The sequence below is a fragment of the Bacteroides sp. OM05-10AA genome, assembly GCF_003439055.1.
Classification (GTDB): Bacteria; Bacteroidota; Bacteroidia; order Bacteroidales; family Bacteroidaceae; genus Bacteroides; species Bacteroides intestinigallinarum.
Genome location: NZ_QSUR01000014.1, coordinates 57,672 through 115,342 on the forward strand (window position 1 = coordinate 57,672; position 57,671 = coordinate 115,342).

A 57,671-nucleotide genomic window follows, 5' to 3' on the forward strand; every position below is an offset into this window, starting at 1 on the left:
AATGGTAACCAAGGCGGTTTTGGAAACTACGCTTACATGGCTTCCATGAGCGTCAGTAAACTGCCCGTTTCGGAGGGAAACTTATATCCGGGACTTGCCATTAAACCCGGCTCGGCAGCCAATAAAGAACTGACTTGGGAAAAAACAAGCCAATGGAATCTGGGACTCGACCTGACCATGTTTGATTCCCGCTTATCCTTCTCGGTTGATGCTTACTACAAAAAGACCACCGATTTACTATTGACAGTCAGCCTGCCGGAGAATGTGGTGCCGAGCAGTGTGACAAGAAACGACGGTGAGATGGTGAATAAAGGTATGGAGTTCACTCTCTCTTCTCAGAATTTTAAAGGTAACTTTCAGTGGAATACCGATTTCAATATATCTTTCAACCGGAATAAGCTGACGAAACTCGGTTTGAATAAAGTCTATTATTATGCTGAAATGTACGAATCCAAGGAGAAAGCCGTCATCCTGAAAGAAGGTCTTCCGTTAGGCACATTCTTTGGTTACATATCAGAAGGCGTTGATCCGGAAACCGGAGATATTATCTATCGTGACTTGAATGGTAACGGTTTTATCGATCCGGAAGATCGCACTACTTTGGGAAATGCCCAGCCCAAGTTCATTTACGGTATGACGAATACATTTTCGTATGCCGGTTTCGACCTGTCTGTATTCTTGCAGGGAAGTCAGGGCAATAAGATTTTTAATGCATCGCGTATTGATATGGAAGGCATGACAGACTTTAGAAACCAGTCGGTTCGTGTGTTGGATCGTTGGAAACGACCGGGTATGATTACCAATGTCCCCCGCGTTGGTAATACAGAGAATAATCATAACTCCTCCCGTTTTGTAGAAGATGGATCTTATCTGCGCCTGAAAACAGTCACTTTATCCTATAATTTTCCTAAGAAATGGTTGAATAAGATACATCTGTCCAGATTGCAGGCTTACGTCACCGGACAGAATCTCTTCACACTGACAAAATACAAAGGATACGATCCTGAAGTAAATGCTTTTGGCGGAGACTCCGTTGCTCAAGGGGTGGACTATGGTACTTATCCTCAATCGAGGGCGGTAATTTTTGGTTTGAATGTTGAATTTTAATAGCTGCAAAAATGAAAAACATAATAAATTTAGTGTATGTCGTACTCTGTACATTAGTCGTTTCATGCAGTAGTTTCCTAGATGAGAAACCGCAATCGGATTTTATGCAGGAAGGTACCGGAACGGAAGATCAGGAGTCTAAATATGGAAGTCTGGCAGATGCACAGGCCGAGTTGCAGGGTGCGTATGAGAGTTTTAAAGCAGATATATTCCAGTCGGAAAATTATACTATTGGAGATGTGCAGTCCGATAATTGTTATATCGGCGGAGATGGTGTGGCCGAACAGGAGTTTGATTTGTTGAAACTGACCTCTACCAATTATAAAGTAGAACTGGTCTGGTCACAGTATTATTCGATGGCGGGCACTGCAACCAGTGTAATTGAAAATACGAAGATGATGGATCCTACTTCTACCGTAGCAGAAGAACGTAATCGTGTTATTGCAGAAGCCAAGTTCTTGCGGGCATGGGCGTATTTTGATATTGTCCGTTTATGGGGTGATGCCCCGATGGTGCTGGATTTGATTCCGACCATTACAGCCGAAAACCTCGATAAATGGTATCCGGTGATGTATCCGGAACGTTCTGCCACAGATAAAATATATGACCAGATCCTGGACGACCTGAATGAAGAAAATACCATTCGTTACCTGGTAAGCAAGAATAAAGGAATTTTCCAGGCAACCAAGGGAGCAGCCTATGCTTTACGTGCCAAAGTGTTAGCAACGAGAGGGGAGAAATCAACACGCGACTATACCAAAGTGGTTGAGGCTTGTGACAAAGTAATAGCAGAAGGCTATACGCTGGTCAGCAATTTTGACGAGTTGTGGCAACCCGATAAGAAATTTTCTTCAGAAAGCATCTTTGAAGTCTATTACACCTCCGATGCACCCAACTGGGCTTACTGGGTATTGCTGAAAGAAGATGACGGATCAGTAACCTGGCGACGTTATTGTACACCTACTCATGATCTGGTTGCTAAATTTGACAAAGAGAAAGATACCCGTTATGCATCCAGTATTCTTTGGAAATCAGTGCCTTATGATACCTATTGGCCGGCAGACAGTTACCCGTTGTCTTATAAGATTCGCGAGAAGACTTCCAATATCATTTTGATGCGGTTGGCAGATATACTGCTGTTGAAAGCCGAAGCACTGGTAGAGTTGGACCGCACCCCGGAAGCCATCCGGATTGTAAACAGCATTAGAGAACGTGCCGGTTTTGCTCCTTCTTCTTTAGATGAAAATATGGGGCAGGCTAGAGGACGTCTGGCGGTAGAGAACGAACGCCAATTAGAGTTGTATATGGAAGGTCAGCGCTGGTTCGACCTGGTACGCAATAATCGTTTGCTGGAAGTGATGCAGAAGCATAAAGACAAAGACGGCAGATTGCTGTTTGCAGGTTTGCAGGCTTTTCGGCAGTTGTGGCCGATTCCTCAAGGAGAGAAAGATAAGAACACCAATCTGACTCAAAATGAAGGCTATTAATGAAAAGAGGAACGTAAAACTTTAAAAGAAAAAATGATGAAACACAATAATCTGTTTTTATGGCTGCTGGGGCTGACTGTTTGTTGGCTGGCTTCATGCAGCGAAGAAGATGGCCGGGTGACGTATCCATATTCGTGTCCCGAAATATCGGAACTGCAATTCTCAACTACCGATCAGACACCTGCTGCCGATTCTCTTTATTTTTCTGTGAAGATTCACGATCCGCAGACTCCTTTGTCTACGCTGGAAGTGAAATTGATGACAGGTGAAACTTTGGTCAGTTCGCAGTCGATCCGTACGAAAGGCACTGATGTTTCGATTGTTGAAAAAGGGATTTATATCCCGTTTGAAGCCGGACTTGAAGAGAATCAGGAAGCGAAGGTGATTCTGACAGCCATTAATGTGGAAGGTAGTGAAGTCACTCAAACATTTGATTTCCATATAACCCGTCCGCAGATTCCCGAAGTGCTTTATCTTCACTATAACGGTGAGGTGGTAGAAATGAACCGGAGTGAGGACAATCCTTACCTGTACCTCACGGAAGTTTCCGATTCGGAAGAGGGTTATCCGATGGAATTATCCGGAAAGATCTCTACCGCAGCATCATTGGACGATGCAAAACTGATTTGGGGAGCTGCTGAAGCAAGCAATACGGCAGTCCTTATTGAAGCGTCGGGACCCAGCTTTGCTTTTGATTACCGGGATTGGTTTGTCGAACAAATCACTTTCAATGTGATGACTTTTGAATTGGGAGTAGTCGGCTACCAAAAGAACCTGAAAATTAAAGAAACCGAGTTGATAGCCAGTGAGGGATTTTTCCGTGCACAGATTAGCTTTACGCAGGGGGAAGAGTTCGAAATGAGTGGATTTGAAGATGTGGAACACGCTTACAATCGCGACTTCTTTAGCTATAATCCGGATAATGGCAAGTTTACCTTCTTGCGCAAATCAGGGACCTGGGAGATTTATTATTCTTCTAAGTATAATTATATCTGGGTGGCACGGATGGGTGATACGGCTCCCACTTGCTTCTGGCTGGTAGGACATGGATTTACATGCGCACCCGTTTGGAATGAAGCATATAATAGTGGAGGCTGGAATTTGGAAGACATATCACAGTTAGGATATATTGTGCCAATCGGTGAACAGAAATACCAGACCACCGTGTATTTGAGTAACACTCATGAATGGGAATCCTTCGAAATTGAAATTTACAGCGATTTGCAATGGAATAAAGATAAAGGCATGCTACTGCAAGAGGGTTCATTGTCCGGCGATACGGATGGAATTGAACTGTCTGGTTCCAATGGAATAACGAGTGGCGACGGTTTCGTTCCCGGCTATTATCGTCTGACTTTCGACGCCTCGCAGGGAGTAGGCAAAGAAACTTTGCACATCGAACGATTGAGTGATTAATACCTAAAAGAATGATATCTAGAAAAACAGGAAAGCCTATGAGAAATATGCTATATACAATATGGGGAAGTCTGTGCCTCCTGCTGGTCATTTCCGGTTGTAAATCGACTGACGGGGCGAAAGCCCCCATGTCATTGACTTGGAAGATGGGAGCTGTGGAAGTACAGCCCGGTTACTATGAGAATTCATTTGTCCTGAAGAACATCTCAGATGTTCCTTTAGGAAAGGATTGGATCATCTATTATTCGCAGCTGCCTCGTGAGATTCTGCAGGAAGAGTCTGCTCCGGTCAAAGTGGAAGTGGTGAATGCGAACTTCTTCCGGATGTATCCGGCAGAAAATTTTCAATCACTGGCTCCGGGAGATTCGCTGACCGTCAAATTCTGTTGTACCAACGGATTGAAAAAAATGTCACATGCTCCCGAAGGCACTTACTGGGTGAGTCAGTCAGGCAGTAAACAAGGTATTCCTTTGCCTGTCGGACTGACCATACAGCCGTTGAAAGGAATGGAGACAGAAGACTGGTATCCCGCACCTGATAAGATATATGCTTCGAATTTGGCGTTGGAGACTACAGCCCAGTTGCAGCAAACAGATATTTTTCCGTCAGTGAAAGAAGCGGTACCGGCTATCGGCAAAGAGGGTTTTGCTATAGAAAATAAAGTAAAACTGACTTTCCATCCCGATTTTGCCAACGAAGCTGAATTATTGAAAGAAAAGCTGGCAACCATCCATGGCCTGGAAGTTGTATCCGAAGCACCGGTAACAGTTCATCTGGATTATTTGCCGGAACGGGAAACAGCAGTGAACGGCGAATATTATCGGATTGATACGGGAAACGGGCTGATAAATATTTCAGCTTCCACTTCACATGGCATTTTCAATGGGACGCAAACCTTGCTCTCCCTGTTGAAAGGTCAGGAAAAGCCGTTTCGTTTGGAAGCTCTCTCCATCCGTGATTATCCCGATTTGCCGTATCGTGGGCAAATGCTCGATATTGCCAGGAACTTTACGACTGTTGAATATCTGAAAAAGCTGGTAGATGTAATATCTTCTTATAAACTGAACGTACTGCATTTCCATTTTTCGGATGATGAAGGCTGGCGTCTGGAGATTCCCGGCCTGGAAGAATTGACATCGGTCGGCGCACGCCGGGGACATACCACGGATGAACTGGAATGTTTATATCCGGGCTACGATGGCAACTATGATCCGTCTGCAGCTACCTCCGGCAACGGATATTACACCCGTGAAGAATTTATCGATTTACTGCGTTATGCAGCTCAAAGACATGTGCGTGTGATTCCGGAGATTGAGTCTCCGGGACATGCCCGTGCGGCAATCGTGTCCATGAAAGCGCGCTATCATAAGTATGTGAATACTGCCCCTGAAAAGGCCAACGAATATTTATTAAGTGACGCACAAGACACTTCCCGTTATGTTTCCGCGCAGTCTTATACGGATAATGTCATAAATGTAGCATTGCCTTCTACATACCGGTTTATGGAAAAAGTGATTCGTGAGTTGATAGCCATGTATGAGGAAGCGGAGGTACCTTTGACTACGATTCATTTAGGTGGCGATGAAGTACCCGAAGGAGCCTGGATGGGTTCTCCTGTCTGCCGGACGTTTATGGATGAACACGGGATGACAAGTGCCCACGAACTGTCTGAATACTATATTACGAAGATGGCAGACTATCTGCAACAACATCATTTGCAATTCAGCGGCTGGCAGGAAGTAGCGTTGGGACATCCGGAAACAACCGATCGGCATTTGAACCAACTTGCAGCAGGAGTGTATTGCTGGAATACGGTTCCTGAATGGGAAGCGGATGAAATACCTTACCAGATAGCCAACAAAGGATATCCGGTGATTCTCTGCAACGTGAACAATTTCTATCTGGATTTGGCCTATGACGCTCATCCCGACGAAAGAGGTCTTTCGTGGGCGGGATATGTCGACGAGTCCAAGGGATTCTCCATGCTTCCATATAGCATTTATCGTTCTTCGCGTACCGATATGGCAGGCAATCCGGTCGATCCGGACATCGCGGGAAAGGGAAAAACGACTTTGACCGCTTTCGGAAAGGAATATATCCAGGGAGTGCAGGCACAATTATTTGCTGAAACCATCCGTGATTTTGAATGGGTGGAATATTACACCTTCCCCAAAATCCTCGGATTGGTGGAACGCGGTTGGAATGCTTTTCCCGCCTGGAGCACTTTAGCAGGAGAGAAAGAACGTCAGGCTTTCAATAAAGAACTGGGTCTGTTCTACTCCAAAGTGAGTGAGAAAGAAATGCCTCACTGGGCGTCCCGAAGTATCAATTTCCGTTTACCTCATCCCGGACTTTGCATCAAAGAAGGGCAACTCCACGCCAGTACTCCTATCCGGGGAGGTGAAATACGCTATACGACCGATGGCACGGAACCGACCCTTCGTTCGGAACTTTGGAAAGCTCCCGTAGCCTGTGATGCTTCCGTTGTGAAAGCGAAACTGTTTTATTTAAATAAAGAGAGTGTAACAAGCACTCTCAAAGTAGATTAATCCACAAAAGTAGATAAGTTATGAACTATGATAAGATAAAAAGAACCGGAATATTATTCTTGTTGGGAATAGGTGCGATCACATCGTTGTCGTGCAATGATAATGATAACGGGAACTACCCGGAGCGAGTGCCTACCCGCCTGTCGGTGATGCCTTTGCCGGAAAGAGTCGATTATAAAGAATCGGTTGTCTCTCTTCCGCAGAATGTGACTGTCAGCCAGAACATTCCGGCTTCCACGTCGCAACTGTTGAAATCCACCCTGGAAGAGAAACTTTCTCTTTCTGTCAGTGATGCCTCCAACGATCGTGCCTTTATCCGTGTGAAACAGGAAGCGGATCTGGCTAAAGAGGCTTACCGACTCACCGTTACCAAAGAGGGAGCCTGCGTTTATTATTCAACGGAAACCGGACTTCTCTGGGGAATCCAGACATTGAGACAAGCGCTCGAACAAGCAAATTTCTTCACTTCCGGAAGTGCTAAATATCTTCCGATGGTCGATATAAAAGATGCTCCCAAATATGATTGGCGCGGATTTCATATCGATGTAGTCCGCCACATGTTTACGGTTGATTATCTGAAAAAGGTGATAGACTGTTTGTCTTTCTACAAGATAAACAAGCTTCACTTGCATCTGACGGACGATCAGGGTTGGCGCATTGAAGTGAAAAAATACCCATTGCTGACGCAGGAAGGCAGCTGGCGCGACTTTGACGAATATGACAAGAGATGCGTAGAACTTTCCCAACAGGATTATAACTATGAGATAGATCCCCGTTTCGTGAGAAACGGTTCTCAATATGGCGGTCATTATACGCAGGAAGAGATGAAAGGTTTGGTAAGTTATGCGTTGGAAAGAGGTATCGATATTGTACCCGAAATTGACATGCCAGGTCATTTCTCGGCGGCTATCAAAGTCTATCCCGAGTTGTCGTGCACGGGAGAAGCCGGATGGGGAGAAGAATTCTCTTATCCTATCTGTCCCTCGCGTCCGGAGAACTATCAGTTTGTGCAGTCCATCATTGATGAGATGGTCGAGATTTTCCCTTCGGAATATTTCCATATCGGAGCTGATGAAGTGGAGAAAGATAACTGGGAACAGTGTGAAGTTTGTCAGCGATTGATGCAGCAGGAAGGTTATCAGAAAGTGGATGAACTGCAAAACCGTTTTGTGAAGATTATGACGAACTATGTGAAGGGTAAAGGCAAGAAAGTGATGGGATGGGACGATGCTTTTCTTGAAAAAGAGCCACAGGATTTGATTTATACTTATTGGCGTGACTGGCTGCCCGATCAGCCGGGAAAGATTACCCAGAAAGGTTATCCGATTATATTCATGGAATGGTCCCGTTTCTATTTGAGTGCAACGCCTTCAGACGAAGGATTAAGCTCTTTGTATAACTTCGAGTTCGAACCCCAGTTTCCCGGCATCGTGAAGCAAAATGTATTAGGCTTCCAGGCTTGTGTATGGACGGAGATGATTCCTAATGAACGGAAGTTTGGCCAGCACGTGTTTCCCTCTCTTCAAGCATTTTCGGAGTTGGCGTGGGGAAGTAGCCGTAACTGGATTGATTTTACCAATCGCCTGAAATGGCATGTTAAATGGTTGAATGCGAATGGATTCTATTTCACCAAACCGGGATTTCTTTAATCCCGGTACACTAAGAACAATATGAAATCAGAACGTTTACTTTCATTAGATATACTCCGGGGAATCACCATTGTCGGAATGATTTTGGTGAACAACCCCGGAACATGGGAATCCATTTACGCACCCTTGCGACATGCCGAATGGAACGGACTGACTCCGACTGATTTGGTCTTCCCGTTCTTCATGTTTATAATGGGCGTTTCCATGAGTTTTGCCTTATCCCGGTTCGATTATCATTTCAGTAGCAGTTTTATCATCAAACTGGTACGGCGCACGGTGATCTTGTTTTTGTTGGGACTTTTTCTTTCCTGGTTCTCGTTGGTGTGCACAGGAGTAGAACAACCTTTCTCGCACATACGTATTCTGGGAGTGTTGCAGCGGTTGGCATTGGCTTATTTCTTTGGTTCCTTGCTGATTGTAGGTGTCCGGCGTCCGGCAAATCTGGCATGGATCTCCGGGATCATTCTGGCAGGTTATTCCATCTTGCTGGCTTTGGGACACGGATTTGAACTTTCTGAACAGAATATTATTGCCGTTACAGATCGCACACTATTCGGAGAAGCCCATTTGTATCGGGAGTGGTTGCCGGACGGCGGGCGTATCTTTTTCGATCCGGAAGGCCTGTTGAGTACCTTGCCGTGCATTGCGCAAGTGATTATCGGTTATTTCTGCGGAAATATTTTGCGGGAGAAGACTGAAATCCATCACCGGCTGTTGCAGATCTCCATACTGGGTATTGCCCTTTTGTTTACAGGATGGTTGTTGAGTTACGGCTGTCCGTTGAATAAGAAAGTATGGAGTTCGACTTTTGTTCTGGTGACTTGTGGTTTTGCTTCCTTGTTTCTTGTATTTCTCACTTGGCTGATTGATATTCGTAAAAAGCAGAAATGGGGATATCCTTTCCATGTTTTTGGCACGAATCCATTGTTTATTTATATAGTGGCCGGTGTGTTAGCTACTTTGCTGGAAGTAATTACGGTTGGGGGGAGTAGCTTGCAGGAGAAGATTTACACTTCCATTTGGAGCGTTCTTCCCGATGCTCATCTGGCTTCTCTGATTTACGCCCTTCTGTTTATCGGATTCAATTATCTAATTGTATGGGTGCTGTACAAAAAGCAAATATTTGTAAAGATATAGAAGGTAAGTGACTAGCTAGAAAAAGGTAGAGTTTATGCCGGATGGCTACGACAGTTTGTTTTCGTAGCCGGATGGCATAAACTCTATTGATTATCAGTTCAATAAATATACAGGTAAACAATCTTCCTATTTTTCTTTCTCCGACGGCGTGTGTGTTGTCCGCCAGAACGTATTTTTCACCTCCCTTGCCACCTCTTTCCAGCTTGGCATACTTTTTAATGAGCGTCGAACCGGGAAATCATAGAGCAATAACAATAGGAAGAGGAAAATGCAGGCATAAGCCACCCAGCCGTAAATCTGCTTGATGCTTATCTCCATCATCTGACTGATAAACTCTTCCATATAGTGACCCAGATTGAACGGATTACTGCTGAAAGCTACATGATCGATAGCTGAACCGTAACGGGCCAGATTGTCGGGAACATAATACGCCAATCCCTGTGCATAGACTGCGGCTCCCACTACGCCGCCTACTACCATGTGCAGCATATTGAACACACTTAATCCCTGGAAGAAATGCTGGAAAGTCATGATTTCCTCCAGACACACCATAAAAGTAGCACTCAATACGGCATAAGCGAAGCCCCGACATACGGTCGGCAGGTAAAACTGTGAAATATGGATGTCGGTGGATAAAGTCAGGTAGAAACCGATCAGGTAACCGATCAACCCGATAAAGCCGACAATGACCAGGCGTACATAATTATACTGCTTGACGTGCATCCACCAATACGAAAACACACAACCGCATACGATACCGACAATGGCAAGCCAGTCGAGTTGGGAACTGACCAGTTCTTCATACTTCATTACTTCCTCGTAAAAGACTTCCTCCAGCACGTGCTCCGTGGCGAGGAACGCTTCCACTAAAGTGACTAATCCCAATAAAGGCAAAAAATGGCGATACGTCCACATCTTTGGTTCGAGAAATGGGTGTCGAATGGTCATCATACGCCAAATACAAATTCCTAAAGTGATGAAAATCACGATGGTCAGTTGGCGGATGACCGGGCTGTTCCACCAGTCGTACCAGTCTCCGTAGTTGAAGAGGAAAGCGATTTCCGCTAATAAGGCAGCCCATAATATCCCGCCCAGCCAGTCGATACCAAATAGAGGAAATTTGCGCATGAACCGGAAATGCTTCACACAAGTGAATTGTATCAATAAGACAATCAGCATCAGACCGGCAACGAACAGGTTCATGTATGTCCAGTGATAATGATACATTAAACGGGTCGTAATCAGGTCGGATAGCTGGATGCTTCCCAAAATAACAATATGAAGCCAGGGAAAGAAAACGGTGAAATCCCGTTTAGGAGTCATCCACAGCTGAATGTTTGACATACACTCGAAAGTTCCCTGTATTTTGCACATACCTTCGATGAAGCAGACCAACCACAATAGAGGGAGAAAGGTGATATGCGGTGCTATCAGGTTGCAGAGTAATACTCCCAGTGCGGCCGATGTAAGCAGGGTTTTATTGGTAAAACGGAACTTCATGCGGAACAGTAACGGAAAGTAGATCGCCATACCGGCCAGGTTGGCGTACATGCACATTAAAATATCCTCCCGCATCAGTGACATGCTGCCGATCATCTGATTCAATGCACCCAAATAGACACCTCCCGAAAGTTGGAAGGTGACAGCTATGAAAAGATAAATCCACGGTTGCATCTTCCGCGGTACGAAACTACGGAACATCGGCAAAACAAAAGGACCGTTCAGAACAGGAGCACTCATAAGAATTGAAAATTAAGAATTGAAAATTAAAAAATTAAAGCGATTGGGAATTGGAGTGTTAATATTTCACTTCACATTCCACGTTAAAACCGGCACGCATGTGTTTCAAATCTTCTGGTTTGTTTCCTTTCAGACTGATACGTACGGGAATACGTTGCTCCACTTTCACGAAGTTTCCGGTGGCGTTGTCTTGCGGAATCATTGAGAAGGCGGCTCCTGTTGCATCGGAGATGGATTCTACTACTCCTTTGAATGTGACGTCCGGCACGGCGTCTGCGGTTATTTCCACTTCTGCACCTTCCTTGATATTCGGAAGCTGGGTTTCGCGGTAATTGGCGATTACCCACAAATCACTGCTGTCTACGATATCAACCATAGTCTGTCCCGGTTGTACCAGTTGCCCTTCCAGGATTTCTTTCTTTCCTGTCGTGCCGTCACACGGAGCAATGATGACTGTATAAGAGAGATTCAGACGGGCAAGTTCCAACGCAGCTTCTGCCAGGCGGACACCTGCTTCATTCTGTCCCAGGCGATGAGTCTGCTCGCTTTTCACTAAAGAAGTAGACATTTTAGCCCGTGACACCTGTTCATAACGGGCTTTGGCAGCTTCGTATGCTGTATGTACGTTGTCATATTGCTGTTTTGTCACTGCGTCTTCCTGCAACAGTTTCTCAAAACGGTTTAGTTCCCGTTTGGCATTTTCCATCTGTACACGTACTTCTTCAATACTTGCGTCGCTCACACTTAAATTGTTTTGCGTAGTGGCGATACCGATGGTAGTGGCCTGGCGTCCTGCGGTGGCATTCGCCAAATCTGCTTCTGCCTGTGCCACACGGAGACGGAATTCCGTATCTTCGATGATAAGAAGCGTGTCGCCTTTGCGCACTTGCTGATACTCGTCAAAGTAGATTTTCTTGATGAATCCCGGTACACGGGTATTGATCGGCGTGATATGTTGTTTCACCTGCGCATTATCCGTATATTCGATATTTCCCAAGTGGATAAACCGGGAACAAACATAAGTGACACCACCGATAAGTAAACAGATAATTACAATGTTGTATATTATCTTCTGGGTTTTTCTAGCTATCATAATCTGTTCTATTTTAAGAGAGATGAGAATTTGATTCTGTTATAAGTTGGATTCTTTTTGATAAGTCATTACTTCTCTGTTAGAGAGTGTGTGTGATATATTTCATTTTGTAATAACTGTATATCAAGTTAATACGTGCATTGACCAGACCGAGGTCGGCACTTAGTTTCATATTGCTGGCATCGAGCATATCGGTGAGCAGGGCAAGGTCGTTTTTATAACGGTTGCTGGTTACGTTATAGTTCTGGTCAGCAAGTTCCACGCTTTTCTCCTGTGTACGCAGGTCTGTGAAAGAGGTGAGAAAGTTGACGTAGTTCGCCTGTACACCGTTTTCTATTTGTTCCTGTGCCAGTGAATATTCCTCCTGTGCTCTGCGGACGTTCAGTTTTGCCTGGCGCACTTTCTTGTTGTTTTTAAATAAAGAAGAAAGATTGTATTTGATACCGACTCCCACATACCAGTAATTGAAGTTATTGTCGAGCACCGGGACTTCGATGGTGATAGGACCATCCAAATGTTCACCGGCCACAAGTGCAATTTTCGGAAGCAGTTCCGAGCGTTCCAGTTTCACTTTCTGCTCGTTCATTTTCATAGCCAGCTGGGCTTGTTGCAGTCCGACATTGCTTTGACTGGCCATCATTTGCCAGTCGTTTTCGGCTAATGCTGTCACTTCCTCGTTCAGCAAGGTAGAATCGGGAACGATTTCTGTTCCGGCAGGCAGATGTAAGGTAGTCACCAGTTGGTGATTCATTATTTTGCGGGCATCCTGCACCTTTGCCAGTTGCAGTTTCAGCGTCTCTTTCTGTAGCTCATAGCGGGTGATGTCATTTTTTAAGGCCGTTCCCTGTGTGCGGCGTGATTCCATGTTGCGGATCACCTGTTCCGTCAAATCCAGATTCTTCTGTAACACTTGCAGCTGGTTATTCAACTTATATAAATCCAGGTAATAGCCGGTCAGGAGAAAGCGGATTTCCTGACGGTTCTTCTGCCAGTCCAATGCAGCCATTTGCTGACCGAGTTCAGCCAGAGTAATACTGCTGTTGATGGCTCCTCCGGCGTAAATCACTTGTTGCGCTTCCAACGCAAAGTTATTGCCGAAGTGTGGCATAGGGATATTCTGCCCGTTTTTGAAGTCACGGTCCCATATATATCCGTCGCCCAGGTAACTAAATGAGAGTGAGGCACCTATATCCGGCAAACGTTGTGACTTGGCAGCCTTCAAAGCTTCATCGGCTGCTTCCTTTCCGGTTTTATACGTTTGAATACTCTGACTGTTCTCGTCTGCCAGACGGAACATTTCGTCAATACCCAACACTCTCCTGTCAAGCGTCTGGGCAAACAGTCCCTGGCTGCATAGTACGGCACACAGCGGCACTATGAGCCATCTTTTTTTGCTCATAAAGTGAAAAGAAATTTAATTAATAGTAGAAGTTCGAATTTTCTTCGCTACAGAATAATATGACTAACACAGAGTTTTTTTCTTTTAAAATATGCTGCTGGCACAAGTTAATGAAGATTATTTGAATGCTGTGTCTTCTCGCATCCTCTGTGATGAATTCTCTGTAGTGAAAATAGGATTATCAAATTTGCACTGCTACACCCCAACCATGGAAATCATCCATTTTGTTCTTGTAACGAATATCCTTTTGATAATATCTTAGTTTCATCTTGATATCTATTTTTTATTTTTGGTTTGCAAAATTATGAAAAAAAACAAGTAAGTTGTAACCCTATACAGACCTAAATATAACATTTTTTAATGAATAACAGATAGAGTATCAAATAGGAGAAAGAATAGAAAAGAGTACACGTTCTCTTGCAAACAACTACTCGAATAGAGGCAATGGTATACTCGGATTATCGGAAATATGTACAACATTCAGGTCGGAGATGTACTTGCTTTGATGGACTCAACCGGAGTTTTTTATGGATAAAATGGAAGTACATAATACTCTCTTTTAAGCTGGATTTTCTTTCTTTTTTTAAAATTTAACTTTTGATTATTTCTTTGTTATTCAGTGTTTTAGTGTTTGTATGCGCACTAGTGTATAACCAACAACCCTCTTGCTTGAATCATCGTATTTTCGTATATTTATAGTCGGATTAATATTTAAACAATAAATGTATTGTATATGGAGAATATAAAAAAAATGGTACATGCACTATTGGAAACAACCGGTAGTCATGCTCCCTTGTTGCAGCAGATTAATGAGGCGTTATTAAAGGATTATCAACTCAACATCAGTAGTGGGTTGCAGATTCTGCCCAAAGAAGTTGAAATTTACTATGTGAACCGGAAAGCAAAGCACCCTTATGTTGATTCGAATATGCACTGCATGCTTGATCCGAAAACAGATGCGGAAATATGGCAGATGCAATCCGGTCGTTTCGGACAACTCTATTTTCATCGGAAAGGATTGGGGGGAGTAGATGTGTGCTTGTCAGATAGCGATCATTTTGCTTTGTGTTGTACCATTAAAGCGGCTGAAATCAATGGCGAAGAGTGTTGGAGTCCGTTGAAAGTGCGTAATGTCATTCTTGAAAAAATCTGTGCGGAAGAAGGAGTGTTGCCGGATGTACAGAACAAACAGAAGATGATGAATCGGATGAATGAGAAAAAGTCACTTTCCGTCCTTGCTCCCCGCGAATATCCGATTACGGGTTATGTATATCATTTGCACCGCAGAGGACTGCGTCGGAGAGACCGGAATGTGTTGTTGCCTTTGCGTTCATTTGTCGATCTGTGGAATAAAAAACTGGTTATGGGTAATGTACAGAAACTAAATCTCTATATGAACGCTCATCCACAGGCGAATATTTTGGAAGTGTTGCGTGAACACAACTTCCGTTATATTCCATTTGAAGTAAAGATACGGTATAATATGTACCGTAAGGTGAAGCTATACGACTAAATAAGAAAAATTGTTCTGAAAAGCTCCTTTTTTGTTCTGATTAAGCCTATAAGTAAATAAAAGAAAACCTATACCTTTGCAGTCGAATTTTAATCAATAGTTTATGACTGCAATAATAAATAAGGAGAACTCAAAGGTATTTTTGTTGATTTTGCTCGGTATGTTGTCAGCGTTCGGACCTTTTGTGACGGATATGTATTTGCCTAGTCTGCCAGCCATGGCAGACTATTTTTCTACCCACTCGTCGATGGTGCAATTGGGACTTACCACCAGTATGATAGGACTGGCATTGGGACAAATCTTTTTCGGACCATTGAGTGATAAATACGGCAGGCGTCCGTTGTTGCTCGTCTCGATGATACTGTTCATCGTGTCCACCGTATTCTGTCTTTTTGCACCGGACATTTATTCGTTTATCACATTGAGATTGATACAGGGAATCGGAGGGGCAGGCGGTATTGTTATATCCCGTTCGGTGGCTACAGATAAGTTTTCGGGGAAGGAACTGGCCAAGATGCTGGCCGTGATCGGCGCGATTAATGGAGTGGCTCCCGTGGCAGCTCCGGTAGTCGGAGGGTTGGTGACCGGGACGATTGGATGGAAAGGGATTTTTGTGATATTGCTGTTTATTGGCGTACTACTGTGGATAGGCTGCATCCGTTTTAAAGAATCACTTCCCGTAGAGAAACGCTCGAAGACGGGAATCGTTTCTACTTTCCGCAACTTCGGTGCAATCGTCCATAACCGTCGTTACATGCTCTATGTCCTGCAACTGGCATTTGCACAAGGCATCCTCTTTGCTTACATAGCTTCCTCACCCTTTATTGTGCAACAACATTACGGATTTTCCCCCTTTGCATTTAGTATCTGCTTCGCGGTGAATGCGGTAGCTATCGGAGTGGCAGCAGCTATCTCCGTGAAATTCCGCCAACCTGAAAATGGGACGCTGACCGGATGCATCGGTATGTTGTGCCTGTCCGTCTGTGTGATGATTGCCTTGTATAACGGATGCGGCTTCTGGACCTATGAACTGCTGATGTTCGCATTACTTTTCACAATGGGACTGACCTTTACTTCCTCCACCACCTTGGCGATGGATAGCGAACGTCGTTACGCCGGAGCAGCTTCCGCCCTGTTGGGAGCACTCTGTTTTGCTTCCGGAGGTATTGTTTCTCCGTTGGTCGGCTTGGGAAATATCCTTGTATCTACCGGAGTTACATTTGTGGTCTGCGCCATCTGTTCCCTGCTTTGTGCACTATGGGCGATGAGGAAAGTACCGATGAAAGTAGCAATGTGCCGGATTTTCCGTTAAAGTGAGATTGTTTCAAAAAGAAGGTGTGTCATGATGAATAATAAAACGCAGATTAACGCAAATTATCGCAGAAATAATTTTACAAGTCGTTGACTGATATTTCAATATAATTGAAATAATCTGCGATAATTTGCGTTAATCTGCGTTTTGACACACTTTCTGATTTATTACCAGTATAATTATAATTACTACCAGTATAAACAGACCGAAATAAAACTAGAGTTTTATCTCTTCCGTGAATATTTCCCCGAAACGGTTTTTAACCACCACCTTGACAGATTTTGCATCTTTGGAAGGCTGTGCACGGAAAAGATGACGTGTGCGATAACCCGTTTTCTTTCCCTTTACCATATTGATATAATCCTGATCCTCATCGTCAAAAGCCTGCATTGCACCTTTCAACACTCCATCCTCGTACCAGTTTACCGTATACGTCCAGTCCCAATCCCAGATATTGGCTACCACATAGTCTTTCTGGCTTTCAAACTCTCCCGGTTGGTAAAGCCGGAACTGATAGTCGGGAGAACACCCTGTTGCCTTGTAACGCCATTTCACATCATCACCTTTCACTTGTACCACCAGATAACCATTCGGTGCTCCGCAACGATTCACGTGTCCTGCCCACCATGCGCCGCAAGCAGCCCCGATATTATGTTCGTAAATGGTAGGAGCGGGCAACTGATTTTCATAAAAGTGCGTGTGTCCGGAGAAAATATGTACTTGGTAAGGCCTCAACAGTTGGAAAAGCGCATTGGTGTTGCGCGCATTTCCCCCTGCAGCTACCGTGTTATTAGCTACCGGAGCGTGAACGTTCAGGAACACGATATTTCCTTTGGGCACATAACTTAAATCCTTTCTCAACCAGTCCAAATCTTCCGGCGTGAAGCGTTCCGTGTATTTCTTGTTGCCGTCGTAGTCAATATCCTTCATTGCTATCACATGCACTTTACCGATATTGAATGAATAGTTGGCCGGGCCGAATGACTGATAATAATTCTGTTCCCCATAACCATCCGCCGGATGATCCGTCTGTGTCATGGATTTGTAGAGCAGGTTGAAGTCGTGGTTTCCCATCAGTTGGAACATCGTCATTCCCAAGTTGGACACCGCTTGACGGTAAGGAGCGTACAGGTTCATGGCATCCCACACCAGATCCCCCAGTCCCATGCCGACGATTTCGAAGTTCTTTAGTGAGTCGGCAGTCTGTTTCAGGTCGGGCACTGTTTCCGTGCGGAAGCGGTCCAGTTGCTTTTCGTTTCTCACTTGCGGGTCGGAAAGGACGATATATACAAATTCATCCACCGGTTTCTGCCGTTTAGTCAATACGAAGTCACATTGGTTCTCGCTTTTCCCGGCGTCCAGATATTGATAGAAACCATCGGCTACCCCCTCTTTGGAAGGAAGCTCATACGCTGCCGGAGTAGAGATGTAGACCATCGGATAACGTGCCGGATCAGTGTTCAGAACATAGTTTCCTTCTGCATCAGTCGTATTGAAATGTGCCCCGTCCGTCACCACTACACCACTGACGGGGTTACCTGTATTATCTTTCACACTACCTTTCACCACCGTCTGACCAAAGGCGGTAACAGCGTTCAGCTGGAAAAGCAAGACCGCTGCAAACAGTGTATTTCTAAAATTGATCTTTTTCATTGCTTATAACTTTCTTAAAGTAACCTGATTGAATAATGCGATAATTTCTTCCGGTTCATCTGCCGACTTGAGAGCCTCCTCAAAAGGTTTGCTGTTATCATCGAAACACATCACATTGGCACAATCCAGAATATGACCCATGTTGAATGTAGCAACTTCCCTGCTCACCTCTTCTTTCTTCAATGCCTTCTTATAATATTTATTCACCTTATTGACCGCCTTGTAAATGGAAGGTTTCAAAATTTCGACCGAAGAATCCGTAAATCCGATTGTTACATCATACTCGTGCGTGTAATTCTGGATGAAAGAGTTCCATTTTCCAGTGATATCACTACCCAGGTAATGTTCCGTTTCAAACACCGGTTTGGTAGTCGGGATTTCTCCATACACGTCGAATATAAACGCCGCTTTCGGCTTTTTGCCTACGGGAGTAGCTTCTTTTTCGTTTTTGGAAGCATTGTCTTTTCCGGAGATATTCTCGTTCATGGCGAGCTCTCCTTTCTGCGCCATTGCTGCCATCGTTATAACTAACACAACAGCCATACTGATTATTCTTTTCATATTCATTGAATTTTAAAGATTGATTGAAATGATGATTATTGCCGAAATCTTGGTGACTGACACATTCATTTATTGCTGCCACATCAGTCGAATATGGAAGTCATCGCCTCCCATGTTCGTTTTAGCCGCCTGATAATTCTTCAGGTTGGTACGCTGCAGAGCAGCCGGATATTTAAAGCGTTTCGGCATTTTGTTATTAGCATTTGCGATGCCGGGCCCTACTGGTAACACAGGAAAACCGGTACGGTTATATTCAAACCACTGCTGATAATCGCAGAAGAACAGTGCAACAAACTTCTGGTCCATGATTCGTTCCAGCGTATCATCATAGGCAGCTTCCGGATTTTCAAAATAATGGTCAGGCATTTTCTGTCCCCACTGTTCGATAGCCGCCTGCACTCCCTTCTGATAAGCCTCTTTGGCAGCGTTGCTTCCTCCGTCGATCACTCCTTTTTTCAGTAATTCCGCTTTGATGAATTCCACTTCGGCATAAGGCATCATGGCAAGTTTCATAGGCGCCTTCGCCATTTCCTGATTCAGTCCCGAAGCAGTGATTGAAGGCAACGTCTGATAACCGCTGGGCAAACCCACATAATCTTTAGTCTGGTCGGGGAGAGTGACCTGTGTTGCATACACCTGCAGACGAGGATCGTTCCAACCTTTCAGCAGATTGACAAAGAACTCGGAAATCTGAACATAAGAAGTGAAATCCTGCGGACGGGTGAGCGGAGCTTCCTCCGGATAAGTTCCGCTGATGGCAAGCAGGGCGGCATCATCGTTCGATTCGAATACTGGATAAGTGGCGGGATCGGTCAGCATGGTACGCAGTTCCTGTTTCGCGTTGAATTCCGGCACGTCGATCACCCGCAGCAGTGCACGCAGACGGAGCGAGTTGCAGAACTTCTTCCATTTCAAAATACCGGTTGCATCCCCTTTGGACGTCTTGTATAACATTTCGCCCGATTGGTTGTAGATCAACCCGTTAGCTTTGTCGAACAACTCGTTGGCAGTTTTCAGATTGTCGATAATCTGTTGGTACACCTGCTGCTGGGTGTCGAACTTCGGTGCAAGTATTCCCTCGTCGGCGGAGCAGGCTTCGCTCATCGGAATATCGCCGAAGGCATCCGTCAGAATCTGGTATAGCCAACATTGCAAAGTCAGCGATATAGCATCGTAGTTGGGCTGTTTGGAGGCTTCCGGCAATTTTCCGGTAAGGCGCATCATCTCTTTGGCGTTGTTGATCCATTTATAATAAGTAGTCCATGTGCCGTCTCCTTCGTTGTCCGTCATATACCACCATCCCACACCGTTGGTACTGCTGGTAGATACGGCACATTGCATCAGGTCGTAGGTATAGCTGTTGTAGCGTTTCCAGTTGTAGACCGATGTTTCGTATAAAATCGGGTTGAGCAGAGTGCCGGGATTCACCTCATCCATGCGGGTGGGGTCTGTATTGAGTTCGTCGAAGCTGGTGCAGGAAGTCGTGCAGAGAGCTCCGCACAAAGTCATTCCCCATACTATATTTTTGAAAAGTTTACAGGTTTTCATAAGTCAGTGTTTAAAAAGATACGTTAATATTCAGTCCGAAAGTACGTGCCGTAGGCAGTGAGCCCGTCTCCACACCGGTCACCATCGAACTTCCGTTGAGGGCGGCAGATTCGGGGTCGAACAGAGGATAGTCGGTGATACAGAACAGGTTGCGTGCGTAGAGTGCCACCGATGCTTTGCTGAACGGTGTTTTCTTCAGTGTGCTGTTCGGCAACTTGTACTCCAGTCTCATTTCGCGCAACTTGAGGAATGAAGTGTCGAACGTGTTAGTTTCCACATTGGCCATCCGGTAATATTCCTTATAATAACTTTCCACGGTCACCACTTTGGTGTTTGGCGAGTAAGTTCCGTCATCGTTCTTCACCGTTCCCGGGGCAATCATGTACATCCCGTCTTGTGGTGAAAGTCCGGCGGCAGCGATGCGCGGGTCGTCTTTCGACATATAAAATTCCGTTCCCGGCAGACGCCCGTTCAGCGTATGTTGCAGTTTTCCCTGTTCCGTCATTTTGTGGTGCGAGTGCGAGTACATCTTACCTCCCACCTGTCCGTCGAGCAAGACGCTAAGCGTGAAGTTCTTGTAAGAAAATTCGTTGTACAGTCCGGCTTTCCATTTCGGATAGGCCGTGCCGACGTATTCGATCTCTCCCGAACGTTCGGGCAATCCGTTGTCGTTGATGACCACATTTCCTTCCGGGTCGCGTACCAGCTTATATCCCCAGAGATCGCCCGTGGTTCCACCCACACGTCCGATGATAGACACACTACCGATACTGCTGATTAACTGGTTCTCATCCGCCCCTTCCGCCAGTGAGAGAATCCGGTTCTCGTTCTTAGACCAGGTGAAAGTAGCGTTCCAGCGGAAATCCCTACTGACTACCGGAGTAACGTCCAACTGGATTTCGTAACCGCGGTTGCGGACGCATCCCGAATTGATGGTAGCTTTGCTGTAACCTGTGGTCGGGTCCATCGGAGCATCCAGAATCTGGTTTTTGGTGCGGTTATAATAGAACGTGAAATCGAGTCCGATGCGGTTGTGAAACATACGGAAGTCGAATCCCGTTTCGTAATTAGTCGAAATCTCCGGTTTGAAATCCTGATTATAGAGCGTAGAAGATACGATGGCCGATCCGGGGAAATCGCTCGTGCCATAATAGGGCGATGTCTTGTAAGGGTCTGTGTCGTTGCCGACCTGTGCCAGCGAACCTCTCACTTTCAACAGACTGATCTGTTCCGGCAACGTGAACCACTCGTTCATCACTGCACTGACGCTGACTGACGGATAGAAGAAAGAACGGTTACTTTTCGGCAAGGTAGACGACCAGTCATTGCGCCCGGTGACATCGAGAAAAAGTTTATCCTTATACGAGAAATTGGCCGTGAAATAAAGACTGTTCAACGCTTTCTTTTTGATAACCGTCTGCACGTTCGGGTTGGAAACACCGTTTGCCAGTTTGTATACTCCCGGCGTAATCAATCCTACCACCGAGGCAGCCAACATATCGTAGCTTTGTTGCATCATGTTTCCACCTGCCGAAGCGTTGACACGCAATCCGTTGGCGAATGAATCATGGTAAGTAAATAAAGCATCACTGTTTAATTCATAATCGAACACATTCTGCTTCTTGAAAAATCCGTTTCCGAAAACCACGTCACTGATAGGACGATGCTGTTCGCGTTGGTCTGCTGACAACTGGATACCGGACCGGATCATGAAATCGAATTTACTGTTGATGCGCAGATTGGCAGAAACGGATGATACATTACTGTGTTTCTCCGAAGGATTTTCAGATTCGTACAGAATGACATACGGGTTTCCGATAAATGAACTGTACGGTTGGAGCTGTTTCACGTTTTCCTGTCCGGTACGCCACATCGGACGCAACCAGTCGAGGTTGACATTCGGATTCTGGAAGATAAGGAAGTAGGAGATAGAATTACTGTTATATCCCAGTGCAGGCGTGTTGTTGAGCTTGCGGTACGTATAACTCGACTTGAAATTGATGCGCAGTGCCCTCGAAATCTGCTGTTGGGCGGAAATCATGGCGGTGATACGCTGGAAACCTGTATTGGGGAGAATCCATTCGTTCTTGGTGTGGGTGATGGACGCCCGCACGCTGCCCCGGTCGGATTTTCCGGTCAAGGCTACCGAGTTGGTTAGGGTATATCCCGTCTGGAACAAATCTTTGCGGTTGTTTTTGTACGCTACCCAGGGAGTGGCTACAGAAGCACGATCCTGTGTCACAGGGTCATATTGGTAGAACAACCTGTTGGCGTCGAAGCGTGCTCCGTAGGCACTACTGGTTCCGCTGGTGCTTGCGTAGCTGCCGTCTTCCGCTTTTCCGTAAGAGTAATAGGGCTGGCCTTCGTAGATAGAACCTGCCGGACCGATATTACTCGGCAATCCCTGTCCGAATTCATACTGGTAATCGGGCCATCTCATCACATCGTCAATACTGAAGTTACCGCTGTAAGACACACCGATACCTTTGGGTGCACCCGCTCCCGATTTGGTAGTCACCATAATCACGCCATTGGCTGCACGCGTACCGTACAAGGCTGTCGCACTGGCTCCTTTTAATACTTGGATGCTTTCGATATCATCCGGATTGATGTCGGAGAATCCGTTACCATAGTCCACGGAAAGTTCGCTGTTTGAACCTGCACCGTAGGCAACACCCGGATTGGTCATCGGACTACTCATCGGTACACCGTCCACTACCACCAATGCGTCGTTTCCGTTCTGGTTCAGCGAGACGTCCCCCCGCAGCGAGATACGGCTCGAATTGAGCGGACCACCGGAAGAGATAACACTCAATCCGGCTACCTTGCCATTCAGTGCCGTCGACCAGTTGGTGGGCAGGGCGCTCGTAATCATATCCCCTTTCACGGTTTCCGTGGCATATCCCAATCCTTTTTCTTCACGTTTAATCCCCAAGGCAGTCACCACCACATCATTCAGTTGTTGCGACTCTTCTGCCAGTTTAACATTCATCGTGTTGCCTGCATAATTCTTCTGTAGCGTTTTATACCCCACATAACTGAATACAAGCAAATCCTTTTGAGTCAATGTTTTCTTAGTCTTCAGGGAGTAGTTTCCATCGATGTCGGTCACCGTGCCGTCTGTCGAGTTTTTCACAGCTACGGTAGCCCCGATTAACGGTTCCCCACCTTCACTCGTTATTTTTCCTTTCACTGTTGTCTGTGCGTATGCAGAGCCACAGCACAAGAGCCCAATCAACAGAGAAAGCAGCCATTTGTTTCTTTTCATAATCTTTTACCTTGCTTCTTTTAATTTATTAAATGCAATAAAGTTATTCACACCTGTGTTTTGTTTCACGGTGCAAAGGAATACAAGGCAGATTAAGATAGTATTACAGATCTGTTAACAATCTGTGTTGTGTCGTAAACACTAATTAGTATAATCCGTTTGTTCTTGTGACAGAAGTTGTGGCATGGCGGAAAAAGCAAACAGATTTATCGGATAGTACATCCGTAATTCTTTAATTATCATTATATTTGTCACTTTATTATGAGGAAAGGTTTCTTTGCTTTGGGGCAATCGGCTGAATGATGTTTGGGTAGGAATAACCTATAATGTCTTTAATCTAAAATGAAAAATAATTAATGGAAATTCAGAATAGTATATTTAACTACGCTACTTTGCTTAAACAAGTCAAGGCACGGGTGGCACTCGCACAAAAAAAAGCGATTTACTCTGCTAATGAAGAAATGCTTTCTATGTATTGGGACATCGGCAAACTTCTTTGTGAAAGCCAGAAACAGATAGGCTGGGGAAACAATGCGCTTGAACAGCTTGCCAATGACCTGAAGAATGATTATCCGAAAGTGAAGGGCTTCTCAAAAAGAAACTGTCAGGTGATGATTCAATTCTATAATGAATATAATCAGCAACTTACAAATGCGCAACCAGCGGTTGCGCATTTGCAGGCAGCTTCCATAGTATTGCCGATAAAGCAATTAAGCTGGTCACACAACATCATTTTAATACAACGGGTAAAGGACCTGAAAGCTCGCTATTGGTATATGATTCAATGTTTAAAGAGTGGCTGGAGTCGTAATTTCTTAATCGAAGCGATCAATCAGGACTACTACCATACCTACGGAGCATTGGCAAACAACTTTGATACCACTCTTCCTGAAATACAAGCCAAGCAGGTAAAAGAAACCTTAAAAGACCCCTATATCTTTGATATGCTGACTTTCACTGACGAATATAACGAAAGAGATGTAGAGTTAGGGTTGGTTAAACATATTGAAAAGTTCCTTCTCGAAATGGGAGCAGGCTTCGCCTTCATGGGTAGACAATATCACATCGAAGTGTCCGGCAATGATTTCTATATTGACATCCTTATGTACAATGTGTTTATGCACAGATATTTAGTCGTGGAGTTAAAAAAAAGGTGACTTTCAGCCCGAATATATCGGCAAACTGAATTTCTATTGTTCCGCTGTAGATGATATTCTTTGTCGGGAAGGGGATAATCAGACGATTGGTTTACTTCTTTGCCAGAACAAAGATCGTATTATGGCTGAATATGCTTTACGTGACGTGCACAAACCAATAGGTATTTCTGATTATGAGTTGGGTAAATCAATCCCTCAAGATATAAAATCTGGATTGCCTTCCATCGAAGAACTGGAAAGTAGACTTTATCAGGGATTACAGGACAATGAAAATACAGAGTAATTTAGGTGCGGTGGTGTATAGGCGGAAAAATACACCACGCTCGCCTATCTGTAGTATTTTTGTTGTTTTTATTGCATGGAATACTTACTCTGATATTCCTTCGGCGACATCCCCTCGTGCCGTTTGAAGTACCTCCCCAAATATGACTGGTCGGGAAAACCGAGCCGGTCGGCTATCTCCTGAATGGTCAGTTCGGTAGATTGGAGCAATACTTTGATTTCGAGGATAGCAAAGTCGTCGATAATCTTTTTGGCGGAGTCGCGTGTCACACTTTTGCAGATACCCGTCAGGTACTTGGTGGAGATGCACAGTTTGTTGGCGTAGAAAGTCACTTCCCGTTGCGAGATACAGTTTTCGTGTACCAGTGCGACGAAATTCTTGAAGATTTCATCCTGCCGGCTTCCCCCTTCAATTTCCCGGCGGTCGAAGTGGCGGTAACACTTATCGTAAATATCCAGCATAAACGATTGGAGATGATTCTTGGCAATCTGGTTGCGGAAGCGGTTTTCGCGGTCGTTGTATATGGCCGTTGTGGCATGAATCAAGCCGTTGATCGCTCCGGTATTTTCTTCCGGGAGCTTATAGCACGGTTTTTCTTTCATGAACCGGAAGAAAATCGGTTCGAACCGCAGGCAGGCTTCGCGAAACATTTCTTTGGGGAATCCGAAGAAAGAAGCAGTGAAATCGCTGCTGCTGCCGTTGACACGGATAATCGTTCCCGGCAAAAGCACGATTTGAGTATTTTCTACTATTTCATAGTCCTTCAAGTCGATTGTGACATGTGCCCATCCGCTTCTGCAAAAATAGATGGCACCCCCTTCCAGTTTCCACAGGCGATGCATAATTGGCGACAGGTTTTCGTCCATTCCGGCAACGAACGGTTCACGGAGGATGGCTAGGTTAGAGTTTTTTTGTTCCATTGTTCTTCTTATTTTGGGTACAAAAATAGGACTTTTTCACTAAATATCGGTTTTAATGTTCCTAAAATGAACAAAACTGAATACACTATGTCCAGTTTTCTATGAAGAAAACAGCCTACCTTTGCCGCGTTCAAAAATAGTTAAATAGGTAACAGAAAATGAGTAAAAAGGTATGTAAAGTGAAGCAAGGGCTATTGTTGCTCTGCTGTATGGTAGCTGCTACGGGCTGTAAACAAGCTCCTCCGGCACAAATGGAAACAGAATATGAAGTGATGACCGTTTCTCCGGCCGACCGGATGATTTCAAGCGCCTACTCGGCGACCATCCGCGGACGTCAGGATATTGATATTTACCCCCAGGTAAGTGGTACGTTGACTAAAGTCTGCGTAACGGAAGGTCAGCGTGTAAAGAACGGACAGACATTGTTCATCATCGACCAAGTGCCGTATGAAGCTGCTTTGCAGACGGCAGTGGCAAACGTTGAATCGGCCAAAGCCTCTCTGGCTACGGCGCAACTGACCTATGACAGTAAAGAGGAACTGTATAAAGAGAACGTAGTTTCCTCTTTCGATTTGAGTACGGCAAAAAACTCCCTGTTAGCTGCCAAAGCACAGTTGGCACAAGCCAAGGCGCAGGAAGTGAGTGCCCGCAATAATCTTTCTTATACGGTTGTGAAAAGTCCGGTTGACGGAGTGGTAGGCACGTTGCCTTACCGTGTGGGAGCTTTGGTAAGTTCCGCTCTTGCCCAGCCGTTGACTACCGTTTCCGACAATTCGGATATGTACGTCTACTTCTCCATGACGGAAAACCAATTACTGGGACTGATCCGCCAATACGGTTCTAAAGAGGAAGCATTGAAAAATATGCCTGCCATCGACCTGCAACTGAACGATAAGTCAGCCTACTCCGAACGGGGACAGATTGAATCTATCAGTGGAGTGATCGACCGTTCGACGGGTACGGTCAGCCTGCGTGCCGTTTTCCCGAATAAGGAAGGATTGCTGCATAGCGGTGGTGCGGGTAACGTGATTGTTCCTGTTCAAAAAACAGGTGCGCTGACCATTCCACAGGCTGCCACTTTCGAAATACAAGATAAGAGATATGTTTATAAGGTAGTGGACGGCAAGGCTCAATCCAGTCAGGTACAAGTGACCCGCGTCAATGGCGGTCAGGAATTTATTGTAGATGAAGGATTGGCACCGGGAGATGTGATCGTGGCAGAAGGAGTAGGTCTGCTTCGTGAAGGCACTCCTATCAAGGCAAAGACAACTACTACTGAAAATTAAACCGAGGAGGAATCATTCATGAATTTAAGAACCTTTATAGAACGCCCCGTATTATCGGCAGTCATCTCTATCACGATTGTCGTAGTGGGTATCATCGGGCTGTTCAGCTTGCCCGTTGAGCAGTATCCCGATATTGCTCCGCCTACCATTATGGTGAGTACCACCTATTATGGCGCCAGTGCGGAAACATTGCAGAAGAGTGTTATTGCGCCTTTGGAAGAGGCGATCAACGGAGTGGAAGACATGACCTACATGACTTCTTCCGCCACCAATTCCGGTTCGGTGAGCATCACCGTCTATTTTAAGCAGGGCACAGACCCCGATATGGCGGCTGTCAACGTGCAGAACCGTGTATCACGTGCTACGGGACAGCTACCGGCGGAGGTAACCCAGGTCGGCGTGACCACTTCCAAGCGTCAGACGAGTATTCTGCAGATGTTCTCATTGTATAGTCCGGACGACAGTTACGACGAGAACTTCCTGTCCAACTATATCAGTATCAACCTGAAACCGCAGATTCTTCGTATCTCCGGTGTGGGCGACCTGATGATTATGGGCGGTGAATATAGTATGCGTGTATGGATGAAACCGGACGTGATGGCACAGTACAAACTGATTCCATCCGATATCACCGGTGTGCTTGCCGAGCAGAATATCGAATCGGCTACCGGTTCGTTCGGTGAAAATTCCGATGAGACTTATCAGTATACGATGAAGTACACCGGACGTCTCATTACTCCCGAAGAATTCGGGGAGATCGTTATCCGTTCCACCGACAATGGCGAAGTCTTGAAACTGAAAGACGTTGCCGATATCCAACTGGGACAGGACAGCTACGCTTACCACGGTGGTATGGACGGTCATCCGGGTGTATCCTGTATGGTGTTCCAGACGGCAGGTTCCAATGCGACCGAAGTAAACCAGAACATCGACAAACTCCTTGAAGAAGCAAGCAAAGATCTTCCGAAAGGCGTGGAACTGACGCAGATGATGAGCTCCAACGACTTCCTGTTCGCTTCCATTCATGAGGTGGTGAAAACGTTGATCGAGGCTATCATCCTGGTTATCCTTGTGGTGTATGTCTTCTTGCAGGACTTCCGTTCTACATTGATTCCGCTGGTCGGAATTGTGGTTTCCCTGGTGGGTACGTTTGCTTTCATGGCGATAGCCGGATTCAGTATCAACCTGCTGACCCTGTTTGCGTTAGTGCTCGTTATCGGTACGGTGGTGGATGATGCCATTATTGTCGTCGAGGCGGTGCAGGCGCGGTTCGATGTGGGTTACAGGTCATCGTATATGGCAAGTATCGACGCTATGAAAGGAATCAGTAATGCCGTTATCACCTCTTCGCTGGTGTTTATGGCGGTGTTTATTCCGGTGTCCTTCATGGGCGGCACTTCCGGTACGTTCTATACCCAGTTCGGTTTGACGATGGCGGTTGCGGTAGGAATCTCGGCTATTAACGCGTTGACTTTGAGTCCGGCTTTGTGTGCCCTGCTGCTGAAACCTTATATTAATGAAGACGGAACGCAGAAGAACAACTTTGCGGCACGTTTCCGTAAGGCTTTCAATTCGGCTTTCGATGTGATGGTGGATAAATATAAGACGATTGTATTGTTCTTTATCAAGCGCAGATGGCTGACATGGTCGTTGCTGGCTTGTTCCGTGGTGTTGCTTGTGTTACTGATGAATAACACGAAAACCAGTCTGGTGCCCGACGAAGATCAGGGTGTTATTTTCGTGAATGTAAGTACGGCGGCAGGCAGTTCGCTGACAACGACGGACGAGGTGATGGAACGTATCGAAAAACGTCTGATGGAAATACCTCAACTGAAACACGTGCAGAAAGTGGCCGGTTACGGATTGTTGGCAGGACAGGGTAGCTCGTTCGGTATGTTGATTCTCAAACTGAAACCGTGGGACGAACGTCCGGGTGATGAGGACAATGTGCAGTCGGTGATCGGTCAGGTATATGCGCGTACGGCTGATATCAAGGATGCCAGTGTGTTCGCCATCTCTCCGGGTATGATTCCGGGTTACGGTATGGGTAATGCGCTCGAACTCCACATGCAGGATAAGATGGGCGGCGATATGAACGAGTTCTTTACCACCACCCAGCAATATTTAGGAGCTTTGAACCAGCGGCCTGAAATATCGATGGCTTATTCGACGTTCGACGTGCGCTATCCGCAGTGGACGGTAGAGGTGGATGCAGCTAAATGTAAACGTGCAGGTATCACGCCCGACGCTGTGTTGAGTACGCTGTCCGGTTATTACGGTGGACAGTATGTGTCCAATTTCAACCGTTTCTCTAAAGTGTACCGTGTCATGATTCAGGCCGATCCGGTGTTCCGTTTGGACGAAACTTCCCTCGATAATGCTTTTGTGCGTATGTCGAATGGAGAGATGGCGCCGTTGAGCCAGTTCGTTACGCTGACCCGTAGCTACGGTGCGGAATCGTTGAGCCGTTTCAATATGTATAACTCCATTGCGGTAAATGCGATGCCGGCCGACGGATATAGTACGGGAGACGCCATCAAGGCTGTGCAGGAAACTGCCGAACAGTCTCTTCCGAAAGGTTACGGCTATGATTACGGAGGTATCACCCGTGAGGAAAACCAGCAGAGCGGTACGACGATCATTATTTTCGGTATCTGCTTCCTGATGATTTACCTTATTTTGAGTGCGCTTTATGAGAGCTTCATTATTCCGTTCGCTGTTCTTTTGAGTGTGCCTTGCGGATTGATGGGTAGCTTCCTTTTCGCCTGGATGTTCGGACTGGAGAATAATATTTATCTGCAAACAGGTTTGATTATGTTGATCGGTCTGCTGGCGAAGACGGCTATTTTGCTGACGGAATATGCTGCCGAACGTCGTAAAGCAGGTATGGGGCTGATTGCTTCTGCGGTCAGTGCGGCTAAAGCCCGTCTGCGTCCGATTCTGATGACGGCATTGACGATGATTTTCGGTCTGTTCCCGTTGATGATGTCAAGTGGAGTGGGAGCCAACGGTAACCGTTCATTGGGTACGGGTGTAGTAGGTGGTATGACCATCGGTACACTGGCGTTGCTCTTCATCGTGCCTACTTTGTTTATTGCTTTCCAGTGGTTACAGGAACGTTTGCGTCCCGTGCAGAGCAGACCGACGCATGACTGGCAGATTGAAGAAGAAATCAAAGTGAGCGACGAAGAAAAATCTAAAGCTGGAAAAGAATAATTGATGATTAAAGGTTTTAGACCTGAATTAAAATAAGAACTAATGAGAAAAATAATCATTCTGTCCGCAGCAACGCTTATATTGAGTAGTTGCGGTATCTACAATAAATACAAACCGGTATCGGAAGTTCCCGAAGGACTTTACGGCAGCGAGTCTGTTGCTGCCACCGATACGGCAAACTTCGGCAACCTCTCGTGGCGAGAGGTCTTTACCGACCCTTATCTGCAGAATTTGGTGGATTCGGCACTCTTGCGCAACACCGATATGCAGACTGCCCATTTGCGTGTGAAAGAAGCGGAAGCCACGCTGCTGACGTCCAAACTGTCTTATCTGCCTTCTTTGTTTCTGGCACCGGAAGGAGCTGCCAGCAGCTTCGACCGTGGAAAGGCTACACAAACTTATTCGCTGCCTGTGACTGCTTCGTGGGAACTGGATATTTTTGGAAAGGTGACAACAGCAAAGCGTCGTGCGAAAGCTGCCTACGAACAGAGCAAGGAATATGAACAGGCTGTCAAGACGCAGTTGGTAGCATCCGTTGCCAATACGTATTACACCTTGCTGATGCTCGATTCGCAGTATGAGATAGCTGTGGCTACCGAAGCTGCCTGGAAAGAAAGTGTAAATGCTACCCGTGCCATGAAAAAGGCCGGGATGGTGAATGAGGCCGGACTGGCGCAGACGGAGGCTACCTACTTCAATATATGTACCACTGTGCTCGACCTGAAAGAGCAAATCAATCAGGCGGAAAATTCACTGGCACTTTTACTGGCAGAAACTCCCCACAAAATACAGCGTGGCAAACTGGGAAATCAACAGTTGCCGGAAAACTTCTCCGTGGGTGTTCCCTTACAGATGCTTGCCAACCGTCCTGACGTGCGCAGCGCAGAATTTTCGTTGGCACAGGCTTTCTATGCAACGAATTCTGCCCGTGCCGCTTTCTATCCTTCCATCACGTTGAGCGGCAGCGCAGGATGGACCAACAGTGCAGGGAGCATGATTGTCAATCCGGGTAAGTTCCTGGCCTCCGCCGTGGCTTCCCTGACGCAGCCTTTGTTTAATAAAGGAGCGAATATCGCCCAACTGAAAATAGCGAAAGCCCAACAGGAGGAAGCCCGCCTTAGTTTCGAACAGACCTTGCTGAACGCAGGTGTGGAAGTGAACGAGGCACTGGTGCAGTACCAGACTGCCCGCGAGAAAGCCGACTACTACAACAAGCAGGTGGCTTCTCTGCAAACAGCAGCCAAGAGCACAAGCCTGTTGATGAAACATGGCAACACCACTTATCTGGAAGTATTGACCGCCCAACAGACGTTACTCAACGCGCAACTGTCACAAGTAGCGAACCGCTTTACCGAAATCCAAGGCGTAATCACTTTGTATCAGGCATTGGGCGGCGGCCGTATGTAGGGAGGTATGTATGAATCCAGAAACACTGCGTTGCCGGATACTCGACTACACCAAGCGGGAAATGTACCTGCATGGTGCCGACGGGTTGACGATGGATGATATAGCCAGGGGAATGAAGATGTCGAAGCGGACACTCTACAAGCTCTTTCCCAGCAAAACGAGTCTGTTCCGTGTCTGTCTTTCTGATTTTGCCAACGGAATCAGAAGCCGGATCCAGCAAAAACAGATACGGATGGACAGCTCGTGCATGGAGGCACTTTTCATCACAGTGGATGGCTATCTCACCCTGCTTCATTCGCTGGGGAAGAAGTTGCTGATGGATATTGCTGCCGACAGGGAATACCGTGCTGCTTTCGAGCGGGAGGAAGCTTTCTGGTTGCAGCAGTTGATTGATGTTTTGACGCATTGTAAGATTTGCGGTTATCTGCTTCCCGGAGTCGATCCCGACCGTTTTGCACCGGATTTGCAGGAGGTCATCTACCAGAGTAGCTTGCAAGGCACCCCGTACTTAGTGCAGCGTATGTTGAACTATACGCTTCTGCGGGGGCTTTTTAAGATGGACGGCATCCGTTATATTGACGAACACCTGAAACCTGATAATTTGAATGTTTGTGTATGAAGAGAAAGAGGTGGGCTACCCTGCAAAGGGAGCTCACCTCTTTTATTTTCTTCGTTCGTAAACGGTTGGTTACAAGATAGTGCCTTTATGAATCCGATTGCTTTATAACCCTTCGATTATACTTAAAGGTAAATCGGTACATTCGGCGATAGCCTCATTGTCTATCCCTTTGGCTTTCATGTTCCGGGCTATTTTCAGCTGGGCTCTTTGTGTACCTTCTTTCATTCCTTTCTCTATACCTTTTTCCAACCCTTCTTTTATTCCTTTTTGTTCAGCTGCATCCATTGTCACCAAATAATCTCGGTACACTTTGACGCTATTGTCGTATCGCTCCCTGTCTTCCGGAGACATAGAAGCCACATCAGCGATATCTTCCAATTTCTCGAAGACAGCTTTTCGTGCCTTGAACGGCATGCGTTTTAAAGTTTCCATATTATTTAATATATAAATCCAACGTTCAAAATTCGTTTCGCATTCCTCTTCGTTTTTGTTGAAGAGAGGGAGGGCGATAAAGATTTCCCGGAACTTATCCGAGAAGAGTTCTCCTGTTTCCCTGTCACTTAGAATAACATCCGTGCGGAGTTTTATGTTCTTGTCGATAATGAAATTCATCAAGAAAACTCCGTATACGGCTTTTATTTCAAACTTCCATTCATTGCCTACCCTTCCTTGATTGACGATGGCACGCGATAAATAATAAATCGAGCGTTCTTTGAAGTTGCTTTGCATGCGGTTCTGCATTTCAACGATGATTTTTTCGCCTGTGTCCGTGGTGCAATATACATCATAGATAATACCTCGTCCTTCCGGATAGAGCGGCAATTGCTCATTATTCAAAAACTGTAAGTCCGTTATCACTCGTTCACCTTCGAGCAGGTCGTTCAGAAATTCGATTAGTAAATCCTTAGACACTTCTCTGCCGAATATTAGTTTGAATCCGTAGTCGGTGAACGGATTGATAAATTTACTCATTGTTTTGGGTCGCTTCTTTTTATGTTTTGCAAAGAGACGTTTCTCTTTATACATAAAAAAGAGGCTTTTTCTTCGTACTACAAAGGTACGATAATTCTTGGTTTTCCATCCCTTTTGCAGTAAAAATAAAAAGGTTCCTTGTTTATAGGCAGACTTTTCCGCTTTATCTTCCCCTGATTAGCTTTTTCAGTGTTCCGTTGTAGGTGTTTTCAAATTCCGTCGGATGATTGAGTGCCCAAAGAATGTAATCACCCGGTTCATTCTTTTTGAGTAGGGTAGGGCGGTATTGGGAACTAAGAATTTTCCATAAAATACCGCCGGGACCTCCCAATTCTTTACGTCGGGCAAGGGCGACAATCGCTTTCACGGTCTGTTCGTTCCGGATGCCGATAGTTTGCATATTAAGTAGAAGTATAGCTTCCGAGCCTCCTCCCGCTTGCATCCCTTCCGAAACCGTTTCTTTTCCAATCGATTTATCCAAAGACAAACCCTCTACAACGACAGGCGGAGCCTGAAAAACGCTGTTTGACGGAACGGGTGGCATGATCCTCTCATTCTCCTTTCCGTCTTTTCCTTCCCTCTCTGTCTCTATGTCTTTTTTTATTTCAGATTTGATTTCATTTTCCATATCCCTTTCCTGTTTACCTTTGCTATCTGTATCCGTTTCTTCTTTTGTTTGTGGCATTGTTGTAGCAAATTCATGGGGTTTTGTAACACTTTTGCCGGAGTCATCCGTATTTTCCGGTTCTATTTCACTACTCTCCTCCTTGATAATCCAGAAATGTTCCAGGGGCAATTTATATTTTCTCCGGCTGTCGGTGATGATTTTATGATATTGTTCCTGAATCGCCTGTGAAGTCAGTACACCATACTCCTTATATATAAGATCATCGAACAACCCCACTGACAGGCAATCATCAATGATGGCCTGCATTTCCTCTTCCCCGCAACACGCTTCCTGGGCGATGTCGAAAAGAGTGTCTTTGTTCCACAAAATATAATAACCTTTTTCTTTATAGATGAGGCAGAGCAGCGAAGTGAGTGCGGCAATCCCTGCCGCGTGGTGGCGACAGGAGATGCGGCGTACTTTTCTGTCCTGCAGAAAATTGACATCGAGGGGGAAATAATCTAATCCGGGTTTGGAAATGCGGGCCATGATGATAAAATGCTGGTTGTAAATGGTTGATTATTACTGAATAAATTCTGCTTTTACATCGAAGCAGGGGCAGGATTTTATATACTCGTCAGGTGAGATAATGCCGTCTCCGTTGAGGTCAGGACTGGTGTCCCGATGCCCTATCACCTGCTTCAGAGAAGGGAAGACAAGGCGCAAATCTTCTACCAGCCGGACGAGTGCTTCACGCTGCGCTTCCGTTCGTGTGTCGGCGGGCCGACCGTTCCTGTCCAATCCGCCAATGTAGCAGATACCGATAGACCGATGGTTCCAACCCGTGCAATGTGCTCCGTCGAGAGCAACATCTCTTCCCGGTTCAATCGTACCGTCGAGACGGATGACGAAATGATAACCGATAGAACGAAAACCACGTTGACGATGCCAGCGGTCGATGTCGATAGCGGTAAAATCCTGTCCCGCACGAGTGGCGGAACAGTGGATGATGATCGTGTCTTTCATGGCAGAATCCTCCTTTCCTGTTTGCAGACGGCAGGTGAGATAACGCCGAACGCAATAGCCTCCTCTTTGGACAGTTGGCGGTAATATTGCTTCGTTACTGAATGGAGCACCGGAGAGAAGGGAGCATCCATCGGCGGCGTTGTCGTTTGATTAGGTATGGTGGGCCGATTAAGCACTGTAATCAGATCAGGCCTTGTCTGAACCATAATAAAAGCATCTCCCCGATGATGTTGCACACGCAAGGCGTGTTGTTTCACGCGGTCCGGATGCTTTAGTTGGAGGATAAGCCAGTTTCGGTGCGCAGGCTTCAGACGTTCCTCTCTGACCATTTCTTTCATAGACGGGTAGGCACGCAATACTTTCCCCGTTGCATCCGTAACGGCGAAAGGTGTTTGATGAGATCCCACTCCCGTACGTCGTAATCCCGTCCGGATGGCATGCATCATATTGGTGTATGCATCGCACCATTCGAGGTTTGACACGTGGTTGTTCATCGTGTTGCCGTCGAGGTGGTTAATCTGTGGCAGCTGCTCCGGGTTGGGGATGAATGCTTTGGCAACCAAACGATGAATTTTGTATTCGATACAAACACCTTTATTCGGCAGTATGACAGTTTCGTAACCGGTCCCCATGATTTTGGCACAAAGGATCAACTTTGATCTGCCCTTGAAACTCAATACCCGCCCGTGATCTGAAATCATATAGTCGGGGTTTTCTTCAATAAATCTCCAATTTTCCATACTTGATATTGATAATGTTAATAAAATTATACTCTGTTAAAAAATAATTGTTTTTCTGAATCATGCGGGGAGAAACGGCGTTTCCTCCATCTGTTAAACGGCGCTTTCTGGTGCGGAGAAACGCTGTGGTCTGTATGTGTTAAACGGCGTTTCTTCCTCCTCCTCCGTATGAGGCTCGAGCCGTTCGGCACAATGAATCAGAAACTCCAGTTCTTCCCGGCAGCCTTGAATGGCCTCGTATAGCGAATCTACGTTATACTGTCTGCAAAGCGCCTCCCATTCTTATCGTTCCTGCCCGTTCATTCCGTTCTTTTGCAGATTCATTTTTACTTGTTGCTGTCTTGCCCGTCCGTTTCGATATCCAGAAAATTTTCAGCGTGAAAGGTGCGCCAGCCTTTGGCTTCGATGTCATAGTAGACAACGTATGTATTTTCCGGTTTGGGTAGATACGGACGGTGGAAGCTATGTTCATATCCGGTGAGGGTGCCGGTAGCGTGTCGGATGGTTCCATCCTGTTTGGTGTAGCGGAAACAAACATTTCCGTGATGCATCTGCCGGATGAGAGCCCCTATCCGGTGAGCCGTGACGAGTGCATCGTGCCGGTTCATACCGTTGTTTTGCCGGATGGCGGCAGCTTGCTTCATTAGCTGTACCCGTTGGAAGGAATGATTTTTTTCAGTTTCAGTCATTTTGATTCGTTTTAATGATTTGATTATGGGGCAAAGATAGAAAGCAGGTAATGTAAAAGCTGTTCAGGCGTGAACCATAAAAAGACGTTGAAACGATTGAGTCATGATTGAGTGCTATGTGAGAAAAAGTAAATGGCGGAAGATTAAACTTATCTGTGGCAAAACTTGTTTATTATTTATTTTAGAATTACTTTTGCCACAGAATAAAGGAGGTGACTAATGAAAACCATGAATCAGATTGTCGGAGAGAACTTGAAGAAAACCAGAGAATTATCAGGTTTTACGCAGGAGCAGGTAGCGAAATCTATCGGTGTGGAGCGGTCGGCTTATAGTAACTATGAAAGCGGTGTTCGTGAAGTGCCTTTTCATTTGTTAGAGAAGATTGCTGATTTGTTTGGCTGTGAAGCGTTTCTTCTGTTTGAAGATAATGTAGAAGCCGACAATGAGATTCTGGCTACTGCTTTTCGTATCTCCGATGTTGAAGAAGGGGATTTGAAAGAAATAGCCCATTTTAAAGATCTCGTGAAGTCTTACCTTAAAATGGAACGGATTGGAAATGGCTCCAAATAAATTCATCATAGAAAGACAAGTGGCGGAATTTCGCGCGGATAACGGATTGAGTGCTTCGGAAGCCATTAATCTGAAAAGTCTGTTGCTGAAATTGAATGTATTGACCATTTTCCGCCCTCTTTCCGATAACTTTTCGGGAATGTGCCTCAAAGACGGTTCCGGACATCGGTTCATGCTCGTGAATTCTTCCCATTCAAGAGGCAGGCAACATTTCACGATTGCCCACGAACTCTATCACTTGTATATTGAAAGTAAACCAACTCCGCACAAATGCAACCCTTGTAGTGGAAGTAAAGACCCCGTAGAACAGAGCGCCGATATGTTTGCCTCTTCTTTGCTGATGCCGGAGGCAGGACTTTGTCAACTTATCCCGGAAAATGAACTGAAAACAAAAAAGATCTCATTGGCAACAGTGTTGAAATTGGAACATTACTTTTCTGTTTCCCGCTCTGCACTGCTTTATAGATTGCTGAATGTTGGTTTACTGACCAATGCTGTACGTCTTGCACTGGCAGATGAACCGGTGAAACACTCGGCTTTGTGTTTCGGTTATGACACTGCATTATATGATCCGGCAAACGAAGGACTGGTAATCGGAGACTTCGGCGAAAAAGCCCGCTCACTTTTTGAACAGGAAAAAATATCAGAGGGGCACTATTGGGAGTTACTCCGCAAAATAAACACACATGCAACAGAAGAAGACGAAAATAATACTGGATGCTGACGTTATCATCCATTTTGTGAAAGCGGAAGCATTTTCTTTGTTGCCGGACATCTTTCCCGAATACGAATATGTTATTTTGGTTTCTCCCCTACGGGAGCATCGCTGAAAGATTATTTCCAATTACTTAAAACGTTTGGACACGGTGAGAGTGCCTGCATGATTTATTGCAGAGACCACCGTGATGTGCTGGGTAGCAGTAATTTGAAGGATATAAAGGACTATTGTTTGCAGAACGGTATAACTTTTCTGACTACTCTTGATTTTCTATATTATGCTTTTTGCCGGAAGAAGCTTTCGGCAGAGGAATGTAACGAGTTTATTGCTAAGGTAATTGCTTCAGGGAGCAAGTTGCCGGAAGTTGATATTACCCGCTATAAATGTACAGTCGCGATTTGACATCGCTTTTCTATTCTATTGATTTATTTTTAGTAATAGTTCCGGTATCTTTTCTTAGCGCAAATCACAGCTTTTGGAACGAGTGATTTCTTTCCTTTTTGGCAGATTTTATTTCATCTATTTTCTTGATAATAGTGGTAAGGTAGAAAATGGGTACCCCAAACCCTCTTTCTTTGTGAAAATATGGATGAAAAATATAGAATGTGTCATGCTTGAACATATATGTTAAAATAAGCATTGTACTTTTGTCGTGAATTTTATATGTAAATATTAAATAAAATGTAAAAAAATGACTAAGGTAGAAAGAGAAGTGATTTTTAACAGTGAAAATGGTCAGAAAGAAATGACCGGTGTACGTCACAGTGACGATGATGTTAAGAAGAAAGTAATTGATTGTGTTTTTAAGTTGGGGCAACTGAATAATATTCCAGAAAAATATGTTGAAAAGAATTCGGATTGTTCGCGTTCGTCCGTGGGACGTGTGTATAGGTGTAATTTCGACGGTCGGAGTCCTATACCAAATTGGACAACTATCTTTAATTTTTTCTCTTGTGTGATTGGAAGGGCAACGATTATTGTCAATATTCCGGAGGTGTTGTGCTGGATTCTGAAGCTTTTTCTAGGAGATTCTGCGGATGTAAGCTATACAGTTGATGATAATCATCATATTCGTATTGATATTCAGTTTCATGACGATAAAACACTGCTTCCGGAGACTGGTGAAAAGGAAGGAAAGGTGAAGAAAAAAGATGGAGAATAGAGGAAAACGGAAGGGAAATTACCAAGTTCTTGATGAACTTGGTACATTATTGATAACGAACTTTCCATCGAGGTCGGTGGTGGTTCCTATAGATGTACCTTTAACTAAAACGGATGCTCCTATGACGGGCTGGTTGTCTTCCTCGGAGAAGACAACGCCCATTACCTTTCTGGAGGTTTGAGCGATTGCCAGGCTAATGCCTGCTAACAGGCAAGTTAATAACAGCGTTAGTTTTCTTTTCATATAGTTTTTATATAGTAGAATAGTCTGTTTTGCTATCTTACGATTCGCAAAAGTAAGCACTTTTTTAGAAAAACAAAGAAAAATATGAAAAAAAATATGAATTTTTGCTGTCGATACAAAATACTTGTAGCAAAAAGACTTAAATACAAAATAAGTACATGAAAGGCAGTTTCTTATTTCTTTTTGGTGATTAATAGACGAAAAGGACTATCTTTTTGATAAATAAATGTGGCTAAATTTGTAGATAATATGTTTAATAACACATAATAAATTGCAAATAAATAATTGTAGGTAGAAAAAAGATAGTTTATTGGAAAAAGAAAGAAAACCGATCTGTAATCTCTTATATTAACACTCCAATTAGGGGGACGAAAGTTACTGCCGGACTCGAAGTTTGCTATATGAGAGATATTTTCTACCTTTTCAGTAAGTAGATAAAAAGCAAAAAAGGACGATTTATTTTGCGTTTTACTTCCTTCTTTGCTTTTCTTATTCCCTTTTCAGTATCTTCTTTTTTATATTTATTAAATGTTTTGTGCTCAAACACTTATGTAAGGAGGGGGCAGAAAGTGCATGAGTTCATCAAGAACTTTGCAAATCACCTATGTCGGCATGAAGCCGCAGGATGTTCCTATCAAGTCCGGGACCATCAAGGTAATGATGAAATCCGATTCCGAAGTATTACAGGAAGTGGTAGTGACCGGTATGCAGAAAATGGACAAACGTCTTTTTACCGGAGCCACCAAACAATTGAATGCCGATAATGTGAAGCTGGACGGTTTGCCCGACATTAGTCGCGGACTGGAAGGTCGTGCGGCAGGAGTTTCCGTCCAGAATGTTTCGGGCACTTTTGGAACTGCCCCCAAGATTCGTGTGCGTGGAGCCACTTCCATTTACGGAAGTTCCAAACCGTTGTGGGTTGTTGACGGAGTGATTCTGGAGGACGCCATTGACGTAGGGCCCGATGACCTTTCCTCCGGTGATGCCGAGACACTGATTAGCTCCGCCATAGCCGGGCTGAATTCCGACGATATCGAGAGTTTCCAAATTTTGAAAGACGGTTCGGCAACCTCCATTTACGGTGCACGTGCGATGGCAGGCGTTATCGTAGTCACCACTAAGAAAGGACGTGCCGGAGTCAGCAAGATCAGTTATACGGGCGAGTTCACCACCCGCGCTATCCCCAGCTATAAAGAATTTAATATCATGAATTCGCAGGAACAGATGGGAATCTACAAAGAAATGGAACAGAAAGGCTGGCTGAACAGTGCCGACCTTTTCCGCACCAGAGACACCGGAGTGTACGGTCGTATGTACCGCCTCATCGACGAATACAACAACAGTAACGGTCAACGCGGACTGCTCAACACCACCGAAGCCCGTAACGCCTACCTCCGTGAAGCGGAAATGCGCAACACCGACTGGTTTGACGTGCTTTTCACCAATGCCGTTTCGCAGAACCATTCCGTCAGCATCACCGCCGGAACGGAAAAATCCTCTTTCTACGCCTCCTTGAGCGCCATGCTCGATCCGGGTTGGTACAAGCAGAGCAAGGTGAAACGCTATACGGCCAATGTGAACACAACCTATAATATATATAAAAATCTGTCGCTCAACCTCATATCCAACGCCTCCTACCGCCAACAGAACGCGCCGGGAACGATGAACTCCACCCTCGACATCGCATCAGGAAAAATGTCCCGCGGATTCGACATTAACCCTTATTCATACGCGCTCAACACAAGCCGCACACTCGACCCCTCCGTGGACTATATCAGCAACTACGCTCCATTCAATATTCTCCACGAACTCGACAATAACTACATTGAAATCAATATGGTAGATGTGAAATTTCAGGGCGAAATGAAGTGGAAAGTGATTCAGGGACTCGAATTAAGTGCTCTCGGAGCCGTTAGATACCAGACCTCATCGCAGGAACACAACGTGCTCGATGACGCCAACCAAGCAATCGCCTACCGCACCGGTATGGACGACGCCACCATTCGCGAGCAAAACAAATTACTCTATACCGACCCCGACAACCCATACGCCCTGCCTATCACCCTGCTGCCCGAAGGCGGCATCTATCAGCGTCAGGACCGCCGTATGCTAGGGCTCGATTTCCGTGGGACACTCTCATGGAATCATCTTTTCGCCGAGAAACACATCACCAACTTCTTTGCCGGAATGGAAGTGAACAGCCTTCAAAAAACATACTCCTCCTTCCAAGGCTGGGGAATGCAATATTCGATGGGTGAAATTCCGTCCTACGTCTACCAATTTTTTAAGAACGGCATCGAATCCAGTTCGCGCTATTACAGTTTGGGACACTCCGAAACCCGGAGTATAGCCAGCTTCTTCAACGCTACGTATTCTTATGACGGACGCTACACCCTCAACGGTACTTTCCGTTATGAAGGAACCAACCGCATGGGGCGCAGCCGTTCATCCCGCTGGCTCCCCACATGGAACCTGTCCGGTGCCTGGAACGTGCATGAAGAATCTTTCTTCAAAGCGCTGCAACCCACCCTTTCCAACCTGACACTGAAAGCCTCATACTCCCTCACCGCCGACCGCGGCCCGGCGGAAGTGACCAACTCGCAAGCCATCATCCGCAGCTTCTCGCCCTACCGCCCCTTTACCGACATTCAGGAAACGGGACTTTATATTGATGACATCGAGAACAGCGAACTCACTTACGAGAAAAAGCATGAGCTGAACATCGGCATCGACCTCGGCTTGCTCGAAAACCGCATCAACTTCTCCGCCGACTGGTACCAGCGTAACAACTACGACCTGATCGGTGTAGTCCCCACACAGGGAGTAGGCGGCGTCATCAACAAATATGCCAACGTAGCCACCATGAAATCTCACGGTGTGGAATTCACGCTTTCCACCCGCAACATCCGCACGAAGGATTTTTCATGGAACACAGACTTTATCTTCTCCTATGCCAAGAACGAAGTCACCCAACTGAAAGGACTCACAAGCATGATGGAACTCGTTTCCGGCAACGGCTTTGCCCGCGAGGGATACCCCGTGCGCGGACTCTTCTCCATCCCTTTTGCAGGACTTGATGAAGACGGCATTCCGCAATATCTCATCGATGGGGAAGTGACCAGCACCAGCATCAATTTCCAGGAACGCGAAAAACTGGATTACCTGAAATACGAAGGTCCTACCGATCCCACCGTCACGGGAAGTTTCGGTAATGTATTCACCTATAAAGGCTTCAAACTGAATGTCTTTATGACTTACTCTTTTGGCAACGTAGTCCGCCTCAACCCGGTGTTCAACTACAAATATTCCGACCTTACCGCCATGCCGCGTGAATTCAAAAACCGCTGGACTGTTTCCGGCGACGAAGCGAAAACGAATATTCCGGTGATACTTAGCGACCCGCAACATCAGGCGAATACATCGCTTTATCTTGCCTACAACGCCTACAACTATTCTACGGAGCGCATTGCCAAAGGCGATTTTATCCGCATGAAAGAAATATCACTGATGTATGAGTTCCCGAAAAGCTGGATTGCTCCTGCCAAAATATCCAACCTGTCGCTCAAGTTGCAGGCCACCAATCTCTTCTTGATCTACGCTGACAAGAAGTTGAACGGGCAGGACCCCGAATTTGTGAACACCGGAGGGGTGGCATCCCCCGTTCCGCGTCAGTTTACCCTCACCCTGCGTTTGGGACTGTGATTGTAACCCCCAATAGAGAACCCGAAAAAATATACAATAGATGAAGACGAAAATAAACCATATACTCCCTGTGCTGCTGCTCGCCGCAGCTTCCGGTCTGACTACCGTTTCCTGCAATGATTTTCTGGACAAAACACCGGACAACCGCACGGAACTGAACACCGACCAGAAAATAGCCAAACTGCTTGTATCGGCCTATCCCGACGTATCGCCCAACGAACTGTTCGAACTCTACAGCGACAACTCCGACGATAGCGGCCCCACCTACGGTTACTACCAGCTTTCCGAAAAGGAATGTTACAACTGGGAAGATACCAAAGAGGAATATCAGGACACACCCAATTCCCTTTGGGGAGGTTATTACGGTGCAATTTCAGCCGCCAACATGGCACTCAAGGCGATAGAGGAGAAAGGAAATCCGGCATCGCTCAACCCGCAGCGCGGTGAAGCACTGGTGTGCCGTGCCTACTGCCATTTCATGCTGGCAACTATCTTCTGCAATGCTTATGACACTCATGCCTCCGAATCGTTGGGAATCCCCTATATGGAAGACGTGGAAACCACCGTGTCGCCCCGTTACGAGCGCGGCACGTTGGAAGAAGTGTACCGGAAAGTAGAACGTGACCTCCTGGAAGGAGTGGAACTGATTTCGGACGACGGATATTCCGTCCCCAAATACCATTTCACCCGCAAGGCCGCCTATGCCTTTGCCGCCCGTTTCTACCTTTATTATATGAAACCCGATTTCTCCAACTGCGACCGGGTGATTGAATTTGCCACCCGTGTGTTGGGCAGTAACCCTGACAACTTGCTCCGTGACTGGGAAGCATTGAGCAATCTTTCCGTGAACGGAAATGTGCAGGCAGATGCGTATATCGCTTCTTCCAATGAGGCCAACCTGCTGATAAGCAGCACCGTCTCCAACTGGGGCGCACTCGGAAGCGACTATCTGGTAGGCCCGCGTTACTTCCACAACCAAACGCTCGCCACCAACGAAACCTGTCTTTCTGCAGGACTGTGGGGCAGCTCGGATTATTTGTATCTGAAACCTTTCTCTACCACCGGATTTGTAGCCAGCATCTTGCGCAAGAGCGGACTCTATGATGGCGGCTACCTTTATTATATGCCGGTATTGTTTTCAACGGACGAAACCCTGCTTTGCCGTGCCGAAGCATACGCGTTGAAGAAAATGTACGCCCAGTCGGCTGCCGACATCACAAGCTGGCAACGTGCCTACACCCGCAACAAATCGGCCCTGACACCCGACCAGATCAATGCGTATTATGATAAAATGAATTTCTATACGCCTTTCACGCAACAGACGCCCAAGAAACAGCTTGCTCCCGATTTCACTATCGAGGAAGGGATGCAGGAAAATATTCTTCACTGTATTCTGCACATACGCCGTGTCACTACCCTGCACGAGGGGATGCGCTGGCCCGATATCAAACGGTATGGTATTATGATTTATCGTCGCGACATGACTACTCAACATGTCACTGACGAAATGCCGCCGAACGACTTGCGCCGTGCCATCCAGATTCCGCGAAGCGTGATTGTGGCGGGAATGCAGCCTAATCCGAGAAGAAACTAACAGAGAAAAAAGTGAAAATTATGAAGAAACAGATCATTTACTCTTTGCTTGCTCTCACCACAGTCTGCCTGGGGGCTTGCAACAATGACGACGAGATAGACACCGCGCACAGCATCTTCTCTACCGAACCGCTGGAGAGAAATGCTTTCGATTACTGGTTGCTCGACAACTACACCTATCCTTATAACATCGACTTCATGTACCGCATGAAGGATATCGAGAGCGATCATAAATACAACCTCGTGCCCGCCGACTATGACAAAGCGGTGGCACTGTCGAAAATCATCAAACACGTCTGGATGGACGCTTACGTCGAACTGGCGGGAATGGATTTTCTTCGGGTCTACGTACCCAAGACATTTCACCTCATCGGATCGCCCGCCTACGAAAGTAGCGGCAACATGGTGCTCGGCACGGCAGAAGGCGGAAAGAAAATCACCCTCTACAACGTGAACGACCTCAATATAAAGAAGATCAATATCGAAAAGCTCAACGAGTATTATTTTGAAACGATGCATCATGAGTTTGCACATATCCTGCATCAGAAACGGAATTTCGACCCTTCTTTCAACCGCATTTCGGAGGGAAAATACGTGGGAGCCGACTGGTATTACTACATGACCGCCCAGGGTGCCATGCCCCGCACGGACGATGTGGCCTGGCCCGACGGTTTTGTGACGGCCTACGCCATGAACCAGCCCAACGAGGATTTTGTGGAAAACATAGCCATGTATGTCACGCACACGCAGGCTTACTGGGACAATATGATGACGGCTGCCGGAGAAACGGGTGCTGCCACCATCAACAAGAAATTCACGATTGTCTACAACTATATGCGCGACACATGGGGAATAGACCTCAACGAACTGCGTAAAATCGTGCTGCGCCGCCAGCAGGAGATTACCGAAATTGACTTGAGCACTATTCAATAAGTGCCGGTCACCTCTTGTTTTTTGATTGACGATTGGATGATTATTTAATTACACATTATTATGATGAAGAAAAATAGAACGATATATTTCCTGTTGGCCCTTGTCTGCCTGGGTTTGCAGTCGTGCCTCTTTCAGGAAGAAGATTATTTTGACGATTCGTCTGCCAACCGTGCCACGGCCGATGTGAAGCGTTGCAGCGAACTGCTGGAAGCAGCACCCAACGGATGGGTGATGGAATATTACGTCGGTAAGGACTACTCGCTGGGAGGTATTACCCTGCTTTGTAAGTTTGACGGCCAGCGGGTGACGATGGCTTCGCAGATAGCGGGAGCGGATGAGACGGTCAGTTCGCTTTATAGCGTCAAGTCCGAGCAGGCAACGATGTTGTCTTTCGATACCTACAATTATCTGGTGCATTATTTTGGTCAACCACAGGGAAGTATGGCCGACGACCCGAACGGAACGCTCGGAGGCGACTACGAATTCGTGATCTCCGATGCCACCGCCGACCGTATCGAACTGAAAGGTAAGAAATATGGCAACCGCATCGTGATGAAGGCTTTTTCTGCCGACCAGACGTGGAAGCAATATCTCACCCGGATAAAGAAAGTGGAGGACGATGCTTTCTTTTATGAATACGACCTGCGGATGGACGGACTCTACACCGGGCAAATGCTACGCAGCAACTATACGTTCATTGTGACCTATTATGACGAAGTTGGAAAGGTGCATCAGAAAACCGTACCTTTTATGTTTACCACCGACGGAATGCGTTTTCACGAACCGGTGACGATAGACGGACAGACCATGCAGAATTTTGTCTGGAAGAACGAGGAGATCAGCTTTGTCTGTACCGACGAAGGAGCTAAGGGGGTGAAAGTAACAGGTATCTATATCGACGGATATCAGAGTTATGACTACTACCCGGGCACTTATCAGATGGATTTCTATCGTCTGAACGATGCGACGAACCAGATGGAAGTGGCTTCGCAGGAGATTCAACTGGTGAAGGACGAGGACGGTAAGAGCTATTGGCTCAAAGGACTCGAATATGACATTCTGGTAACTTATGACAAGCCGCGTGGCGGACTTTCCATCCTGCCGCAATTTTTGAAGAAAGTACAGGGAGGTTACGTGTATCTGGCTATGTGGGATTTGATGAACGATTATGTTTTGCGCAGTCCGGCAATCGGTCTTATCAGTTATCCTACCACCGACGGCATTTATCTGGTGGACAATGGAGTGTGGATGGGTGAAATCTCCGGATTTATCTTCGGTGTGTACGACTCGCAGGATGAGGAGGCCTCTTTCATGGGATACACGGATGCAGTTGCAGCAATCAGGTTGATTAAAAAAACAATAGAAGAATGATATGATGAATAAGTTAGTTATACTGTTATTATCTGCGTGTTGTCTGCTGACGACAGCGTGCGACAAGGAAAACGATGAAACGGCACAAGGCTTCCGCATCATGAATGCGGATGTTGATCTGGCAGCCGGAGGCGGAACGGTGGAAGTGGCTTTGCAGGCTACCGGAGAACTGACTGCCGTTTCGGGTGCGGACTGGTGCAGGGTAATCGAAGTGACAAACGAAAAGATAACTTTGCTTGCCAGAGCCAATTATGAGTATACGTCACGTGCCACGCAGGTGACCGTGAGCGATGGCAATAGCGAACAGAAAATTGTAGTGACGCAGGAGGGAAATATTTTTGCTCCCGACTCCGACCAGCAGGTGATACGCCTCGGAAATGCTCCTTCACAGACGATTGTACGAGTGAATAGTTCGTTCGATTTCAAAGTGAGCGTGCAGCGGGGAATCGACTGGGTGGAGGTGCCGACTGCTTCAAAAGAAGATGGTTTCTTGCTTGTGTTGAAAGAGAACAAAACCGGGAATCCCCGTGCCTGCCAGTTATTGGTCAGCACCAATGAGGGGCGGAAGTTCCTTTACTACGTCTACCAGTATGAAGTGACGGACCTGCTTGGAGCGTGGGGAAATAGCCAGATTTATGTGAAATGGGATACGAAGAATATCGAAAACGCCTATCCCTTGTCGGCTACTGAAATTTCGAAGAATGTCGATGGCGAGGGATATACCATTAAGATGTCGTTGGCAAATACTCCGGCGGCGCAATATCTGAAAGACCCCGCAAAGGCTACGATTTCATTGCAGGCTACCTACGAAAATGGATCGTTTGTGGTTCCTATCGGTGCGGCACAGAAAGACTTTATGGTCGTGGAAGAAGTTGCGGATGAGGTGGCAGAAGGCGCTTCGGACGGAACATCGGATAATCGGGCAGGTGTTGTTTTGCAAACCCTGTACGGTTTTTCTGTGGCGGCTTCTTCCAATATTTATTCGAAAGGAAATTTTGGTTTCGCTCCTGTACTCTATCAGGATGGTTCTGTCGGAATCAGTTTTCAGGACGTGACCGGAGCACCGGAAAGCGGATGCTACCTGGCGATAGCATTATTTGACGGACAGCAGTTCCTGACCGGAACACTGAAAGATTATATCCTTTTCCCGGATATTGCACTTTTCAGATAAAACGAACATTACCTTGATGAATAAAGAAAAGAACTACCGTTGTGAAACGGAATGAGAATTTACTAATTCTCTCTTAATTTAACTTTACTATATGACAGGCGGGGATACTCGCGCGAAGAATGGGAATCCTTTTCCCGGGCTTACTCCGCCTTTTTTATGATTCCCGGTCGCTACGGAAGTTCTTTTCAATGATGTAAAATATATAAATCAGTCTGATATGGATAAGAAAATAATGAAGTTGTTGGGTGTCTGTCTGTTCGTTGTTGCGTCTGTGGGTGCGTTGACCGCTTGCAGTGACAATGACACCGAAAATCCGGAGGGAGGAAAACCCGGCGGAGAAGACGTAAAACCGGTGCCGGAAGTGGTGGAGTTTGTCAACTCCAACCTGGTGTACTGGGGAGATGAGGACGGAGTGGGAACGGATCATTTTGTATTGACGCTTTATACGGATATGGAAGTAGATGTCACCGGAAGCCCGATAGGACCGGGCAAGATTATGGCATTCAGCCTGAACGTCCCGCCATTTGCTTCGGAAGCTACGGAATTTCCGCTTCCCGAAGGCACTTTCGAGGCGGCATTGAACGGATACACGTTTGATGAATGGACGTTCAACCTCGGATATATGAATCAAATCGATCTCCCGACCGGAAAGGTGGATATTCCTGCCGGAACTTTCTACGGTGATGTGAAATCTTACTCTACGAGTGTCGATGCCGATTTGCTTTCCGGTGGTAAAATGACGGTGAAACGGCTGTCCGGTGGTGAATATTCGATTAGCGGAACATTGGTGGGCGATCTTTCCTTGAAACGTTATTTCACCTATACGGGAAAAGTAATCACCATCGACCGTCACGAAAGCAAGGATGAAACTCCTAATTCTACGCTGGCCACCGATATTGCACTGAATGGATGGACGCAAGCCCGCCTGCAGGATAAGGGCGATTCTTATTATCTGCAAGATGAGTCGTGCCGGGTAGTCGAGCTTTATCTGGCGGAAGAGAGTATAAGTCTTGTCGACACTTGGCCGGCCGGTAATGGAAGAGTATTGAAGGTGGAATTTTTCGTGGAATGGGCTACGGATGTAACACAGGGTATTCCGGCAGGTACTTATACAGTGGTGGCGCGTGATGAGGAATCACAGGGAATCCCGCGCGAGTTGATGAAACCGGGAAATATTGCCTCGGGTTACCCCAATGTCTTTACATATCCGGGAGGAACCTGGTATGAGAAACTTCAGAACGGAGCCATGAAAGAATATGCACGCATAGACGGTGGAACCATGACCGTGGCACGCGACGGCAACAAGCACACACTGACGATAGATTTTATTGACTGTGATAAGGAACACCCGCACCATGTACGTACCACTTATTCGCAGGATGCTCCTATTGCCGTATTCGATTATCGCCCGCAGTAAACACGGGTGGATGGCATCATTTTACTAATAACGCGATTTTATAATTAACCCCAAAAAACGAGAAATATGAAAACTAGATTTATTTCCTTTTTCTTATTCATGCTGGCAATGAGCTGTTTTGTGGCATGTAGTGACGATGATCCGGCCACTGATCCCGAACCGGAGCCGGAACCGGAACCTGTGGAAACTGTGAATACGTATACGTATAAGGATAAGACGATACAAGCTAAATCGGTGTCTTGCTTTGAACAGGATGGCATTGTATATGTGTGTATGAGTCCGTTGCAGAGTTTGGAAACGCTTGAAGACTTTATGAATAGCGGAAAGGAATATGTGATGCTGGGAGTGGATAAGAGTCTGGTGGGCAGTCCGGTTACGGTAGGCAGTTCTGAAGATGACGATTATGTGCTTTATTATATGGATGCCGATGGTGAGGCTATTGTAGCCGTCGACCCTTACGAATGGGAAGAGGTGCTGACACAAGGCAAGATCACTTTGACGATGACTCCGGGTGAGAATGAAACATCGGCTGTGAAAGCTACCTTTGATTGTACGTTAAAAAGTGGCGGTAAGTTTACAGGGGAAGCCGGTTGTAGCTACAAGGCTCCTGCAAAGCTGTCCAGCGAATTTTCATTCGGAAGTGAAGTGCGTCCGTTGAAATCGGCGGTGGCTACTGTCATCGGAGGGATTCAATACCTTTATCTTAGTCCGGACGCAGGAGTGACAACGGTGGAAGATATGTCGGACACGCAGTTTCTGATGATCGGAATCAATCCCGGTATGTTGGGACAGGTATTGGATATCACGTCTTATGACGGTATGGATTATGCTTTCTATAATATGACAGAATTGGGAGCTGACGATCTGGGTGCGGTGGAGCCTTATGGATGGTCTGAAATATGTTCGGCAGGTAAGTTCAAAGTAGAAAAGACGGACGATCATGTGAAAGTAACTTTTAGCTTTACTTTGCTTTCGGGTGAAAAGTTCGAAGGGTCTTATGAAGGGGCTTACACCGATATTAAGCAAAGCACCACTAATATCTTGACGTTGAATGGAGAAAATACACGGGACATTAAGGCTGTTTTTTATGAAAAAACGGATGCGGGAGTGGCATTATATCTCACACCATCGGGAATTTCGTCTGCTGCAGATTTGGAAAATGTAAACTCGTATTATGTGCGTCTCTTTGTTCCGAATGCAGGACTTAACGGGCAGGAAGTGGATATTACAGATACCAATCTGGCTTTTGAGTTTACTTATTATAGCCCGTATGACGAGGAAAGAATACAAATATCCAAAGGTCACCTGGAGGATGCGGCGGGTACGTTCAGTGTATCGAAATCAGCGGATAATGAATATTCATTGACGCTTAATCTCAAATATCTGGGTGACAACAGCCTTAAAATATCAGGTAACTATAGCGGTACTTTCACGGTGTATGATACGACGATTCCGAATGAATATCGCTTGGGGGCAGACGGTACTCCGGTCACTATTCAGTCTGTAGTGGTGGATAAGACGGGTGCGGATATCAATGTTATTTACCTTTCACGGCAGGCAGGTATCACTACTGTGGCGGGAATGTCGGCAGCGGATGCAGTGGTGCGTCTTCCGAAAGCAATGATGGATGGAGTGCTCCGCGGGTTCTCCGGTGATGAGGAAAATGCGAAAATCTCGATTACGTATGAAGGAGTGACGTACAGTCAGGTTAATACCACACTGGGCAATCTGGCTCTGGGAGGCCGGACTTCGGTGTCTCTTCAGGGCAATGAGGTTGAAATGACTTTTGAAGTGGTAGGTATTAAGAAGTATGGCGATGTCAGTTTGTCCGGCTACTATAAAGGTGCGGTGACGGTAATAGAGTGACGATTTAATGAAGTGTATTCATGAAGAAAATCTTATTGAAATATTTAAATTTATTCGTTTTATCGGGACTGCTTCTGGTGGGTTTTGCCGGATGCAGTGACGATAAAGATAATGATCCGGTAAATCCCGGTCCGGATGTGGAGGAATTGCCTTCCATCGGCACTTATTCGTTCCGGGGAGAAGCGAACAAGATCGTGTCCGGTGTGGCCTCTATGGACGGTGACTATTTCACCTGTATCCTTTCTCCGGAAGAGATGGAGGGTGGGAAAACTAATACTTATTTTATGTTTTCTCTTCACATGTACTGGGAGGGGCAAGTGGTGGATGCATCGACTTTGTATCACAACGACCAGTATGTCTTTATCTATGAAGATCCGTTTTATTATTATTCCCAATATAAAAGGGTGACAGGAACGTTTTATGTGAAGCGTAACAATGATAAGAATGTTACTGTCAAATTGAATCTGCGGCTTCACGACGGTGTCCGTTTTAAAGCGGAGGTTACAGCCGATTTGATGAAGCCGTCGGGAGAAGGTACTCCGGAATGATATAATCCTTTTCTTATATAATGGGCGGACATTTCGCTACAGATTATCTTGGATTCTTTATAACAGCAATTAGTAAGTTATAATTTGATTCGCGTGATCTGTGATGAAATGTCCGCTTTGTTTGGTTTTGCCTTGTTTGTCTTTGGTTCGTTTTTGGCTTGTTTTTGGCGTGTTTTGTCTTTGTCCGAATGATATTCCTTATAAAAGAGCCGTTTCAAGGCTCTCCTAAAAACTTGAAGAATAGCCCTACTTGTGCCGGAGTGAGCAAGATGGCTTTTTCACTATATCCGGTTTGGGCGAGTGCGGCTTGCAGTGCGGTATTCTTGGCAATCCAACTACGGAGGGTACGTCGTGCCGAGGCGGACTGTATGTGAGGCAGGTAAAGCCCGGCCAACTGGCTTTTGCTATAGGATTGTATGCGGGTACGGTTCTCTGTTTCTGTTTTTGGAGTTGTTTCTGTTTTCATATTGACTGTTTTTTAGAGGTTTATTTTGTCTGAACTCATACAAAGGTACGCCTTTTTATACCGGTTGGTTCTGTTTTGTACAGAAGCCTTTGCAGGCATGAATCGTATCAAATTGTGTTTGTCTGTTCTCTCTTGCGACGGGTTGTAACATCGTGTTTCCCTGCTTTTTTCTCTTCGTGTACTTTTGTCTTCGTAATCGGTTACAAACAGTAGTTATTTATTCATCAATCAAAAAAGAAAGGAAAATAGTATGCCATTAATTTACAAACCTTATCAGGCAACACTTGCCAACAAGGAAGGACAGAAACTTTATTATCCCCGTCTGGTGAAATTCGGGAAAATGGTCAATACGCAGAAAATGGCGGAATTGATTGCAGAAAAAGCCTCGCTGACGGCAGGTGATGTTCATAACGTGATTCGTAACCTGATGTCGGTGATGCGTGAACAGTTGCTCAACAGTCGCACGGTGCGCCTCGAAGGCTTGGGAACATTTACAATGATTGCCAAAGCAGGAGGAAAAGGAGTGGAGTTGGAGAGTAAGGTCAGCAGTTCGCAGATCACTTCATTGCGTTGTCAGTTTACCCCTGAATATACCCGTGCCGCTAACGGAAGTGCTACCCGCGCATTGACCACCGGAGTGGAGTTTGTGCACATCAAGGATGTAGCGGGTTCGTTTGTTGCCGACGATGTCATTGACAAGGACCCGGATGACGGCAACGAACCCGGTGGCGGAGGAGGCGAAGCCCCGGACCCGGCCGCTTAACCGAATTGGTTTATACCATAATTTAGGCACGGGATTACACGGATTTCGCGGTCTTTAGTGTTGTTATTGCTGCAAAGTAGCCGTGTTAATCTGTGTAATCCGTGCCTGAAAAAAAGATAGTGATTAATTAGTGACAGGTATTTAAAACGGATTATTAACCTTTAAAAGAAAACGGATGAGATTATTATTGGAAAAGTTGCTGGATATTCTTGAAGCAGTTCTGCGTTTCCGCCATCGGAGAAATGGTAAGACAGAAAAGGATTAGCCAGGTAGAGAAGAGTTAGTGTATCTGAAAAAGGTATGAAACCGAATCGTGTAAACATAATAAGACGTGTCGCCCGCACGTAGCTCGCGTAACAGGTAAAAACGTGTAGCAATCATAAAGTAGACATTAAGGTACGGAAGATGTGAAAAGTTGCCTCGTTCATTCGAGGTAGCTTTTCTTTTTTCGCATTCCGAAAATCCTTTTTCGGAAATAGGATGAAAAAGAAAAAATCAGTAGTAATTTTTAAAAGGCAGAAATATTTCTTTGATTTTGTATAGAACAAAAGAAAATAATTTCCCACTTTTGTAGCTGCAATAGGGGATATACACCCTGTGAGATGTCTGTTTTCTGGAAAAAGGATGAATGAAAACAGAAAACTTTTTGCGTTAAAATCAGAAAAAAGTTTTCCGTTTTGGAAAACTTTCTGTATCAGCGAGAAAGAAAAGTTTCCCGAAATTTAATGTTAAAAGCTAACCAAACTATTAGATAATCTTCTATCTTTGTATCCGGTTTCGGAGCTAAAAAGAGGTTTAGTCAATGAGGGAACGCTGTGTAAATCGGCGACAGTACCCGCTGCTGTAATTCTCGAAGAATCCGCACAATAGGCCACTGCATCGATGGCGGTGTGGGAAGGTGTTGCGAGGGAGGGATAAGTCAGAAGACCTGCCGGAATTTTTTAATTTTCAATTTTTAATTTTCAATTTAATAAGCTTTCGGGAGTTAAAGTTATGAACTACGCGGAAATTTGTATCATCAAACGTGATGGTAAAAGAGAAGATTTCTCTATCAGTAAGATCAAGAATGCAATCAGTAAGGCATTCAGTGCAACCGGTTTTCAGGATGAGCAGCAGTTGGTGGCTGACATCACTATGAACGTAATCAGTCAGTTTACTACTCCTACTATTACCGTAGAAGAGATTCAGGATTTAGTAGAAAAGTCGTTGATGAAAGTACGCCCGGAAGTAGCGAAGAAATACATTATTTATCGCGAATGGCGGAATACGGAGCGCGATAAGAAAACCCAGATGAAGCAAGTGATGGACGGCATCGTTGCTATCGACAAGAACGATGTCAACTTGAGCAATGCCAACATGAGCAGTCACACGCCTGCCGGACAGATGATGACGTTTGCTTCCGAAGTAACCAAAGATTATACGTATAAATACCTGTTGCCGAAACGTTTTGCCGAAGCACACCAGTTGGGAGATATTCACATTCACGACTTGGATTATTATCCGACAAAGACGACAACCTGTATCCAATATGATATGGACGACCTCTTTGAACGTGGTTTCCGCACAAAGAACGGTAGTATTCGTACCCCGCAAAGCATCCAGAGTTATGCTACTCTGGCTACCATTATCTTCCAGACCAACCAGAATGAGCAGCATGGCGGACAGGCAATTCCTGCTTTCGATTTCTTCATGGCAAAAGGTGTGGCCAAATCTTTCCGCAAGCATCTGGCATCATTCATCAATTTCTATGTCGCCATGGAAAACGGAAATCAGGCCGATGAGAAATCCATACGCACATTGATTAAAGAATATCTTCCGTCTATCAAGGCTACCGAAGCCGAACGCGAAACATTGCGCATTGCTTTGATAGCTTTACAAATCATTATAGACAAGGAACACCTTGCCCGTATCGTTGAGAAAGCTTATCAGCAGACTCGCAAAGATACCCATCAGGCCATGGAAGGATTTATCCACAACCTGAACACAATGCATTCACGCGGCGGTAATCAGGTGGTATTCAGCTCCATCAACTACGGTACGGACACTTCTGCCGAAGGTCGCATGGTGATCGAAGAATTGCTGAAAGCTACCATTGAAGGATTAGGCACAAGAGGCGAAGTACCTGTATTCCCGATTCAGATTTTCAAGGTGAAAGACGGAGTTTCTTACTCGGAGAAAGACTTTGAGAAAGCAATGAAAGCGGAAAATATCGAAGAGGCAATGACCGACCATTACGAGGCTCCCAACTTCGACTTGCTGTTGAAGGCTTGCCAGACTACGGCGAAAGCATTGTTCCCGAACTTCATGTTCCTCGACGCACCTTTCAACCAGAACGAGAAATGGAGAGCAGACGATCCGAAACGTTACGTCTACGAATTGGCGACGATGGGTTGCCGTACCCGTGTATTTGAAAATGTGGCAGGAGAAAAATCTTCTTTAGGTCGTGGCAATCTTTCATTCACTACGCTGAATATGCCGAGACTGGCGATTGAAGCCCGTATCAAGGCGGAAAACCTGATAGAGGATGAACGCAACAAGGATGCCATTGAACAGAAGGCAAAAGAAATTTTCATCGAATCCGTACATACTATGTCGGTTCTTGTAGCCGATCAGCTTTATGAACGTTATCAGTATCAGCGTACGGCCCTGGCACGTCAGTTCCCGTTCATGATGGGAAATAATGTGTGGAAAGGCGGCGGTGAGCTGAACCCGAACGAGCAGGTGGGGGATGCATTGCGCAGCGGCACGCTGGGTATCGGATTTATCGGCGGACACAATGCGATGGTGGCTCTCTACGGACAAGGTCACGGACACAACCAGAAAGCATGGGACACACTGTATGAAGCTGTGATGGAAATGAATAAAGTGGTAAACGAATATAAAGAAAAATATAACCTGAACTACTCCGTTCTGGCTACTCCTGCCGAAGGACTTTCGGGACGTTTCACCAAAATGGATCGTCGGAAATATGGAAAAATCCCCGGAGTGACAGACCGCGACTATTATGTCAACTCTTTCCACGTAGATGTGAAAGAACCGATCAGCATCGTTGAGAAAATCAAGCGTGAAGCTCCGTTCCACGCCATTACGCGCGGCGGACATATCACGTATGTAGAGCTGGACGGTGAGGCACAGAAGAATGTACGTGCCATCGCCAAGATTGTGAAAGTGATGCACGACGAGGGGATTGGCTACGGCTCTATCAATCACCCGGTAGATACTTGCCATAACTGTGGTTATAAAGGGGTTATCTTCGATAAATGTCCGGTGTGCCAGAGTGAAAGCATCCTCCGTATGCGCCGTATAACCGGTTACCTGACAGGCGATTTGAGTTCCTGGAACTCTGCTAAACGGGCAGAAGAACAAGACCGTGTAAAGCATCTGTAAGGAGTTGAAAATGACCTCACTAATAGGCTTCTATCTTTAATTTTTTAATTTTCAACTTTCAATTTTCAATTTAAGAAGTGAATTTATTAGGAACTTATCCTGAAACGATTGTCGATGGTGAAGGCATCCGGTACTCTATTTATCTTGCCGGATGTTCCCATCACTGTCCCGGTTGCCACAACCCGGAGAGCTGGAATCCGGGGGCGGGGGAAGAACTGACGGAAGAAAAAATACAGTCCATCATCCGTGAAATCAAGGCAAATCCTTTGCTGGACGGTGTTACTTTTTCCGGTGGTGATCCGTTTTTCCATCCGGAGGAGTTTCTGCTTTTACTGAAACGGGTGAAAGAGGAGACGGGGATGAATGTGTGGTGCTATACAGGATATAGCTACGAAGAAATCAAGGCACAGCCCCGCTTGAACGCTGCCCTTGATTATATAGACGTATTGGTGGACGGACGCTTCGAACAGGCTCTTTTCTCTCCGTATCTGGAGTTCAGGGGAAGCAGCAATCAACGGATCTTGAAACTGAAATAAACTGCACTAAAAAAACTTATTTTTCAAAGGAAACAAAAACACCTCTGTCATTGTTTTGTTTACCTTTACAAATCCCTCCGGGAGGAACGACTACACTTACAAGAATAAGTTTTTATGGTACAATCGATAAATTCAACTCAAAAAATAGAGGAAACCGACGGATTGCCGATGCCTAAGCGTATTTGGGCGGTGGTGTCCGTCGGATTCGCTCTTTGTATGTCGGTATTGGATATTAACATCGTCAATATCGTACTACCCACGCTTTCGCATGATTTTGGGACTTCTCCCGCTGTAACAACCTGGATTATCAACGGCTATCAGCTGGCTATCGTCATATCGCTACTGTCTTTTTCCGCTTTAGGTAAAATCATCGGTTACCGGAAAGTCTTTCTTTCGGGTATCGGTCTGTTTTGCATCACTTCATTGATCTGTGCCTTGTCCGATTCGTTTTGGACGCTAACCGTCGCCCGTATTTTTCAGGGATTCAGTGCCTCTGCTATCACCAGCGTGAATACGGCACAGCTGCGTTATATCTATCCGAAGAGCCAGATTGGGCGGGGAATGGGGATTAATGCGATGGTTGTTGCCATATCGGCTGCCGCCGGGCCTTCTGTGGCGAGCGGTATTCTTTCTATTGCCAACTGGCACTGGTTATTTGCTATTAATGTTCCGTTAGGACTTACCGCATTGTTCCTCGGCATCAAACATCTGCCAAGGCAGGAGGAACGCTCGAAACGCAAGTTTGATTATATCAGCGCCATAGCGAATGCGGTTACCTTCGGCCTGCTTATATATACGCTGGACGGATTCGCCCATCACGAGGAAATGGATTTCCTTTTTATCCAACTGGTTGTATTGGCAGTGGTCGGCA

44 protein-coding genes, 1 pseudogene and 1 riboswitch (2 of these 46 cut by a window edge) are annotated in these 57,671 nt (G+C 45.8%); of the genes and pseudogenes, 30 read left to right on the forward strand and 15 right to left on the reverse strand.

The genetic code is table 11. From position 1 onward, the window contains the following. The 6 genes in view from DXB58_RS12715 to DXB58_RS12740 are tightly spaced (at most 38 nt apart) and all read left to right on the forward strand, a layout consistent with a single transcriptional unit that may run on beyond the window. Nucleotides 1-1,107, forward strand: partial view of a TonB-dependent receptor gene (locus DXB58_RS12715; protein WP_122136962.1) — the 3' portion only. Its footprint begins 2,136 nt before the window's first position; 1,107 of the gene's 3,243 nt are visible here — the last part of the coding sequence; the start codon falls outside the window, past its left edge; its stop codon occupies nucleotides 1,105-1,107. Between the two features lie 11 nt (nucleotides 1,108-1,118). Beyond that, complete coding sequence (locus DXB58_RS12720) at nucleotides 1,119-2,594, forward strand: RagB/SusD family nutrient uptake outer membrane protein (protein WP_120490098.1); 1,476 nt, start codon at nucleotides 1,119-1,121, stop codon at nucleotides 2,592-2,594. Between the two features lie 33 nt (nucleotides 2,595-2,627). Next, nucleotides 2,628-4,010, forward strand: a complete 1,383-nt coding sequence (locus DXB58_RS12725) for a DUF5016 domain-containing protein (RefSeq protein WP_004310091.1) — start codon at nucleotides 2,628-2,630, stop codon at nucleotides 4,008-4,010. Nucleotides 4,011-4,048: 38 nt separating this feature from the next. Continuing rightward, on the forward strand, nucleotides 4,049-6,559 hold the full coding sequence (locus DXB58_RS12730) for a family 20 glycosylhydrolase (RefSeq protein ID WP_122136963.1): 2,511 nt from the start codon (nucleotides 4,049-4,051) through the stop codon (nucleotides 6,557-6,559). A 20-nt stretch (nucleotides 6,560-6,579) separates the two neighbouring features. Beyond that, nucleotides 6,580-8,208 (forward strand): beta-N-acetylhexosaminidase, encoded by a 1,629-nt coding sequence (locus DXB58_RS12735; RefSeq protein WP_122136964.1) that lies wholly within the window; start codon nucleotides 6,580-6,582, stop codon nucleotides 8,206-8,208. A 21-nt stretch (nucleotides 8,209-8,229) separates the two neighbouring features. After that, nucleotides 8,230-9,345, forward strand: coding sequence for an acyltransferase family protein (locus DXB58_RS12740; protein WP_122136965.1), 1,116 nt, complete (start codon nucleotides 8,230-8,232; stop codon nucleotides 9,343-9,345). Nucleotides 9,346-9,471: 126 nt separating this feature from the next. Here the strand turns inward: DXB58_RS12740 and DXB58_RS12745 are convergent, their stop codons facing one another. The 3 genes from DXB58_RS12745 to DXB58_RS12755 all read right to left on the reverse strand — a co-directional run bounded on the left by DXB58_RS12745 (nucleotide 9,472) and on the right by DXB58_RS12755 (nucleotide 13,577). Next, nucleotides 9,472-11,085: a hypothetical protein gene (locus DXB58_RS12745; RefSeq protein ID WP_122136966.1), complete on the reverse strand. Its 1,614-nt coding sequence runs from the start codon at nucleotides 11,083-11,085 to the stop codon at nucleotides 9,472-9,474. 58 nt (nucleotides 11,086-11,143) lie between these two features. Continuing rightward, nucleotides 11,144-12,178 carry an HlyD family secretion protein gene (locus tag DXB58_RS12750; RefSeq protein WP_122136967.1) on the reverse strand — a complete coding sequence of 345 codons (1,035 nt, stop codon included), beginning with the start codon at nucleotides 12,176-12,178 and terminating at the stop codon, nucleotides 11,144-11,146. A gap of 79 nt (nucleotides 12,179-12,257) precedes the next feature. Beyond that, nucleotides 12,258-13,577: a TolC family protein gene (locus DXB58_RS12755; protein ID WP_122136968.1), complete on the reverse strand. Its 1,320-nt coding sequence runs from the start codon at nucleotides 13,575-13,577 to the stop codon at nucleotides 12,258-12,260. Nucleotides 13,578-14,310: 733 nt separating this feature from the next. Between DXB58_RS12755 and DXB58_RS12760 the strand changes: the two genes are divergently transcribed. Both DXB58_RS12760 and DXB58_RS12765 read left to right on the forward strand, forming a co-directional pair. Further along, complete coding sequence (locus DXB58_RS12760) at nucleotides 14,311-15,090, forward strand: hypothetical protein (protein WP_122136969.1); 780 nt, start codon at nucleotides 14,311-14,313, stop codon at nucleotides 15,088-15,090. 103 nt (nucleotides 15,091-15,193) lie between these two features. After that, a complete protein-coding gene (locus tag DXB58_RS12765) occupies nucleotides 15,194-16,402 on the forward strand; it encodes a multidrug effflux MFS transporter (RefSeq protein ID WP_122136970.1) in 1,209 nt (402 codons plus the stop codon). Between the two features lie 216 nt (nucleotides 16,403-16,618). Here DXB58_RS12765 and DXB58_RS12770 read toward each other — a convergent pair whose 3' ends face one another. From DXB58_RS12770 to DXB58_RS12785, 4 genes are all read right to left on the reverse strand, one after another. Next, nucleotides 16,619-18,055: a calcineurin-like phosphoesterase family protein gene (locus DXB58_RS12770; RefSeq protein ID WP_122136971.1), complete on the reverse strand. Its 1,437-nt coding sequence runs from the start codon at nucleotides 18,053-18,055 to the stop codon at nucleotides 16,619-16,621. Between the two features lie 3 nt (nucleotides 18,056-18,058). After that, on the reverse strand, nucleotides 18,059-18,616 hold the full coding sequence (locus tag DXB58_RS12775; protein ID WP_199487950.1) for a hypothetical protein: 558 nt from the start codon (nucleotides 18,614-18,616) through the stop codon (nucleotides 18,059-18,061). Between the two features lie 69 nt (nucleotides 18,617-18,685). After that, entirely contained in the window at nucleotides 18,686-20,164 is a 1,479-nt protein-coding gene (locus DXB58_RS12780) for a SusD/RagB family nutrient-binding outer membrane lipoprotein (RefSeq protein WP_122136973.1), read from the reverse strand. Between the two features lie 10 nt (nucleotides 20,165-20,174). Next, the gene (locus tag DXB58_RS12785; RefSeq protein ID WP_122136974.1) at nucleotides 20,175-23,432 is read right to left on the reverse strand and encodes a SusC/RagA family TonB-linked outer membrane protein; all 3,258 of its coding nucleotides are present in this window, start codon (nucleotides 23,430-23,432) and stop codon (nucleotides 20,175-20,177) included. A 356-nt stretch (nucleotides 23,433-23,788) separates the two neighbouring features. On the opposite strand from DXB58_RS12785, the pseudogene DXB58_RS12790 reads away from it, so the two are divergent. Beyond that, a pseudogene (locus DXB58_RS12790) lies at nucleotides 23,789-24,872 on the forward strand (YhcG family protein). 68 nt (nucleotides 24,873-24,940) lie between these two features. Here the strand turns inward: DXB58_RS12790 and DXB58_RS12795 are convergent. Next, nucleotides 24,941-25,792, reverse strand: coding sequence for an AraC family transcriptional regulator (locus DXB58_RS12795; protein WP_122136975.1), 852 nt, complete (start codon nucleotides 25,790-25,792; stop codon nucleotides 24,941-24,943). Between the two features lie 158 nt (nucleotides 25,793-25,950). On the opposite strand from DXB58_RS12795, the gene DXB58_RS12800 reads away from it, so the two are divergent. The 4 genes from DXB58_RS12800 to DXB58_RS12815 are packed head-to-tail and all read left to right on the forward strand — an operon-like array spanning nucleotide 25,951 to nucleotide 32,320. Continuing rightward, nucleotides 25,951-27,078: an efflux RND transporter periplasmic adaptor subunit gene (locus DXB58_RS12800; protein ID WP_117935314.1), complete on the forward strand. Its 1,128-nt coding sequence runs from the start codon at nucleotides 25,951-25,953 to the stop codon at nucleotides 27,076-27,078. Nucleotides 27,079-27,096: 18 nt separating this feature from the next. Further along, nucleotides 27,097-30,294, forward strand: coding sequence for an efflux RND transporter permease subunit (locus tag DXB58_RS12805; protein WP_122136976.1), 3,198 nt, complete (start codon nucleotides 27,097-27,099; stop codon nucleotides 30,292-30,294). 42 nt (nucleotides 30,295-30,336) lie between these two features. Then, nucleotides 30,337-31,701 (forward strand): TolC family protein, encoded by a 1,365-nt coding sequence (locus tag DXB58_RS12810; protein WP_122136977.1) that lies wholly within the window; start codon nucleotides 30,337-30,339, stop codon nucleotides 31,699-31,701. Nucleotides 31,702-31,711: 10 nt separating this feature from the next. Next, nucleotides 31,712-32,320, forward strand: a complete 609-nt coding sequence (locus DXB58_RS12815) for a TetR/AcrR family transcriptional regulator (protein WP_122136978.1) — start codon at nucleotides 31,712-31,714, stop codon at nucleotides 32,318-32,320. A gap of 102 nt (nucleotides 32,321-32,422) precedes the next feature. Here DXB58_RS12815 and DXB58_RS12820 read toward each other — a convergent pair whose 3' ends face one another. The 5 genes from DXB58_RS12820 to DXB58_RS12845 form a co-directional block, all read right to left on the reverse strand. After that, nucleotides 32,423-33,346 carry an Rpn family recombination-promoting nuclease/putative transposase gene (locus tag DXB58_RS12820; RefSeq protein ID WP_199487951.1) on the reverse strand — a complete coding sequence of 308 codons (924 nt, stop codon included), beginning with the start codon at nucleotides 33,344-33,346 and terminating at the stop codon, nucleotides 32,423-32,425. A gap of 109 nt (nucleotides 33,347-33,455) precedes the next feature. Beyond that, on the reverse strand, nucleotides 33,456-34,448 hold the full coding sequence (locus tag DXB58_RS12825) for a DUF4373 domain-containing protein (RefSeq protein WP_122136979.1): 993 nt from the start codon (nucleotides 34,446-34,448) through the stop codon (nucleotides 33,456-33,458). A 33-nt stretch (nucleotides 34,449-34,481) separates the two neighbouring features. Further along, nucleotides 34,482-34,925: an N-acetylmuramoyl-L-alanine amidase gene (locus DXB58_RS12830; RefSeq protein ID WP_117935304.1), complete on the reverse strand. Its 444-nt coding sequence runs from the start codon at nucleotides 34,923-34,925 to the stop codon at nucleotides 34,482-34,484. Next, the gene (locus DXB58_RS12835) at nucleotides 34,922-35,665 is read right to left on the reverse strand and encodes an HNH endonuclease (protein WP_122136980.1); all 744 of its coding nucleotides are present in this window, start codon (nucleotides 35,663-35,665) and stop codon (nucleotides 34,922-34,924) included. Before DXB58_RS12835 ends, DXB58_RS12830 begins: the two co-directional genes overlap by 4 nt. Nucleotides 35,666-35,991: 326 nt before the next feature. After that, entirely contained in the window at nucleotides 35,992-36,354 is a 363-nt protein-coding gene (locus tag DXB58_RS12845; RefSeq protein ID WP_122136981.1) for an SH3 beta-barrel fold-containing protein, read from the reverse strand. 219 nt (nucleotides 36,355-36,573) lie between these two features. On the opposite strand from DXB58_RS12845, the gene DXB58_RS12850 reads away from it, so the two are divergent. The 5 genes from DXB58_RS12850 to DXB58_RS12865 all read left to right on the forward strand — a co-directional run bounded on the left by DXB58_RS12850 (nucleotide 36,574) and on the right by DXB58_RS12865 (nucleotide 38,804). Then, on the forward strand, nucleotides 36,574-36,924 hold the full coding sequence (locus DXB58_RS12850) for a helix-turn-helix domain-containing protein (protein WP_004321740.1): 351 nt from the start codon (nucleotides 36,574-36,576) through the stop codon (nucleotides 36,922-36,924). Continuing rightward, entirely contained in the window at nucleotides 36,911-37,648 is a 738-nt protein-coding gene (locus tag DXB58_RS12855; RefSeq protein WP_122136982.1) for an ImmA/IrrE family metallo-endopeptidase, read from the forward strand. The genes DXB58_RS12850 and DXB58_RS12855 overlap by 14 nt, the downstream gene beginning before the upstream one ends. Next, nucleotides 37,611-37,754 (forward strand): hypothetical protein, encoded by a 144-nt coding sequence (locus tag DXB58_RS28185; protein ID WP_229070569.1) that lies wholly within the window; start codon nucleotides 37,611-37,613, stop codon nucleotides 37,752-37,754. The genes DXB58_RS12855 and DXB58_RS28185 overlap by 38 nt, the downstream gene beginning before the upstream one ends. Nucleotides 37,755-37,804: 50 nt before the next feature. Continuing rightward, nucleotides 37,805-38,044, forward strand: a complete 240-nt coding sequence (locus tag DXB58_RS28190; protein ID WP_233527288.1) for a hypothetical protein — start codon at nucleotides 37,805-37,807, stop codon at nucleotides 38,042-38,044. Between the two features lie 289 nt (nucleotides 38,045-38,333). After that, nucleotides 38,334-38,804: a hypothetical protein gene (locus tag DXB58_RS12865; protein WP_117935296.1), complete on the forward strand. Its 471-nt coding sequence runs from the start codon at nucleotides 38,334-38,336 to the stop codon at nucleotides 38,802-38,804. A gap of 18 nt (nucleotides 38,805-38,822) precedes the next feature. On the opposite strand, the gene DXB58_RS12870 is transcribed toward DXB58_RS12865, so the two are convergent. Then, the gene (locus DXB58_RS12870) at nucleotides 38,823-39,047 is read right to left on the reverse strand and encodes a carboxypeptidase-like regulatory domain-containing protein (RefSeq protein ID WP_004310107.1); all 225 of its coding nucleotides are present in this window, start codon (nucleotides 39,045-39,047) and stop codon (nucleotides 38,823-38,825) included. 573 nt (nucleotides 39,048-39,620) lie between these two features. On the opposite strand from DXB58_RS12870, the gene DXB58_RS12880 reads away from it, so the two are divergent. The 8 genes from DXB58_RS12880 (at nucleotide 39,621) to DXB58_RS12915 (ending at nucleotide 51,648) form a co-directional block, all read left to right on the forward strand. Beyond that, nucleotides 39,621-42,749, forward strand: coding sequence for a SusC/RagA family TonB-linked outer membrane protein (locus tag DXB58_RS12880; RefSeq protein WP_122136983.1), 3,129 nt, complete (start codon nucleotides 39,621-39,623; stop codon nucleotides 42,747-42,749). A gap of 40 nt (nucleotides 42,750-42,789) precedes the next feature. Beyond that, the gene (locus tag DXB58_RS12885; RefSeq protein ID WP_122136984.1) at nucleotides 42,790-44,343 is read left to right on the forward strand and encodes a RagB/SusD family nutrient uptake outer membrane protein; all 1,554 of its coding nucleotides are present in this window, start codon (nucleotides 42,790-42,792) and stop codon (nucleotides 44,341-44,343) included. A gap of 20 nt (nucleotides 44,344-44,363) precedes the next feature. Beyond that, nucleotides 44,364-45,275, forward strand: coding sequence for a putative zinc-binding metallopeptidase (locus DXB58_RS12890; protein ID WP_117935290.1), 912 nt, complete (start codon nucleotides 44,364-44,366; stop codon nucleotides 45,273-45,275). Between the two features lie 60 nt (nucleotides 45,276-45,335). Further along, nucleotides 45,336-46,646, forward strand: coding sequence for a DUF4302 domain-containing protein (locus tag DXB58_RS12895; protein WP_122136985.1), 1,311 nt, complete (start codon nucleotides 45,336-45,338; stop codon nucleotides 46,644-46,646). A gap of 1 nt (nucleotide 46,647) precedes the next feature. Then, nucleotides 46,648-47,817: a BACON domain-containing protein gene (locus DXB58_RS12900; RefSeq protein WP_122136986.1), complete on the forward strand. Its 1,170-nt coding sequence runs from the start codon at nucleotides 46,648-46,650 to the stop codon at nucleotides 47,815-47,817. Nucleotides 47,818-48,034: 217 nt separating this feature from the next. Beyond that, entirely contained in the window at nucleotides 48,035-49,234 is a 1,200-nt protein-coding gene (locus DXB58_RS12905; RefSeq protein ID WP_122136987.1) for a hypothetical protein, read from the forward strand. 66 nt (nucleotides 49,235-49,300) lie between these two features. Beyond that, nucleotides 49,301-51,100: a hypothetical protein gene (locus tag DXB58_RS12910; protein ID WP_122136988.1), complete on the forward strand. Its 1,800-nt coding sequence runs from the start codon at nucleotides 49,301-49,303 to the stop codon at nucleotides 51,098-51,100. Nucleotides 51,101-51,120: 20 nt separating this feature from the next. Continuing rightward, nucleotides 51,121-51,648: a hypothetical protein gene (locus tag DXB58_RS12915; protein ID WP_008650384.1), complete on the forward strand. Its 528-nt coding sequence runs from the start codon at nucleotides 51,121-51,123 to the stop codon at nucleotides 51,646-51,648. A gap of 214 nt (nucleotides 51,649-51,862) precedes the next feature. Here DXB58_RS12915 and DXB58_RS12920 read toward each other — a convergent pair whose 3' ends face one another. Then, nucleotides 51,863-52,114 carry a DUF4248 domain-containing protein gene (locus tag DXB58_RS12920; protein WP_122136989.1) on the reverse strand — a complete coding sequence of 84 codons (252 nt, stop codon included), beginning with the start codon at nucleotides 52,112-52,114 and terminating at the stop codon, nucleotides 51,863-51,865. A gap of 250 nt (nucleotides 52,115-52,364) precedes the next feature. Between DXB58_RS12920 and DXB58_RS12925 the strand changes: the two genes are divergently transcribed. From DXB58_RS12925 to DXB58_RS12940, 4 genes are all read left to right on the forward strand, one after another. Continuing rightward, nucleotides 52,365-52,877, forward strand: coding sequence for an HU family DNA-binding protein (locus DXB58_RS12925; RefSeq protein WP_122136990.1), 513 nt, complete (start codon nucleotides 52,365-52,367; stop codon nucleotides 52,875-52,877). Between the two features lie 761 nt (nucleotides 52,878-53,638). After that, a riboswitch (cobalamin riboswitch) is annotated at nucleotides 53,639-53,828 on the forward strand. A gap of 42 nt (nucleotides 53,829-53,870) precedes the next feature. After that, a complete protein-coding gene (locus tag DXB58_RS12930; RefSeq protein ID WP_122136991.1) occupies nucleotides 53,871-56,264 on the forward strand; it encodes an anaerobic ribonucleoside triphosphate reductase in 2,394 nt (797 codons plus the stop codon). A gap of 77 nt (nucleotides 56,265-56,341) precedes the next feature. Further along, a complete protein-coding gene (gene nrdG / locus DXB58_RS12935; protein ID WP_122136992.1) occupies nucleotides 56,342-56,800 on the forward strand; it encodes an anaerobic ribonucleoside-triphosphate reductase activating protein in 459 nt (152 codons plus the stop codon). A 114-nt stretch (nucleotides 56,801-56,914) separates the two neighbouring features. Further along, nucleotides 56,915-57,671 carry the 5' portion of an MFS transporter gene (locus DXB58_RS12940; RefSeq protein ID WP_122136993.1) on the forward strand. 647 nt of this gene lie beyond the right edge of the window, so only the first 757 of its 1,404 coding nucleotides appear in the window; its start codon is at nucleotides 56,915-56,917; its stop codon lies off the right edge, out of view.

Excerpts from the sequence above, each read along its gene's own strand:
- DXB58_RS12720 (WP_120490098.1), top strand. The coding sequence starts at position 1,119 with ATGAAAAACATAATAAATTTAGTGTATGTCGTACTCTGTACATTAGTC.
- DXB58_RS12725 (WP_004310091.1), top strand. The coding sequence starts at position 2,628 with ATGATGAAACACAATAATCTGTTTTTATGGCTGCTGGGGCTGACTGTT.
- DXB58_RS12730 (WP_122136963.1), top strand. The coding sequence starts at position 4,049 with ATGAGAAATATGCTATATACAATATGGGGAAGTCTGTGCCTCCTGCTG.
- DXB58_RS12735 (WP_122136964.1), top strand. The coding sequence starts at position 6,580 with ATGAACTATGATAAGATAAAAAGAACCGGAATATTATTCTTGTTGGGA.
- DXB58_RS12740 (WP_122136965.1), top strand. The coding sequence starts at position 8,230 with ATGAAATCAGAACGTTTACTTTCATTAGATATACTCCGGGGAATCACC.
- DXB58_RS12745 (WP_122136966.1), bottom strand. The coding sequence starts at position 11,085 with ATGAGTGCTCCTGTTCTGAACGGTCCTTTTGTTTTGCCGATGTTCCGT.
- DXB58_RS12750 (WP_122136967.1), bottom strand. The coding sequence starts at position 12,178 with ATGATAGCTAGAAAAACCCAGAAGATAATATACAACATTGTAATTATC.
- DXB58_RS12755 (WP_122136968.1), bottom strand. The coding sequence starts at position 13,577 with ATGAGCAAAAAAAGATGGCTCATAGTGCCGCTGTGTGCCGTACTATGC.
- DXB58_RS12760 (WP_122136969.1), top strand. The coding sequence starts at position 14,311 with ATGGAGAATATAAAAAAAATGGTACATGCACTATTGGAAACAACCGGT.
- DXB58_RS12765 (WP_122136970.1), top strand. The coding sequence starts at position 15,194 with ATGACTGCAATAATAAATAAGGAGAACTCAAAGGTATTTTTGTTGATT.
- DXB58_RS12770 (WP_122136971.1), bottom strand. The coding sequence starts at position 18,055 with ATGAAAAAGATCAATTTTAGAAATACACTGTTTGCAGCGGTCTTGCTT.
- DXB58_RS12775 (WP_199487950.1), bottom strand. The coding sequence starts at position 18,616 with ATGAAAAGAATAATCAGTATGGCTGTTGTGTTAGTTATAACGATGGCA.
- DXB58_RS12780 (WP_122136973.1), bottom strand. The coding sequence starts at position 20,164 with ATGAAAACCTGTAAACTTTTCAAAAATATAGTATGGGGAATGACTTTG.
- DXB58_RS12785 (WP_122136974.1), bottom strand. The coding sequence starts at position 23,432 with ATGAAAAGAAACAAATGGCTGCTTTCTCTGTTGATTGGGCTCTTGTGC.
- DXB58_RS12795 (WP_122136975.1), bottom strand. The coding sequence starts at position 25,792 with ATGGAACAAAAAAACTCTAACCTAGCCATCCTCCGTGAACCGTTCGTT.
- DXB58_RS12800 (WP_117935314.1), top strand. The coding sequence starts at position 25,951 with ATGAGTAAAAAGGTATGTAAAGTGAAGCAAGGGCTATTGTTGCTCTGC.
- DXB58_RS12805 (WP_122136976.1), top strand. The coding sequence starts at position 27,097 with ATGAATTTAAGAACCTTTATAGAACGCCCCGTATTATCGGCAGTCATC.
- DXB58_RS12810 (WP_122136977.1), top strand. The coding sequence starts at position 30,337 with ATGAGAAAAATAATCATTCTGTCCGCAGCAACGCTTATATTGAGTAGT.
- DXB58_RS12815 (WP_122136978.1), top strand. The coding sequence starts at position 31,712 with ATGAATCCAGAAACACTGCGTTGCCGGATACTCGACTACACCAAGCGG.
- DXB58_RS12820 (WP_199487951.1), bottom strand. The coding sequence starts at position 33,346 with ATGTATAAAGAGAAACGTCTCTTTGCAAAACATAAAAAGAAGCGACCC.
- DXB58_RS12825 (WP_122136979.1), bottom strand. The coding sequence starts at position 34,448 with ATGGCCCGCATTTCCAAACCCGGATTAGATTATTTCCCCCTCGATGTC.
- DXB58_RS12830 (WP_117935304.1), bottom strand. The coding sequence starts at position 34,925 with ATGAAAGACACGATCATCATCCACTGTTCCGCCACTCGTGCGGGACAG.
- DXB58_RS12835 (WP_122136980.1), bottom strand. The coding sequence starts at position 35,665 with ATGGAAAATTGGAGATTTATTGAAGAAAACCCCGACTATATGATTTCA.
- DXB58_RS12845 (WP_122136981.1), bottom strand. The coding sequence starts at position 36,354 with ATGACTGAAACTGAAAAAAATCATTCCTTCCAACGGGTACAGCTAATG.
- DXB58_RS12850 (WP_004321740.1), top strand. The coding sequence starts at position 36,574 with ATGAAAACCATGAATCAGATTGTCGGAGAGAACTTGAAGAAAACCAGA.
- DXB58_RS12855 (WP_122136982.1), top strand. The coding sequence starts at position 36,911 with ATGGCTCCAAATAAATTCATCATAGAAAGACAAGTGGCGGAATTTCGC.
- DXB58_RS28185 (WP_229070569.1), top strand. The coding sequence starts at position 37,611 with ATGCAACAGAAGAAGACGAAAATAATACTGGATGCTGACGTTATCATC.
- DXB58_RS28190 (WP_233527288.1), top strand. The coding sequence starts at position 37,805 with ATGATTTATTGCAGAGACCACCGTGATGTGCTGGGTAGCAGTAATTTG.
- DXB58_RS12865 (WP_117935296.1), top strand. The coding sequence starts at position 38,334 with ATGACTAAGGTAGAAAGAGAAGTGATTTTTAACAGTGAAAATGGTCAG.
- DXB58_RS12870 (WP_004310107.1), bottom strand. The coding sequence starts at position 39,047 with ATGAAAAGAAAACTAACGCTGTTATTAACTTGCCTGTTAGCAGGCATT.
- DXB58_RS12880 (WP_122136983.1), top strand. The coding sequence starts at position 39,621 with ATGAGTTCATCAAGAACTTTGCAAATCACCTATGTCGGCATGAAGCCG.
- DXB58_RS12885 (WP_122136984.1), top strand. The coding sequence starts at position 42,790 with ATGAAGACGAAAATAAACCATATACTCCCTGTGCTGCTGCTCGCCGCA.
- DXB58_RS12890 (WP_117935290.1), top strand. The coding sequence starts at position 44,364 with ATGAAGAAACAGATCATTTACTCTTTGCTTGCTCTCACCACAGTCTGC.
- DXB58_RS12895 (WP_122136985.1), top strand. The coding sequence starts at position 45,336 with ATGATGAAGAAAAATAGAACGATATATTTCCTGTTGGCCCTTGTCTGC.
- DXB58_RS12900 (WP_122136986.1), top strand. The coding sequence starts at position 46,648 with ATGATGAATAAGTTAGTTATACTGTTATTATCTGCGTGTTGTCTGCTG.
- DXB58_RS12905 (WP_122136987.1), top strand. The coding sequence starts at position 48,035 with ATGGATAAGAAAATAATGAAGTTGTTGGGTGTCTGTCTGTTCGTTGTT.
- DXB58_RS12910 (WP_122136988.1), top strand. The coding sequence starts at position 49,301 with ATGAAAACTAGATTTATTTCCTTTTTCTTATTCATGCTGGCAATGAGC.
- DXB58_RS12915 (WP_008650384.1), top strand. The coding sequence starts at position 51,121 with ATGAAGAAAATCTTATTGAAATATTTAAATTTATTCGTTTTATCGGGA.
- DXB58_RS12920 (WP_122136989.1), bottom strand. The coding sequence starts at position 52,114 with ATGAAAACAGAAACAACTCCAAAAACAGAAACAGAGAACCGTACCCGC.
- DXB58_RS12925 (WP_122136990.1), top strand. The coding sequence starts at position 52,365 with ATGCCATTAATTTACAAACCTTATCAGGCAACACTTGCCAACAAGGAA.
- DXB58_RS12930 (WP_122136991.1), top strand. The coding sequence starts at position 53,871 with ATGAACTACGCGGAAATTTGTATCATCAAACGTGATGGTAAAAGAGAA.